Annotated in this window: 60 protein-coding genes and 3 tRNA genes (2 of these 63 cut by a window edge); 19 read left to right on the top strand and 44 right to left on the bottom strand. The window is 51.4% G+C overall.

The genetic code is table 11. From position 1 onward, the window contains the following. The 7 genes from OGY18_RS26095 to cmoB all read left to right on the top strand — a co-directional run. Positions 1-26 carry the 3' end of a hypothetical protein gene (locus OGY18_RS26095; RefSeq protein ID WP_143113766.1) on the top strand. 346 nt of this gene lie to the left of the window's left edge, so only the last 26 of its 372 coding nucleotides appear in the window; its start codon lies off the left edge, out of view; it ends in the stop codon at positions 24-26. A 139-nt stretch (positions 27-165) separates the two neighbouring features. Then, the gene (locus tag OGY18_RS26090; protein ID WP_019077032.1) at positions 166-402 is read left to right on the top strand and encodes an excisionase family protein; all 237 of its coding nucleotides are present in this window, start codon (positions 166-168) and stop codon (positions 400-402) included. A gap of 55 nt (positions 403-457) precedes the next feature. Beyond that, on the top strand, positions 458-1,771 hold the full coding sequence (locus OGY18_RS26085) for a tyrosine-type recombinase/integrase (RefSeq protein WP_286554858.1): 1,314 nt from the start codon (positions 458-460) through the stop codon (positions 1,769-1,771). Beyond that, complete coding sequence (locus OGY18_RS26080) at positions 1,750-2,523, top strand: DUF72 domain-containing protein (protein WP_286554925.1); 774 nt, start codon at positions 1,750-1,752, stop codon at positions 2,521-2,523. Before OGY18_RS26085 ends, OGY18_RS26080 begins: the two co-directional genes overlap by 22 nt. Before the next feature lie 52 nt (positions 2,524-2,575). Further along, positions 2,576-2,971 carry an MAPEG family protein gene (locus OGY18_RS26075; RefSeq protein ID WP_003833847.1) on the top strand — a complete coding sequence of 132 codons (396 nt, stop codon included), beginning with the start codon at positions 2,576-2,578 and terminating at the stop codon, positions 2,969-2,971. A 40-nt stretch (positions 2,972-3,011) separates the two neighbouring features. Continuing rightward, positions 3,012-3,755: a carboxy-S-adenosyl-L-methionine synthase CmoA gene (gene cmoA / locus OGY18_RS26070; RefSeq protein ID WP_003034686.1), complete on the top strand. Its 744-nt coding sequence runs from the start codon at positions 3,012-3,014 to the stop codon at positions 3,753-3,755. Further along, a complete protein-coding gene (cmoB, locus tag OGY18_RS26065) occupies positions 3,752-4,720 on the top strand; it encodes a tRNA 5-methoxyuridine(34)/uridine 5-oxyacetic acid(34) synthase CmoB (RefSeq protein WP_286554856.1) in 969 nt (322 codons plus the stop codon). Before cmoA ends, cmoB begins: the two co-directional genes overlap by 4 nt. 231 nt (positions 4,721-4,951) lie before the next feature. Here the strand turns inward: cmoB and cutC are convergent, their stop codons facing one another. Further along, complete coding sequence (gene cutC / locus OGY18_RS26060) at positions 4,952-5,698, bottom strand: copper homeostasis protein CutC (RefSeq protein WP_063940881.1); 747 nt, start codon at positions 5,696-5,698, stop codon at positions 4,952-4,954. Positions 5,699-5,700: 2 nt separating this feature from the next. Next, on the bottom strand, positions 5,701-6,267 hold the full coding sequence (locus OGY18_RS26055) for a VOC family protein (protein ID WP_286554854.1): 567 nt from the start codon (positions 6,265-6,267) through the stop codon (positions 5,701-5,703). A gap of 238 nt (positions 6,268-6,505) precedes the next feature. On the opposite strand from OGY18_RS26055, the gene argS reads away from it, so the two are divergent. Then, positions 6,506-8,239: an arginine--tRNA ligase gene (gene argS / locus OGY18_RS26050; RefSeq protein ID WP_003833857.1), complete on the top strand. Its 1,734-nt coding sequence runs from the start codon at positions 6,506-6,508 to the stop codon at positions 8,237-8,239. A 230-nt stretch (positions 8,240-8,469) separates the two neighbouring features. Further along, on the top strand, positions 8,470-10,407 hold the full coding sequence (gene mrdA2 / locus OGY18_RS26045) for a peptidoglycan DD-transpeptidase MrdA2 (protein ID WP_286554852.1): 1,938 nt from the start codon (positions 8,470-8,472) through the stop codon (positions 10,405-10,407). Here mrdA2 and bglB read toward each other — a convergent pair. From bglB to tar, 10 genes are all read right to left on the bottom strand, one after another. Further along, positions 10,379-11,518 carry a beta-galactosidase BglB gene (gene bglB / locus OGY18_RS26040; RefSeq protein ID WP_148361850.1) on the bottom strand — a complete coding sequence of 380 codons (1,140 nt, stop codon included), beginning with the start codon at positions 11,516-11,518 and terminating at the stop codon, positions 10,379-10,381. The genes mrdA2 and bglB overlap by 29 nt on opposite strands. A 306-nt stretch (positions 11,519-11,824) precedes the next feature. Then, a complete protein-coding gene (gene flhE / locus OGY18_RS26035; protein WP_003833862.1) occupies positions 11,825-12,217 on the bottom strand; it encodes a flagellar protein FlhE in 393 nt (130 codons plus the stop codon). Beyond that, complete coding sequence (gene flhA / locus OGY18_RS26030) at positions 12,217-14,295, bottom strand: flagellar biosynthesis protein FlhA (protein WP_003034666.1); 2,079 nt, start codon at positions 14,293-14,295, stop codon at positions 12,217-12,219. Before flhA ends, flhE begins: the two co-directional genes overlap by 1 nt. After that, positions 14,288-15,439 carry a flagellar biosynthesis protein FlhB gene (flhB, locus tag OGY18_RS26025; protein WP_126317818.1) on the bottom strand — a complete coding sequence of 384 codons (1,152 nt, stop codon included), beginning with the start codon at positions 15,437-15,439 and terminating at the stop codon, positions 14,288-14,290. Before flhB ends, flhA begins: the two co-directional genes overlap by 8 nt. Before the next feature lie 158 nt (positions 15,440-15,597). Further along, positions 15,598-16,242 carry a protein phosphatase CheZ gene (cheZ, locus tag OGY18_RS26020; protein WP_003034659.1) on the bottom strand — a complete coding sequence of 215 codons (645 nt, stop codon included), beginning with the start codon at positions 16,240-16,242 and terminating at the stop codon, positions 15,598-15,600. 10 nt (positions 16,243-16,252) lie between these two features. Further along, positions 16,253-16,642 (bottom strand): chemotaxis response regulator CheY, encoded by a 390-nt coding sequence (gene cheY, locus OGY18_RS26015; RefSeq protein ID WP_003034656.1) that lies wholly within the window; start codon positions 16,640-16,642, stop codon positions 16,253-16,255. A 17-nt stretch (positions 16,643-16,659) separates the two neighbouring features. Next, a complete protein-coding gene (locus OGY18_RS26010) occupies positions 16,660-17,709 on the bottom strand; it encodes a protein-glutamate methylesterase/protein-glutamine glutaminase (RefSeq protein ID WP_003833872.1) in 1,050 nt (349 codons plus the stop codon). Then, positions 17,706-18,578: a protein-glutamate O-methyltransferase CheR gene (gene cheR, locus OGY18_RS26005; protein WP_286554849.1), complete on the bottom strand. Its 873-nt coding sequence runs from the start codon at positions 18,576-18,578 to the stop codon at positions 17,706-17,708. The genes OGY18_RS26010 and cheR overlap by 4 nt, the downstream gene beginning before the upstream one ends. Positions 18,579-18,597: 19 nt before the next feature. Next, positions 18,598-20,199 carry a methyl-accepting chemotaxis protein IV gene (gene tap / locus OGY18_RS26000; RefSeq protein WP_191235587.1) on the bottom strand — a complete coding sequence of 534 codons (1,602 nt, stop codon included), beginning with the start codon at positions 20,197-20,199 and terminating at the stop codon, positions 18,598-18,600. Between the two features lie 43 nt (positions 20,200-20,242). Continuing rightward, entirely contained in the window at positions 20,243-21,898 is a 1,656-nt protein-coding gene (tar, locus tag OGY18_RS25995) for a methyl-accepting chemotaxis protein II (protein ID WP_286529539.1), read from the bottom strand. Between the two features lie 406 nt (positions 21,899-22,304). Between tar and OGY18_RS25990 the strand changes: the two genes are divergently transcribed. Further along, positions 22,305-23,564, top strand: a complete 1,260-nt coding sequence (locus tag OGY18_RS25990; protein ID WP_003833882.1) for a dicarboxylate/amino acid:cation symporter — start codon at positions 22,305-22,307, stop codon at positions 23,562-23,564. 76 nt (positions 23,565-23,640) lie between these two features. Here the strand turns inward: OGY18_RS25990 and cheW are convergent, their stop codons facing one another. The 6 genes from cheW to flhD form a co-directional block, all read right to left on the bottom strand. Continuing rightward, positions 23,641-24,144 carry a chemotaxis protein CheW gene (gene cheW / locus OGY18_RS25985; protein WP_003034638.1) on the bottom strand — a complete coding sequence of 168 codons (504 nt, stop codon included), beginning with the start codon at positions 24,142-24,144 and terminating at the stop codon, positions 23,641-23,643. Between the two features lie 20 nt (positions 24,145-24,164). Continuing rightward, positions 24,165-26,201 carry a chemotaxis protein CheA gene (gene cheA, locus OGY18_RS25980; protein WP_279275817.1) on the bottom strand — a complete coding sequence of 679 codons (2,037 nt, stop codon included), beginning with the start codon at positions 26,199-26,201 and terminating at the stop codon, positions 24,165-24,167. Between the two features lie 4 nt (positions 26,202-26,205). Beyond that, a complete protein-coding gene (motB, locus tag OGY18_RS25975) occupies positions 26,206-27,135 on the bottom strand; it encodes a flagellar motor protein MotB (protein WP_003034631.1) in 930 nt (309 codons plus the stop codon). Next, positions 27,132-28,019, bottom strand: a complete 888-nt coding sequence (gene motA, locus OGY18_RS25970; RefSeq protein WP_286554845.1) for a flagellar motor stator protein MotA — start codon at positions 28,017-28,019, stop codon at positions 27,132-27,134. The genes motB and motA overlap by 4 nt, the downstream gene beginning before the upstream one ends. A 124-nt stretch (positions 28,020-28,143) precedes the next feature. Beyond that, positions 28,144-28,728 carry a flagellar transcriptional regulator FlhC gene (flhC, locus tag OGY18_RS25965; protein ID WP_008785071.1) on the bottom strand — a complete coding sequence of 195 codons (585 nt, stop codon included), beginning with the start codon at positions 28,726-28,728 and terminating at the stop codon, positions 28,144-28,146. Then, entirely contained in the window at positions 28,725-29,066 is a 342-nt protein-coding gene (gene flhD, locus OGY18_RS25960; RefSeq protein ID WP_003034622.1) for a flagellar transcriptional regulator FlhD, read from the bottom strand. The genes flhC and flhD overlap by 4 nt, the downstream gene beginning before the upstream one ends. A 793-nt stretch (positions 29,067-29,859) precedes the next feature. On the opposite strand from flhD, the gene uspC reads away from it, so the two are divergent. Then, entirely contained in the window at positions 29,860-30,288 is a 429-nt protein-coding gene (gene uspC / locus OGY18_RS25955) for a universal stress protein UspC (protein WP_063940887.1), read from the top strand. A gap of 17 nt (positions 30,289-30,305) precedes the next feature. On the opposite strand, the gene otsA is transcribed toward uspC, so the two are convergent. From otsA to OGY18_RS25925, 6 genes are all read right to left on the bottom strand, one after another. Next, a complete protein-coding gene (otsA, locus tag OGY18_RS25950; RefSeq protein WP_003833894.1) occupies positions 30,306-31,727 on the bottom strand; it encodes an alpha,alpha-trehalose-phosphate synthase in 1,422 nt (473 codons plus the stop codon). Further along, positions 31,702-32,553 (bottom strand): trehalose-phosphatase, encoded by an 852-nt coding sequence (otsB, locus tag OGY18_RS25945; protein WP_407599951.1) that lies wholly within the window; start codon positions 32,551-32,553, stop codon positions 31,702-31,704. The genes otsA and otsB overlap by 26 nt, the downstream gene beginning before the upstream one ends. Before the next feature lie 127 nt (positions 32,554-32,680). Beyond that, positions 32,681-33,667, bottom strand: coding sequence for an L-arabinose ABC transporter permease AraH (gene araH, locus OGY18_RS25940; protein ID WP_003034609.1), 987 nt, complete (start codon positions 33,665-33,667; stop codon positions 32,681-32,683). Between the two features lie 14 nt (positions 33,668-33,681). Beyond that, positions 33,682-35,196, bottom strand: a complete 1,515-nt coding sequence (gene araG, locus OGY18_RS25935) for an arabinose ABC transporter ATP-binding protein AraG (RefSeq protein ID WP_126317812.1) — start codon at positions 35,194-35,196, stop codon at positions 33,682-33,684. A gap of 132 nt (positions 35,197-35,328) precedes the next feature. Continuing rightward, positions 35,329-36,318: an arabinose ABC transporter substrate-binding protein gene (locus OGY18_RS25930; protein WP_003833897.1), complete on the bottom strand. Its 990-nt coding sequence runs from the start codon at positions 36,316-36,318 to the stop codon at positions 35,329-35,331. A gap of 318 nt (positions 36,319-36,636) precedes the next feature. Continuing rightward, positions 36,637-37,194, bottom strand: coding sequence for a DJ-1/PfpI family protein (locus OGY18_RS25925; RefSeq protein ID WP_286554841.1), 558 nt, complete (start codon positions 37,192-37,194; stop codon positions 36,637-36,639). A 553-nt stretch (positions 37,195-37,747) separates the two neighbouring features. On the opposite strand from OGY18_RS25925, the gene OGY18_RS25920 reads away from it, so the two are divergent. Continuing rightward, a complete protein-coding gene (locus OGY18_RS25920; protein WP_003034597.1) occupies positions 37,748-38,251 on the top strand; it encodes a non-heme ferritin-like protein in 504 nt (167 codons plus the stop codon). Between the two features lie 139 nt (positions 38,252-38,390). Here OGY18_RS25920 and OGY18_RS25915 read toward each other — a convergent pair whose 3' ends face one another. After that, positions 38,391-38,642, bottom strand: a complete 252-nt coding sequence (locus OGY18_RS25915) for a DUF2766 family protein (protein ID WP_003034595.1) — start codon at positions 38,640-38,642, stop codon at positions 38,391-38,393. Positions 38,643-38,771: 129 nt separating this feature from the next. On the opposite strand from OGY18_RS25915, the gene OGY18_RS25910 reads away from it, so the two are divergent. Continuing rightward, entirely contained in the window at positions 38,772-40,193 is a 1,422-nt protein-coding gene (locus tag OGY18_RS25910; protein WP_148361844.1) for an MFS transporter, read from the top strand. Positions 40,194-40,226: 33 nt separating this feature from the next. Here the strand turns inward: OGY18_RS25910 and OGY18_RS25905 are convergent, their stop codons facing one another. After that, positions 40,227-40,865: an RpiB/LacA/LacB family sugar-phosphate isomerase gene (locus OGY18_RS25905; RefSeq protein ID WP_003034591.1), complete on the bottom strand. Its 639-nt coding sequence runs from the start codon at positions 40,863-40,865 to the stop codon at positions 40,227-40,229. Between the two features lie 267 nt (positions 40,866-41,132). Here OGY18_RS25905 and yecR point away from each other — a divergent pair, with 267 nt between their 5' ends. Next, positions 41,133-41,468 (top strand): YecR family lipoprotein, encoded by a 336-nt coding sequence (yecR, locus tag OGY18_RS25900; RefSeq protein WP_148361843.1) that lies wholly within the window; start codon positions 41,133-41,135, stop codon positions 41,466-41,468. Positions 41,469-41,662: 194 nt separating this feature from the next. Further along, positions 41,663-42,160 (top strand): non-heme ferritin, encoded by a 498-nt coding sequence (ftnA, locus tag OGY18_RS25895; protein WP_003034588.1) that lies wholly within the window; start codon positions 41,663-41,665, stop codon positions 42,158-42,160. 45 nt (positions 42,161-42,205) lie between these two features. Here the strand turns inward: ftnA and OGY18_RS25890 are convergent, their stop codons facing one another. Beyond that, positions 42,206-42,445, bottom strand: coding sequence for a YecH family metal-binding protein (locus tag OGY18_RS25890; protein WP_003034586.1), 240 nt, complete (start codon positions 42,443-42,445; stop codon positions 42,206-42,208). Between the two features lie 225 nt (positions 42,446-42,670). Here OGY18_RS25890 and tyrP point away from each other — a divergent pair, with 225 nt between their 5' ends. Beyond that, entirely contained in the window at positions 42,671-43,882 is a 1,212-nt protein-coding gene (gene tyrP, locus OGY18_RS25885; RefSeq protein ID WP_286554840.1) for a tyrosine transporter TyrP, read from the top strand. A gap of 26 nt (positions 43,883-43,908) precedes the next feature. On the opposite strand, the gene OGY18_RS25880 is transcribed toward tyrP, so the two are convergent. The 6 genes from OGY18_RS25880 to OGY18_RS25855 form a co-directional block, all read right to left on the bottom strand. Beyond that, positions 43,909-44,574, bottom strand: a complete 666-nt coding sequence (locus tag OGY18_RS25880; protein ID WP_003034581.1) for a YecA/YgfB family protein — start codon at positions 44,572-44,574, stop codon at positions 43,909-43,911. A gap of 209 nt (positions 44,575-44,783) precedes the next feature. After that, positions 44,784-45,065 (bottom strand): heavy-metal-associated domain-containing protein, encoded by a 282-nt coding sequence (locus OGY18_RS25875; RefSeq protein WP_003833910.1) that lies wholly within the window; start codon positions 45,063-45,065, stop codon positions 44,784-44,786. After that, positions 45,062-45,418, bottom strand: a complete 357-nt coding sequence (locus tag OGY18_RS25870; protein WP_003833912.1) for a mercuric transporter MerT family protein — start codon at positions 45,416-45,418, stop codon at positions 45,062-45,064. The genes OGY18_RS25875 and OGY18_RS25870 overlap by 4 nt, the downstream gene beginning before the upstream one ends. After that, positions 45,396-46,538, bottom strand: a complete 1,143-nt coding sequence (locus OGY18_RS25865; RefSeq protein ID WP_149282013.1) for a transglutaminase-like domain-containing protein — start codon at positions 46,536-46,538, stop codon at positions 45,396-45,398. The genes OGY18_RS25870 and OGY18_RS25865 overlap by 23 nt, the downstream gene beginning before the upstream one ends. Before the next feature lie 208 nt (positions 46,539-46,746). Beyond that, positions 46,747-47,217 (bottom strand): SRPBCC family protein, encoded by a 471-nt coding sequence (locus OGY18_RS25860; protein ID WP_286554839.1) that lies wholly within the window; start codon positions 47,215-47,217, stop codon positions 46,747-46,749. Positions 47,218-47,230: 13 nt separating this feature from the next. Beyond that, positions 47,231-47,920: a DUF1571 domain-containing protein gene (locus tag OGY18_RS25855; RefSeq protein ID WP_148361838.1), complete on the bottom strand. Its 690-nt coding sequence runs from the start codon at positions 47,918-47,920 to the stop codon at positions 47,231-47,233. Positions 47,921-48,124: 204 nt separating this feature from the next. Between OGY18_RS25855 and OGY18_RS27415 the strand changes: the two genes are divergently transcribed. Continuing rightward, positions 48,125-48,469 carry a hypothetical protein gene (locus OGY18_RS27415; RefSeq protein ID WP_149282016.1) on the top strand — a complete coding sequence of 115 codons (345 nt, stop codon included), beginning with the start codon at positions 48,125-48,127 and terminating at the stop codon, positions 48,467-48,469. 101 nt (positions 48,470-48,570) lie between these two features. Here OGY18_RS27415 and OGY18_RS25845 read toward each other — a convergent pair. The 6 genes from OGY18_RS25845 to uvrY all read right to left on the bottom strand — a co-directional run bounded on the left by OGY18_RS25845 (position 48,571) and on the right by uvrY (position 52,111). After that, positions 48,571-48,657: transfer RNA gene (locus tag OGY18_RS25845), tRNA-Leu, on the bottom strand. A gap of 12 nt (positions 48,658-48,669) precedes the next feature. Beyond that, a tRNA-Cys gene (locus tag OGY18_RS25840) sits at positions 48,670-48,743 on the bottom strand. A 51-nt stretch (positions 48,744-48,794) separates the two neighbouring features. After that, positions 48,795-48,870, bottom strand: a tRNA-Gly gene (locus OGY18_RS25835). A 151-nt stretch (positions 48,871-49,021) separates the two neighbouring features. Then, complete coding sequence (gene pgsA, locus OGY18_RS25830) at positions 49,022-49,570, bottom strand: CDP-diacylglycerol--glycerol-3-phosphate 3-phosphatidyltransferase (RefSeq protein ID WP_003030490.1); 549 nt, start codon at positions 49,568-49,570, stop codon at positions 49,022-49,024. A 55-nt stretch (positions 49,571-49,625) separates the two neighbouring features. Then, positions 49,626-51,458, bottom strand: a complete 1,833-nt coding sequence (gene uvrC / locus OGY18_RS25825) for an excinuclease ABC subunit UvrC (RefSeq protein ID WP_126317802.1) — start codon at positions 51,456-51,458, stop codon at positions 49,626-49,628. Then, positions 51,455-52,111 (bottom strand): UvrY/SirA/GacA family response regulator transcription factor, encoded by a 657-nt coding sequence (uvrY, locus tag OGY18_RS25820; protein WP_006684079.1) that lies wholly within the window; start codon positions 52,109-52,111, stop codon positions 51,455-51,457. Before uvrY ends, uvrC begins: the two co-directional genes overlap by 4 nt. A gap of 296 nt (positions 52,112-52,407) precedes the next feature. Between uvrY and OGY18_RS27605 the strand changes: the two genes are divergently transcribed. Continuing rightward, a complete protein-coding gene (locus tag OGY18_RS27605; protein ID WP_420269641.1) occupies positions 52,408-52,551 on the top strand; it encodes a hypothetical protein in 144 nt (47 codons plus the stop codon). Between the two features lie 19 nt (positions 52,552-52,570). Beyond that, on the top strand, positions 52,571-52,795 hold the full coding sequence (locus OGY18_RS25815) for a DUF2594 family protein (protein ID WP_003030482.1): 225 nt from the start codon (positions 52,571-52,573) through the stop codon (positions 52,793-52,795). Between the two features lie 66 nt (positions 52,796-52,861). Here OGY18_RS25815 and sdiA read toward each other — a convergent pair whose 3' ends face one another. The 5 genes from sdiA to tcyJ all read right to left on the bottom strand — a co-directional run. Beyond that, complete coding sequence (sdiA, locus tag OGY18_RS25810; protein WP_032934487.1) at positions 52,862-53,584, bottom strand: quorum-sensing transcriptional regulator SdiA; 723 nt, start codon at positions 53,582-53,584, stop codon at positions 52,862-52,864. Positions 53,585-53,814: 230 nt separating this feature from the next. After that, positions 53,815-54,567, bottom strand: coding sequence for an L-cystine ABC transporter ATP-binding protein TcyN (gene tcyN, locus OGY18_RS25805; RefSeq protein ID WP_003030477.1), 753 nt, complete (start codon positions 54,565-54,567; stop codon positions 53,815-53,817). Continuing rightward, complete coding sequence (gene tcyL, locus OGY18_RS25800) at positions 54,564-55,232, bottom strand: cystine ABC transporter permease (protein ID WP_003030474.1); 669 nt, start codon at positions 55,230-55,232, stop codon at positions 54,564-54,566. The genes tcyN and tcyL overlap by 4 nt, the downstream gene beginning before the upstream one ends. Positions 55,233-55,252: 20 nt before the next feature. Then, positions 55,253-56,239: a D-cysteine desulfhydrase gene (gene dcyD, locus OGY18_RS25795; protein WP_149282116.1), complete on the bottom strand. Its 987-nt coding sequence runs from the start codon at positions 56,237-56,239 to the stop codon at positions 55,253-55,255. A gap of 107 nt (positions 56,240-56,346) precedes the next feature. Further along, positions 56,347-56,829, bottom strand: the 3' portion of a protein-coding gene (gene tcyJ / locus OGY18_RS25790; protein WP_003030469.1) for a cystine ABC transporter substrate-binding protein. 318 nt of this gene lie beyond the right edge of the window; the window shows 483 of its 801 coding nt (coding positions 319-801); its start codon lies beyond the right edge, outside the window; the stop codon is at positions 56,347-56,349.

Genomic DNA, 56,829 nt, shown 5'->3' with positions numbered 1-56,829 from the left:
GGGTAGCCATTGAACAAGGCATTTGAAATATGGGTGCTCCAGCGGTACGGCAGTCGCTATGACCTGACTCGAGATATTGAAGGGTTTTACTGCCGGGAAGTAGTTAAGCGGATGTTTGATGTGTGGTGCCACTGCCGTGGTCTGAATGTGGTGTGAGGCGGGTATATGAGCAATGTTATTCAGTTAGCTCCTAACGATTGGGTTTGTGAAAGTGTTCTGATCGCGGTGACCGGGCTCAAGCCCGGTACCATCCTCCGGGCCAGAAAAGAGTGCTGGATGGTTGGGAGGGAGTATATCCACGTATCACCTGACGGGAATCCAAAACCTTCCAGTGAGTGCATGTATAACAGAAAGGCTGTAGATGCCTGGGTCGCTTCAATGAAAAGCAAGCAGCCAGGATGATTTGATGCCATGAAAAAGGTAAGCTCGTATTGCTCTTGGGCGTCTGGAGGTATTAATGGATAAAATCACATATCCAACAGGCGTCGAAAACCACGGTGGCAGTCTGCGCATCTGGTTTAATTTTAAAGGTAAGCGCGTCAGGGAAAACCTCGGTGTCCCTGACACCGCTAAGAACAGGAAGATCGCCGGGGAACTGCGGGTGTCGGTATGCTTTGCCATCCGCACGGGAAGCTTTGATTATGCTGAACGGTTTCCAGATTCACCTAACCTTAAAAGTTTTGGGTTGGGCAAGAAAGAAATCACAGTGAAAGAACTCGAAGAGAAGTGGCTGGATCTGAAAAAGATGGAAATCAGCGCGAACGCGCACAAACGGTACGAGTCGGTCGTGGCAGTTGTTGTACCGCTGATCGGGGCTACCCGACTGGTGACAGCGATTGAGAAAGAAGAGTTGCTGTACATCAGGAAAGAGCTTTTGATGGGTTATCAGTGCGCGGCAAAGGGCAGGATCCCTGTTAAGGGCCGGAGCGCGGTCACCGTCAATTACTACATGACGACTATCGCCGGAATGTTCCAGTTCGCCGCCGATAATGGGTACATAAAGGCAAATCCCTTTGATGGAATAAAGCCATTAAAAAGGGCCAGGGTGGAGCCAGATCCGCTCAGCCGTGATGAATTCATCCGTCTGATAGATGCGTGCCGGCATCAGCAGACGAAAAACATGTGGTCACTGGCGGTGTACACAGGTGTTCGTCACGGAGAACTGGTTTCCCTGGCATGGGAAGATATAGACCTTGAAGCGGGTACAATAACAATTCGCCGTAATTATACAAAACTGGGCGAGTTCACACTACCGAAAACGGACGCCAGTACGGATAGAGTGATACACCTCATTCAGCCAGCCATCGATGCGTTAAGGAATCAGATGGAAATGACTAGACTCGGGCAGCAGTATCACATCAACGTGCAATTGCGTGAATATGGTCGAACAACGCAGCACAGCTGTACATTTGTCTTTAACCCTAAGATAGTCCGTCGAAGTAAGGATGTGGGGGTTATCTACAAGGTTGATTCGTTTGGTGACTCGTGGGACGCAGGGTTAAAAAAGGCGGGGATCAGGCATCGAAAAGCTTACCAGTCGCGCCACACTTACGCGTGCTGGTCACTGGCCGCTGGCGCCAATCCAAGCTTTATAGCCAGTCAGATGGGGCACGCTAGTGCGCAAATGGTTTTCAATGTGTACGGCGCATGGATGGCAGACAATAACGCAGAGCAGATCGCAATGCTGAATCAGAAGCTGGGTGATTTTGCCCCATTGATGCCCCATAGACCACAAACTAGCAGTAGAGGATTATTAAAATCAGCAAGTTAACCACTAACGCCCGTCATGTTAACTGCGTGGAGGGCAATACCACGCTGTATGCGCTGCCTAAAGCCGATATTGTTGCCCGCTGGCAGGCACAGACCACCGATGCGTTTCGATTTTGTTTTAAGTTTCCGGCGACCATCTCGCACCAGGCCGCACTGCGTAATTGTGATGACCTGGTACAGGAATTTTTTACGCGTATGTCGCCGCTGGAATCGCGCATTGGACAATACTGGCTGCAATTACCCGCGACTTTTGGCCCACGCGACCTGCCTGCCCTGTGGCAGTTTCTCGATGCGCTCCCGAAATCCTTTACCTACGGTGTGGAAGTTCGCCATCCGGAGTTCTTTGCCAAAGGCGAAGCCGAACAGCTATTTAATCGCGGTTTACACGAGCGTGGAGTAAACCGGGTGATTCTGGACAGCCGCCCGGTGCATGCCGCAATCCCACATACTGAAGCAATACGTGACGCTCAGCGCAAAAAACCGAAGGTTCCGGTGCATGCTGTGGTGACGGCAAACCATCCGATGGTACGCTTTATCGGTAGCGATGATATGGCACAAAACAGCGCCCTTTTTGCCGTCTGGCTGACCAAGCTGCCGCTATGGCAACGCACCACGACGCCGTATCTGTTTTTGCATACGCCGGACATCGCGCAAGCCCCGGAGCTTGTTGATACGCTATGGGCAGATTTACACAGTGCTCTGCCAGAGATCGGATCAGCTCCCTCTATTCCACAGCAATCTTCTCTTTTCTGAAAATGCCACCTATCATAGTCAATGCCAGCAGCCATTTTAAAAGGGAGTTTGTATGGTAAGCGCGCTTTATGCCGTATTGGGTGCGTTATTGTTAATAAAGTTCTCCTTTGACGTCGTTCGCCTGCGCATGCAATACCGCGTTGCCTATGGCGATGGAGGTTTTAGCGAGCTGCAAAGCGCTATCCGCATTCACGGTAATGCAGTGGAATATATTCCCGTCGCATTAGTGCTGCTGTTATTTATGGAAATGAACGGCGCAGAGACGTGGATGGTGCATATTTGCGGGCTGATGTTGATTGCCGGACGTCTGATGCATTATTACGGATTCCACCACCGACTATTCCGCTGGCGCCGTTCGGGCATGAGCGCAACCTGGTGTTCGCTGTTGCTAATGGTGCTGGCGAATCTTTGGTATATGCCCTGGGAGTTGGTTTTCTCCCTGCATTAGCGCACAATACGCCACTTTATTTTTCCCGGATTTTTACGTTATGTCTCACCGCGACACGCTTTTTTCTGCGCCTATCGCCAGTCTGGGTGACTGGACCTTTGATGAACGGGTAGCTGAAGTCTTCCCGGATATGATCCAGCGTTCCGTTCCTGGCTATTCCAATATCATATCTATGATTGGCATGCTGGCCGAACGTTTCGTACAACCCAACACGCAGGTCTACGATCTGGGCTGTTCTCTGGGCGCGGCGACGCTCTCGGTGCGTCGCAATATTCATCACGAGAATTGCAAAATTATTGCCGTCGATAACTCCCCGGCGATGGTTGAGCGCTGCCGTCGTCATATTGATGCCTATAAGGCACCGACCCCGGTTGAGGTTGTCGAAGGCGATATTCGCAACATTACTATCGAAAACGCCTCGATGGTGGTGCTGAATTTTACCCTGCAATTCCTTGAGCCACCTGAGCGCCAGGCATTGTTGGATAAGATTTATCAAGGGTTGAATCCCGGCGGCGCGCTGGTGCTGTCTGAAAAATTCAGTTTCGAAGACGCTAACGTTGGCGAGTTGCTGTTCAACATGCACCACGACTTCAAACGGGCCAATGGCTACAGCGAACTGGAAATTAGCCAGAAACGCAGCATGCTGGAAAACGTGATGCTGACCGACTCGGTAGAAACGCACAAAGCGCGACTGCATCAGGCCGGCTTTGAGCACAGCGAATTGTGGTTCCAGTGCTTCAACTTTGGCTCTCTGGTGGCGTTGAAAGCTGAGGTTAGCGCATGATCGATTTTGGTAACTTTTATCAGTTGATTGCCAAAAATCATCTGTCCCATTGGCTGGAAACGCTTCCGGCGCAAATCGCTGCCTGGCAGCGCGATCAGCACGGTCTTTTTAAGCAATGGTCAAACGCCGTCGAGTTTCTGCCCGAGCTGACGCCGCATCGTCTGGACTTACTACACAGCGTTACCGCAGAAAGTAAAGAACCGCTCAGCGAAGGCCAGCTTAAACGCATCGACACCCTGATGCGGAACCTGATGCCATGGCGTAAAGGACCGTACTCGCTGTACGGCGTCAACATCGATACCGAATGGCGTTCCGACTGGAAGTGGGATCGCGTCCTGCCGCACTTGTCTGATCTCACCGGACGTACCATTCTTGACGTCGGCTGCGGCAGTGGCTATCACATGTGGCGCATGATTGGCGCTGGAGCGCATCTGGCGGTTGGCATCGATCCTACGCAACTGTTCCTGTGCCAGTTTGAGGCGGTGCGTAAACTGCTGGGCAATGACCAGCGCGCTCACCTGCTGCCGCTGGGCATTGAGCAACTTCCAGCGCTCAACGCCTTTGACACTGTGTTCTCCATGGGCGTGCTTTATCACCGCCGATCGCCACTGGAACATCTGTGGCAGTTAAAGGATCAGTTGGTTAAAGATGGCGAACTGGTGCTGGAAACACTGGTGGTCGAAGGTGATGAAACTACCGTACTGGTGCCTGGCGATCGCTACGCGCAAATGCGTAACGTCTACTTTATTCCATCTGCGTTGGCTTTAAAAAACTGGCTGGAAAAATGCGGTTTTGTTGATGTGCGCATCGCCGATGTCTGCGTCACCACCACCGAAGAGCAGCGCCGCACTGAGTGGATGGTAACCGAGTCACTGGCCGACTTCCTCGACCCGAACGACCACAGCAAAACGGTAGAAGGTTACCCCGCCCCGCTGCGTGCGGTCTTGATTGCGCGTAAGCCGTGATGGATTGCCGGATTCCCGTTACGTATAGCACCGTTTCTCCAAAATAGTTCAAGTTGCAGCAAGGCGGCAACGCAGCAAATCCCCGGGAGCGTAGATAACTACGTGACCGGGGTGAGCAAGGCGGCCAACGCGGCTGCGGCTTGAAATATGAAGGAGAAAAAAAGGCCCCTGTAATAGCAGGGGCCTGGTACGAGCAAGCATCATATTGGGCGACATGATGCAACGGTAAAATCAGTTGGCCTGATGGTGTGCAATGATTGCTTTCATTTCAGCAACCGCCGTCCCGTCTACCGCATAGCGCGAATACTCATCCGCCTGCGCATCCGAAGACATCGACAACCCCGAATTGCGATAACGCATTGGTGAAGCCAGCCATACTCCGGCAGAACTGTGGACTTCCTGCACTCCAGCATCAAGGAGCAGGGACAAATTCGAGGCGCGAACCCCCGCTCCGGCCATAATGATTGGAGCACCGGGCTGCGCAATAAGTTCCATTATTTTTGTTAAACCTTGCGCCGCATCTGATTTTTGCCCTGAAGTGAGTACTCTGGCAACACCCAAATCAGCTAATTTTTTAAGCGCATTGAGTGGGTTAGCACACATATCAAAGGCCCGATGAAAAGTGACTTGCAACGAACCGGCGGCAATCATTATTTTCTCCATGCGCGGCATATCGACATTGCCATCCACATCTAAAATGCCGGTCACCAGCCCTGAGAATCCCAGTTCCCTGACCATCGCAATATCATCCAGCATTGCAGCAAATTCACCTTCGGTGTAGTAAAAGTCGCCTCCACGTGGGCGAATAATGGGATTGACGGGAATCGAAATGTGCTGGCGAACGGAACGCAAGACGCCCAGTGACGGCGTTAAGCCCCCTTCTTTGGGTGCCGAGCATAGTTCAATGCGATCCGCGCCTTTTTGCTGCGCCGTGCGCGCGCACTCCATGCTGTAACAGCAGATTTCCAGTATAGCCATGCTCACTCCTGACGTTCGCTTGCCACAATGGTTTCAATCGACCACGGATGGAATTTTATCGTCACGCTGCCATCGCTAACCGCCAGCGTCGGATTCGGTAAACGCTCACGCTCTCCTTTTGGCGAGCTGGTTTTCACAAAAATGCCCGGTTGACTCAGACCGTGATCGGAAAGCAGCGCCAGCGCGCGCGCATTCAGCGTTTCCGCCTCTCCCGGCAGAACAATTTCAATATGTTCCCAGCCTTCATGTGGGTAGCGTTTTTCGCCCGGCCACGGCAGCTCGATGATGGAAAATTGCCAGTGTTGCACACAAACCGGCTCATGCAGTTTAAAAAGACAAATAGGTCTGCCGTTAATGATGTTTTCTGACAACAATTCACCGCACTGTTCAAACCCACGACGCCAGCGTTCTGCGGTGGTATTTTGATGGCAACGCAAGGAAATGTGATCGGCTTCCAGGCCTGTGATATCCAGCCCAAGACGGGTAGAAAGTTCCGTTAATGCCTGCGTGAAATGCGGTAAATCTGCAGAAATATCCTGTAGTTCTGCAACGGTTTGCCAGTTAGCCATATTAAAAGCTCATATTCATGTTCAAAGTCGCTAATTTACTCTGTTGCGCTGCGCCATCCAACCGCTGTTTTCTCCGAACACATCATGAATAAATTTACGCCATTGCATTGTTTATAATTCAGGCTACTGGCGGTACACACAATGCTGACGGCAACGGGCATTTGCAGTATACTCCCGCCCTTAATTCTTAAACTGGTGCGGTGAATTTTAGGCCGCTTCATAAATGTAAGGTATTCCGGTGAATATTCAGGCTCTTCTCTCAGAAAAAGTCAGTCAGGCCATGATTGCTGCAGGTGCGCCTGCAGATTGCGAACCGCAGGTTCGTCAGTCAGCAAAAGTACAGTTCGGCGACTATCAAGCTAACGGCATGATGGCTGTCGCTAAAAAACTGGGTATGGCGCCGCGACAACTGGCTGAGCAGGTGCTGACTCATCTGGATCTCAACGGGATTGCCAGCAAAGTTGAAATTGCAGGCCCGGGCTTTATCAATATTTTTCTCGATCCGGCATTTCTGGCGCAGCACGTTCAGCAGGCGCTGGCTTCCGATCGTCTGGGCGTCACTCAACCGGCTAAACAAACCGTCGTGGTTGACTACTCCGCGCCTAACGTAGCGAAAGAGATGCACGTTGGTCACCTGCGTTCCACCATCATCGGTGACGCGGCGGTGCGTACGCTGGAGTTCCTCGGTCACAACGTTATTCGCGCTAACCACGTCGGCGACTGGGGTACTCAGTTCGGTATGCTCATCGCATGGCTGGAAAAACAGCAGCAGGAAAATGCCGGGGAGATGGCGCTGGCTGACCTGGAAGGTTTCTACCGTGATGCGAAAAAACATTACGATGAAGATGAAGCCTTCGCGGAACGCGCCCGTAGTTATGTCGTGAAACTGCAAGGCGGTGACGAATACTTCCGTGAGATGTGGCGCAAACTGGTCGACATTACCATGTCGCAGAACCAGTTAACCTACGATCGCCTCAACGTTACCCTGACCCGTGACGACGTCATGGGCGAAAGCCTGTACAACCCGATGCTACCTGGCATCGTCGCCGATCTGAAGGCGAAAGGCCTGGCTGTTGAAAGCGAAGGCGCTACCGTCGTATTCCTTGATGAGTATAAGAACAAGGAAGGCGAACCGATGGGCGTTATCATTCAGAAGAAAGATGGCGGCTATCTCTACACCACAACCGACATCGCCTGCGCCAAATATCGTTACGAAACCCTGCATGCCGACCGCGTACTGTATTACATCGACTCCCGTCAGCATCAGCACTTAATGCAGGCATGGACCATCGTACGTAAAGCCGGGTATGTGCCGGATTCAGTGCCGCTGGAACACCACATGTTCGGTATGATGCTGGGCAAAGACGGTAAACCGTTCAAAACCCGCGCGGGCGGCACGGTAAAACTGGCCGATCTGCTGGATGAAGCGCTGGAGCGCGCACGTCGTCTGGTCGCGGAGAAGAACCCAGACATGCCTGCCGACGAACTGGAAAAACTGGCAAATGCGGTCGGTATCGGCGCAGTGAAATACGCGGATCTGTCCAAAAACCGTACTACCGACTACATCTTCGACTGGGACAACATGCTGGCGTTCGAAGGTAACACCGCGCCATATATGCAGTACGCTTATACCCGCGTACTGTCCGTGTTCCGTAAAGCAGATATCGACGAAAGCGCGCTGGCAAATGCGCAGGTCGTCATCAGCGAAGATCGCGAGGCTCAACTGGCGGCACGTCTGCTGCAGTTTGAAGAAACGCTGACCGTCGTTGCACGTGAAGGTACGCCACACGTGATGTGTGCTTACCTGTACGACGTTGCTGGTCTGTTCTCCGGCTTCTACGAGCACTGCCCTATTCTCAGCGCTGAAAACGAAGAGATTCGTAACAGCCGACTGAAACTGGCACAGCTGACGGCGAAAACGCTGAAGCTGGGTCTGGATACACTGGGTATCGAAACAGTAGAACGTATGTAATCACCTCAAGTAATATGAAAGCCCGCGCTATGTCGCGGGTTTTTTTATTTCCCCGAATTACCGCCCTCGTAGGCAGCACTATCAGGCCGACGAGAAACGGCTACGTTCACTGTAATTTGTAACAACCCACAAGGAATGACACATTTCCCTAGAGATATGGAACATCTTTTGCCTGTCATCCCGTCTAAGCCTCCGTATCATTAGGCGGCGAATTAATCGGGTACGGGTCAATGACATTCAGAGATTTTGAGGCGGAAGAAAAGCTCTTCCAGCGGCGTGTATTGGTGGCCTTTGGCCTGGTAGTCATCTGTTTTGGCATCCTGATTTACAATCTGTATAACTTACAAATCTGTCAGCACCAGTATTACACCACCCGGTCGAATGCAAACGACATCAAAATGCTGCCCGTCGCCCCAACGCGCGGCATGATTTACGATCGCAACGGCATCCCGCTGGTGCGCAACGTTACCTGGTACGATATTTCTGTTACGCCGTATAAAATCAGCGATATGAATGCGTTACTCCAGCAGCTCACGCCGATCGTTGACCTCACTCCTGATGACATAGACCAGTTTCGCCATGAGCTGAAAACCAGCAGCCGCTATCGTCCTGTGGTGCTAAAAAATGCGCTAACCGATGTCGAAATCGCCCGTTTCTCGGTAAACCAGTTTCATTTTAGCGGCGTCAACATCAATAGTTACGAAGACCGCCAGTATCCCTATGGCGCGGCGCTGGCGCATGTCCTGGGTTATGTTTCAAAAATCAATGACAACGACCTGAAAGCACTGGATCAAAAAGGTCTGGCGGAGAACTACGCCGCCGATCACAACATCGGTAAGCAAGGTATTGAGCGCTATTACGAAAACGAACTGCATGGAAAGACCGGTTATCAGGAGGTGGAAGTAGATAACCACGGACGCATCGTACGCCTGATCAAAGATGTGCCGCCCGTTGCCGGAAAAGATATCCATCTGACGCTGGATTTACATTTACAGCAATATATTGAGAGCCTGTTAGCTGGCCAGCGTGCCGCCGTTTTGGTTGAAGATCCACACGACGGTTCCGTACTGGCGATGGTCTCAAACCCCAGCTACGACCCTAATCCGTTTGTCAAAGGCATCAGCTATCAGGACTATAACAAGCTACTCCAGGATAAAGACCTGCCATTAATCAACCGCGTCACGCAGGGGTTGTACCCTCCCGCTTCAACGGTCAAACCGTATATGGCGATGTCGGCATTACTAAACGGTGTGATCACACCGCAGACCAGTTTCTTCGGTGCTCCTACCTGGACGCTACCCGGCACCGAGCGACATTACCGTGACTGGAAAAAAACGGGCCACGGTATGCTGGATGTCACCAAAGCGATAGAAGAGTCTGCCGATACGTTCTTCTATCAGGTGGCGTATATGATGGGGATCGACCGGATTAACAGCATGCTCAGCCAGTTTGGTTACGGTAAACCGACCGGCATCGATCTTGATGAGGAGTATAACGGCCTGCTCCCGAGCCGCGAATGGAAGCAAAAAGTGCACAAAAAAGCCTGGTATCAGGGAGATACTATTTCAGTTGGCATCGGCCAGGGCTACTGGATTGCCACGCCTATCCAGATGGTAAAAGCCATGGTCGCACTGATTAACAACGGCAAGGTTATCGTCCCTCACCTGCTGCTCGATGAAGAGAGCGGCAAAACCATCACGCCGTATCAGGCTCCAGAAGCTCCGTCACAAATCGCATCAGCCTCATCGCCCTACTGGGGACTGGTGCGTCAGGCGATGTTCGGCATGGCAAATGAACCCAATGGTACAGGTTATAAGTTCTTTCACACCGCGCCTTACGGCATTGCGGCGAAAAGCGGCACCTCACAGGTCTTTAGCCTGAAAGAAAATCAGACCTACAATGCGAAGATGATCCCTGTCCGCTTGCGCGACCACGTGTTCTACACCGCATTTGCGCCCTATAAGAACCCGAAGGTCGCGGTAGCGTTAATTCTGGAAAACGGCGGCAGCGATGGTGTCACCGCCGCGCCGGTTATGCGTCAAATCATGGATCATCTGTTTGCCCCGCAGGACAACACGGTACAAACAGTGACGACTGAACCATCAGGTCCGATAGCGGTATCGCCATCGAATACCGATATCAAAAATACTTTCGCAAGTATTCGGTAAGACACAGCATCGCCATCGCCTGTCCGTAAGGCATGGAGGTCCGAGGAATATTGCGATAGAAATCGAGATTGTGTCCCATCCCGGTACCAAACGAGGTGTGCAGCAGTTCACCTTCCGGTGAAATATGCTGCACAATGCCGCGAATGGCTTTTTCGGCCACCAGCGCATACTCTTGCCCAACATAGCGTTTACGCACTGCTTTGAGGATCCCATAGGCAAATCCGGCAGTTGCCGATGCTTCCAGATACGACTGAGGGTCGTCCAGCAAGGTATGCCACAACCCACTTTCATCCTGGCATTTCGCCAGCGCCGCGATTTGCGCGTTCAGGACCTGAACCAGATAGCGGTGAACAGAATTGTTTTCCGGTAAATCAAGTAATTCGAGGAAGTCCGGGATCACGATAGTTAACCAACTGTTGCCACGCGCCCAGCGGGCATTAGCAAAGTTATGATTTCCTTCATAGCTCCAGCCGTGGAACCACAGCCCCGTTTCTTTATCCATCAGGTTTTGCACGTGCAGCAGGAACTGATACGTTGCCTCTTCGATGTAGTCCGGGCGATTGAGTAGCTTGCCAATCTTCGCCAGCGGTAAAACCGTCATCATCAGCGTGTCATCCCACATCTGTTGATGGTTTTCTTCCGCCAGCGTGATGTGTTGCATACCACCAAATTCGGTACGCGGCATCTCATGCATTGCCCACTCAGCCCAGCTGTCGAGCCACGGCAGATACGCTGGGTTACGCGTCTCTTCATAGCGATACGCCAACGTTAAAAATGGCGCCATGGTGTTCACGTTTTTGGTGGTCGCACCTTCAGCAAAACGCTCGGCAAACCAGCTATCGATGATATCGCGCATCGTTTCATCGCCGGTTTGCAGATAGTACTGATACATCCCGTACAGGCCGACGCCGTGTGTCCACTCCCATCCCGCCCAGCCCTTGGTATCAATTACGCGACCATCGTCCAGACGCAGCAAGAACTCACCGGTTTCGTCATGAATATTGACCAGATTATGCGTCACCTTTTTGATCAGCGTTTTTAATTCATCCCTGGCAATAAAATGTTCTGGCTGGCGCAATAACGGGCTATGTTTAACCGGGTAAACAATCATTTACTTAACCTCTGTCAATGTCGGATTCAATGCTGAGACTTGCCCCTGTTACGGCGCAGCAGCTTTTTTGGAGGCCCCGCAATCCTCACTTTGACAATGGGCATCCTTATAGGGTCACAGTAAAAGCTAACAGGAAGTGAAACCTTTCTATTTCTGCCAGAAGGATTCGTGAAATGGCAAGAATACAAAGAGTCCGGCAACGTACGTCACTTATTTTATAAAACAGCGTTTCTATTTAATTGAGTGAGAGACTGAAATGTTGAAACAACCAGCAGTTTCAACTGCTGGTCTGAATGACGGTGGGTGTTAACGGTAGTTCACAATCACCTGATTGCTCTGAATGCGTAACGCGGGGATCAGGCGACCACCGCCGGGGACCTCCCAGACAAAATGCATCGGTTCAATGGCCGGAACGTTATTGAACCCGTTGGTGGTCCCACTTTGCCCGTCCAGCTCGACACAACGGGACTGAGAACATAAACGCACCCGCAAACCTGCGGGCGTGGGGCCATTCAGCTCATAGCGCCAGGCCACCAGCGTCATCAAGCCTGAGACCGGCTGGCTGGGAACCAAAGGATCAGACGAGGCTGATTGGCCACGGTGATTTAAGGTGATCCCCATGCCACTTGCCTGCCAGGCCCCTTCTCCAGCGGCCTGCGCCACCAGAGGAAAAAACAACAACCACAGTAACTTACGCATTATTTACCTCCAATGGTCGCCGTCATGCGGATATGGCGGTTATCGGAAAGCTCCATATTCGATAACACCACCAACTGCGGGATGCTGCGACGTAAAAACCGCGCCAGTAACGGACGTAACGCGTGATTAACCAGCAAGACCGGCGGCGCGCCCAACATTTCCTGCCGGGACAGCGCTTCCTGAGTCTGGGCCAGCAGTCGGTCTGCAAGCCCAGGCTCCAGGCCGCCGCCCCCCTGCAGCGCTTGCAGCAGCAAACGCTCGAGCGGAGTATCAAGGCCGATAACCTGAACCTCTTCATTCCCCGGGAACCACTGCTGAGTGATGGCGCGCCCTAACGCAACACGGACCACAGCAGTCAGCTCATGCGGATCGTTTTGCAGCGGCGCATGTTCCGCCAGTGTTTCAAGGATGGTGCGCATATCGCGAATCGGTACTTTCTCGTCCAGTAAGTTCTGCAGCACTTTATGCAGCGTGGTGAGCGTCACAACGCCCGGCACCAGATCTTCCGTCAGCTTTGGCATCTCCTGCGACACTCGATCCAGTAACTGCTGCGCTTCCTGACGGCCAAACAGCTCAGCGGCGAACTGCCCAATCAGGTGGTTTAGATGAGTAGCGACAACAGTACTGGCTTCAACCACCGTAAAACCCTGAATCTGCGCCTGTTCCTTCAATGCGCTTTCAATCCAGATAGCGTCCAGTCCGAAAGCCGGATCGACCGTTTTCTCACCCGGTAGCGACCCGGCGGCAGTACCCGGGTTAATGGCCAGCCAGCGTCCCGGATAGGCGTCACCACTGCCAATTTCTACCCCTTTCATCAAAATTCGATAGCGGGCTGGCTGCAGATCCATATTGTCACGGATATGCACCACCGGCGGCAGGAAGCCCATATCCTGGGCAAATTTCTTACGAATACTGCGAATTCGCCCCAGCAACTCGCCATCCTGCTGAAAGTCTACCATCGGGATCAGGCGATAACCGACCTCCATGCCCAGCGAATCTTCCAGCTGTACGTCATTCCACGTCGCTTCCACCACGGAGTTGTTTTCCGGCATTTTCACCGGCTGCGGTTCATCTGGCGCTTTTTGCTCACGACCGCGCATCCACCAGGCCAGACCCAGTAACGCAGCGGTAAACATCAGAAACACCAGGTTCGGCATGCCAGGAACCAGACCCAAAAGCCCAAGCACCGCCGCGCTGAGCAGCATAACGCTGGGATTACTGAACAGTTGGGTCACCATCTGTTCGCCTACGTCCTGGTCGGTACTCACGCGGGTCACGATAACCCCCGCCGCGGTGGAGATAACCAGAGCAGGAATTTGTGCCACCAGCCCGTCACCGATGGTCAGCAGGGTATAACTTTCCGCAGCGCTGCCCATGCTCATACCATGCTGCAACACCCCAACTAACAGGCCGCCGACCACGTTGATAACCATGATCAGAATACCGGCGATGGCATCTCCACGGACGAATTTACTCGCACCGTCCATAGAGCCGTAGAAATCCGCTTCCTGGGTCACTTCCGAGCGTCGTTTTTTAGCTTCATCTTCGCCAATCAGACCGGCATTCAAATCCGCATCAATCGCCATCTGCTTGCCGGGCATTCCGTCCAGCACGAAGCGAGCGCCAACCTCGGCGATACGTCCGGCACCTTTGGTGATTACCATAAAGTTAATGATGACGAGAATCACGAAGACCACGATGCCGATCGCAAAGTTACCGCCCACCAGGAAGTGACCAAAGGCTTCAACTACCTTCCCCGCCGCCGCTGCGCCGGTGTGTCCTTCCATCAAAATGATACGGGTCGACGCGACGTTCAGCGCCAGGCGTAATAATGTGGTAAACAGCAAAATCGTCGGGAATGCGGCAAACTCCAGCGTACGCTGGGTGAACATCGCCACCAGCAGCACCATGATCGACAGCGCGATGTTAAATGTGAACAGCAAATCGAGGACGAAAGCCGGCAGCGGCAGCACCATCATCGACAAGATCAGCAGGATGAGGATCGGTCCGGCAAGGATTTGCCATTGCGTGGATTTCAGGTTGCTGGGCAGACGCAGCATCGCGACCAGATTAGCCATCAGTATTCTTCTCGTTCATGAAATCCAGTGCTTCAGGCACCGGAAGGTTTTCAGGTTGTGGTGGACGCTTGCCGCCAGCCAGACGCCAGCGTTTTAGCTGCCATACCCATGCCAGTACTTCAGCAACGGCGGCATACAATTGACCAGGTATTTGCTGACCAATTTCAGCATGGCGATAGAGCGCACGCGCCAGTGGCGGCGCTTCTAATGTCGGGACACGGTGCTCTGCGCCAATTTCACGGATGCGCAGCGCAACCAGCCCGGCCCCTTTCGCAACAACTTTCGGCGCGCTCATTTTGTTCTCGTCATACTTCAACGCCACTGAGTAGTGCGTAGGGTTAGTGACAATAACGTCTGCTTTCGGCACATCCGCCATCATGCGACGCTGAGCGGCCGCGCGCTGCATTTGACGAATTTTGCCCTTAACGTGCGGGTCACCTTCGCTTTGCTTAAATTCATCGCGGATATCCTGACGCGACATACGTAGCTTTTTCACATGGCTATAGATCTGGAAAAAGACGTCGAACCCCACCATCGGAATAACACCAAGTACCACCAGTAGTGCACACATACCGACTAAATCCAGGGCGTTGCCCATCGCCGTAATCGGTGACTCCGCCATCAGACGCATCATCGCCGGCCAGTTATGCCAGAGATAAAATCCGGCCACGCTTCCCACTAACGTGGACTTCAGTATCGCTTTGAGCAGTTCTGCGCCGGTTTGCGCGGAAAACATGCGCTTAATGCCCGGTAACGGATTCAGCTTCGAGAATTTGGGTTGCAGGGATTTACCGCTGAAAATCAAGCCGCCAAGCATCACCGGGGAGATTAAAGCCACCAAAACGACGCCGGTAATCAACGGCAACAGCGCAATCATTGCGTCTTTAATCAACAGGATGATTTGGCTGAGGATCAGATTCGGGTCGTTGACCATACTGTGGTCAAAACGTAATCCGGTCGACAGCATGCCAGCCAGTCTGCGGGCAAGCGACTCCCCACCTATCCAGATAATGCACACACCCACCAGCAAAATGAGCAGTGAGGTTAGCTCTTTGGATCGGGGGATCTGCCCTTCTTCCCGCGCTTTTTCAAGTCGGTGGGGTGTGGGGGCTTCTGTTTTGTCGTCGTCGCTTTCTTCTGCCACGCATCAGACCCTGGATAGAGATATAGGCGAGAATGATGCCAGAACAGCTATCCAGCAATGGGAAGAGTAAGCGGTAAAAAAGACGGGATTTATGGCTTTAAGCAGAATTGCGCGTAAGCCGGATGCGAGGTCCACGCCTCACATCCGGCAAATACTCATCAGAACCCGAGGCTATCCAGCAGGTCGTCAACCTGATCCTGACTTGCCACTACACCGGCTTTCGAGGCGTCAACCTGCGGGCCGTTAAGCAAGCTTTCGTTTTCACGTTTTGGACGAGCGCCCTGTTCCGGAATGTTTTCCAACAGAACCATCAGCAGCTGACGTTCAATTTCCTGGATAACATCCATCATGCGCTTGATGACCTGTCCGGTGAGATCCTGGAAATCCTGCGCCATCATGATGTCCAGCAACTGGGCATTGGTAAAGCTGGTATGTCCGGGCACATCACCAAGGAATTGACGGGTATCGGTGACCAGTTCTCGAGCGTCGGACAGTTCGATCGGATTTTCGAACCATTCATCCCAGCGTTTGGTCAGGTCTTTGGCCCCTTTTTCCATCGCGTCCTGATGCGGCTGCGAAGCTTCTACGCTGTTCAGCGCGCGCTCTGCCGCCTGAGCGGTCATCTGTACAACGTAATCGAGACGATCGCGGGCATCAGGAATCGCTTCTGCCGCTTCGGCAATGGCCTGATCCAGCCCCAGTTCACGCAAGCTGTCGCGCAGCATTCGGGTCAAACTGCCGATGCGCGCGATGATGTCCCCGGCAGAGTGTTCGTCAGCAGGTTTAATTTGTGGTTGCATCATCATCACACCCTCACATGCCCAGTTTCTCAAAGATTTTATTCAGTTTTTCTTCCAGCGTCGCCGCCGTGAACGGTTTCACGACATAGCCACTGGCACCTGCCTGTGCTGCCGCAATGATGTTCTCTTTTTTCGCTTCTGCCGTGACCATCAGCACCGGCAGAGAAGCCATCCCGCCATCGGCACGGATGGTTTTCAGCAGTTCCAGTCCATCCATGTTCGGCATGTTCCAGTCAGAAATAACAAAGCCGAATCCCCCAGCCTGCAGCTTGTTCAGCGCATCCACGCCATCTTCAGCCTCTTCAACATTGTTGAATCCCAGCTCTTTAAGCAGGTTACGCACGATGCGACGCATGGTGGAAAAGTCATCCACAACCAAAAACTTAAGCTCTTTATCCGCCATAAAAATAAACTCCTGATTCAAATACGTATTGCCTGTCCGGCACTAATTTTCACCAGCATTTGCTGGCTCACCTGGCTAAGATCGACCACTTCGCTTACGCCACCCATATTGATGGCCTCGCGCGGCATGCCGAACACCACACAACTTGCTTCGTTTTGCGCAATGGTCCAGGCTCCCGCCTGATTCATCGCTAACATTCCGGCTGCGCCATCGTTGCCCATACCGGTCAGGATCACCCCGACGGCATTGCGCCCCGCATGTTTCGCCACCGAATGGAACAGCACATCCACTGAAGGCCGATGCCGATTAACCGGCGGACCGTCATGAATTTTGATTTGATAGTTCGCGCCGCTGCGCGCCAGTTCCATATGCTTGTCGCCCGGCGCGATATACGCATGCCCTGGAAGTACGCGCTCTCCGTCCTCTGCCTCTTTCACGGTTATCTGGCACAGTTTGTTCAGTCGTTCGGCGAACGAACGGGTAAATCCTGGCGGCATATGCTGGGTAATAAGAATACCCGGACTTGAAAGCGGCAATGGCTGGAGTACATGGCGAATTGCCTCTGTTCCTCCGGTTGAGGCGCCAATCACCAGCAGTTTTTCCGAACTGAGTAATGGCCCTGCCTTCAAGGTCGTCGGTGCAGCCATGGGCTTATGGGCCGCCAGTTTTGCCCGCGATGCGGTGCGGATTTTCTCCGCAATCATCTCGCTATACGCCAGCATTCCTTCGCGGATCCCCAGTTGCGGTTTGGTGACAAAATCAATCGCCCCCAGCTCCAGCGCCCGCAGCGTGACCTCTGAACCTTTACCGGTCAGCGAAGAAACCATGACTACCGGCATCGGACGCAGACGCATCAACTTCTCAAGAAAGTCGAGGCCGTCCATGCGCGGCATTTCCACGTCCAGCGTCAGGACGTCGGGATTGTATTTTTTGATTAAATCCCGGGCGACCAACGGATCCGGCGCCGTCGCCACCATTTCCATATCACTGTGACTATTAATAATTTCGGTCATGATTTGACGCATCAATGCAGAATCATCTACCGACAACACCCTGATTTTACTCATGCTTTATCCTTACCTGGCGCATGCGCATACACGGTCTGTCCACGCAGGCTAAACTCGCGCACAAGGTTGCTAAAGTTTTCTGAATGACCTGCAAACAGCAGCCCGTCAGGTTTAAGAAGTGGAACAAAACGGTGCAAAATGTTCTGTTGAGTCGTTTTATCGAAATAGATCATAACGTTACGACAAAATATGGCGTCGAACGGTCCGGGCACGTTGTACTGCTTATCCAGTAAATTCACGCTGGAAAATTCAACATGCACTGCCAGTTCCTGCCGAACGCGTACCAGCCCTTCATGCGGCCCGGTGCCGCGCATGAAATAACGCTGCAACTGCTGGGGTGACAGCGTCTTTAGCTCATCGAGGCGGTAAATGCCGTTTCTGGCCTTTTCCAGCACTTCGGTATCAATGTCGCTGGCAAATACACGCCAGCGGCCCGGTGCCATACCTAAGGTATCGGCAAGCGTAATCGCAATGCTGTAGGGTTCTTCTCCGGTTGACGCCGCCGCGCTCCAGACTCGGTATTCACCGCTGCGCCGACGAGCGTGATCTGACAGCACCGGAAAATGATGCCCTTCGCGAAAAAACGCGGTCAGGTTGGTTGTCAGGGAGTTAATAAAAGCCTGCCACTCAGCGCTGTTCTGGTTAGCTTCCAGCATGCTGAGATAGCGACCAAAGTCATCCAGCCCCAGGGTACGCAGACGACGAACCAGGCGGTTATAAACCATGTCCCGCTTATGGTCGGCCAGTACGATCCCCGCACGCTGGTAGATTAATTGACATATCCGACGAAAATGCGCGTCAGACAGCGCGAGGCGCTGTGTCATCTGTAACAATAATGACGTTTGCCCGGAGGGCAGAGATGATGTCATAGCGCCTTCTCAATCACATTCAGGATACAACGGGCGCAACCTGAGGCTGCGCCAACTCTTGTTTTGCTACGGTTTGCTCTTCAAGTTTAAAAAATGCGACACAAGCAGAAAGATGATCGGCCTGCGTCGCAAGTTGTCCGGCGGCGGATGCGGCTTCTTCCACCAGACCGGCGTTTTGCTGCGTCACGGAGTCCATCTGGCTGACGGCCTGCGCCACCTGCTCAATGCCTCTGCGCTGTTCATCGGATGCCGAGGCAATCTCGCCCATGATGTCGTTAACCCGGGTCACCGAACTGACAATTTCCGTCATCGTGCGCGACGCCATATCCACCAGTTGCGATCCCTGATGCACCCGGATGACGGATTCCTCAATCAGTCCCTTAATTTCTTTCGCCGCCTGTGCGCTACGGCTTGCCAGATTGCGCACTTCTCCGGCGACGACGGCAAAACCACGCCCTTGCTCCCCCGCTCTGGCGGCCTCTACCGCGGCATTCAACGCCAGGATATTGGTCTGGAAGGCAATGCTGTCAATCACCCCGATAATGTCGCCGATTTTCTGCGAGCTGGCAGAAATCTCATGCATGGTGCTGGCGACCCGGGACGTCTGCTCGCCACCTTTATGCGCTGTGTCTGCCGCACTTTTGGCGATTCCTGACGCCTGGCGTGCGTTATCAGCGTTCTGGCCGACGGTGGCGGTCAGTTGTTCCATGCTGGCCGCCGTTTGCGCCAGCGCAGCCGCCTGCTGTTCAGTCCGTGAAGACAAATCGTTATTGCCCATCGCGATTTCTGAAATACCGCTATGCATGGCTGAGCTGCCCTGACGAACGTCACTTACCGTTTCGCGTAACGCCTTTTGCATCTTCTGCAGGCTGGCAAAAATAGCCGAGATCTCATTGCGCCCATAAACCGCTACCGGTCGTGCCAAGTTCCCCGCGGCAATACTGTCGAAATGGCTGCCAATAATCGCCAGCGGCTGAACGATCATCTTGCGTGACCAGAACAGCGCACCGCTGGTGAGCAGTGCCGCCAGTACCACCATGGTGGCGAAAATCACCCCCGACATATGGTAATTACGCTGACTCTGCTCCCCCGCCGTTTGCAACACGCTGTCAATGTTGCTCTGCCACGCATTCACATTCGCATCAAAAGCATCCTGAGCCGCCTGCACCGGCGCGGTCAGAAAATCTGACAACTGATTGTTTTCAAGCCAGGTTGCCTGATGCGCGAGAGCGCTGTGCCACTGGCTGAAGCTATTCTCCGTTGCGCCAAACAGCGCCTTGCCTTGCTCCGTCGAATCCGACGTCGCCATAAAGCGTTTAAACATCAATTCAGACTGCGTCAGGCTATCGCGCGCGAGGGTCATCAGCGTTTTGATGTCCTCTGGCGGATAGCTCAGGGCGGTCAGCGTCCCTGCCTTATTAAGGGCCGTACTGGCCTGTAATAACACAGCGCGGGTTTGGGCCAGCGCAGCGCGTTGCTGATTACTCCGTTCGACCTGATTCAGGTTCTGAAAACCGTCCCGAAATGCCCAGAAGGACAAGCCATTACTGCCAATCTGCAAAACTCCGCAGAGGATCAAAATCAAAAACAGCGTGGTCGAAATTCGAATACGATTAAACATCAACGCTCCCATCGGGCGGCACTGGCCGCGGTTTAACTATCAGTCAAAATGTTTCCCAATTGGTATCTTGTTCAATGCTCTGGCGCGGATAGGATGCGCTCGGGGCTGCAGGTAATCGTGTATCGCGCGGTTTTGTCGAGGCCGGACGTGACGCAAGACGGAAAGTCGATACCGACTGCGTTAAGCGACTGGCCTGTTCTTCAAGAGCGGCCGCTGCGGCAGCTGACTCCTGTACCAATGAGGCGTTTTGCTGCGTAACACGATCCATTTCAGAGACCGCGAGCGCAACCTGATCAATCCCCCGGCTTTGCTCGTCAGATGCCGAGGCAATCTCGCCCATAATGTCTGTCACCCGCGTCACGGCATTGACGATATCGTTCATCGTTTCGCCGGCGCTTTCTACCAGTACGGAACCGGTATCAACCCGGGAAACGGAATCTTCAATCAATGCCTTAATCTCTTTCGCCGCCTGCGCACTGCGGCTTGCCAGATTACGCACTTCACCCGCCACCACAGCAAAGCCGCGGCCTTGCTCACCGGCACGCGCTGCTTCAACCGCCGCGTTCAGTGCGAGAATGTTGGTCTGAAAGGCAATGCCATCGATGACGCTGATGATGTCGGCGATTTTCTTCGAGCTATCGGCGATTTCGTGCATGGTGTTCACCACGCTATCAACCACTTTGCCGCCATGCTGCGCGGTATCGGACGCGCTTTTCGCCAGTTGCGAGGCCTGACGCGCGTTGTCCGCGTTTTGCTTCACGGTTGCGGTCAACTGTTCCATGCTGGCTGCGGTCTCTTCCAGTGCAGACGCCTGCTGTTCCGTACGAGATGAAAGGTCAGTGTTTCCGCTGGCAATTTCGCTGGTACCGGAATAAATCGCATCAGAGCCTTCACGCACCAGGGTGACGGTTTCCGTCAAGGAGCGCTGCATATGATCAACCGTACTGGCCAGCTCGCCGATTTCGTTACGACCGCTAACAGCGAGAGTTGCGGTCAGGTTACCGCTGGCGATTTCCCGGATATGGGCAATGACACGGGACAGAGGATTAAGCAGGGTATGACGGATGCCGTACCAGACCACCACCAGAATCAGCACCAGCACGACGGCCAACACGCCAAGCTGCCATTGGGCGAAATGGTAATCCCGCGCGCTTTGATCAAATGCCTGGACGTAAAGCTTTTCGCTAACGCTGGCGTACTTGCCCAGCGCCTCGCCGAGCGCGTTTTGCATTCCCTGCGTAGGCTGCGCAAAGTAGGCGTCCATATTGCCGCTTTCCAGAAACTGAACCAGTTCTGCCAGGGCCGCATGGTACTGCTGATATTTTTCCTCAACGTTGCCGCTGGCTTCTGCCATTTCCGGCAACGGTGCGATGTTTTTAAATTTTGCGTAATGCGTTTCAGCCTGTGCCAGCGATGCTTTCGCATTCTTCAGCAGATCGTTTTTGGCGCTGCTTTGCTGGTTAGACGCATCCATCATCATGCGCGCAGAAGAACGGCTTAAATTGATTCGTGTTTGCAGCATCAGATCCCATGTTGAGGTGAGTTCACTTTGCTGCTGTCGAAGATCGTTAGAAATAACAAAACTTTGCTGATTCTGCTGCAATGAAGAAAACAACAGACCACCGGAAACAAGCTGTAGCAGTGCGAAAACCCCCAGCACCATCATCAGCATTGTGACAACGCGGATACGGTTAAACATAAGGCACCTTCCTGAAAACGAGTTATCAACGTTATCGGCACTCGCTGAGATAACTTTACGTTTGCGAAAAGGAAATCCTGAAGGGATGTGAAGCCTGGCGAGGGGAAAATAAAACGGGTGCGCAGCAACCACAAATTATTCACATAAAAACACCATAATTATCATGTAAATAACATTTATTTTCATCGATGAGCACGGCCAGAATGGCCGAAGTACGCATTTTTATGTGATTGAGATCACACATACGCATCGTAAATACCACAACAAAATGGATAAAAAATTAAAAAAAGTTGTATCCGCTTACGCTTTAATCCAATTTATATGATGAATACCTCGTTACCACTTAATAAGTATAAAAAATGAGTAATCGATCAATAAATGTTAAATCCTTACTGAGGGCTTTTTAGTGGCAAATGCAAACAAACTCACGTTGTTTATCGTGATCTTCATGCTGGCGGGGATCCTGTCGGGTGCGGTGATCCACTCTTATGCCTCCCCCGGCGTTGTGACCGCCTGGGCCGATAACATTACGCTTCTTACCGACATCTTTTTACGCCTGATTAAAATGGTGATCGCGCCTTTAGTATTCAGCACCCTGACAGTTGGTATTATGCGCCTGGGAGAAACGTCCACCATCGGACGCGTGGGCGGCAAAGCGATGATCTGGTTTATCAGCTCTTCTATATTGTCTATCCTGGTCGGTCTGTTTGTGGTTTCCCTTGAGCAACCTGGCAGCGGGCTGAACCTGGCGATCCCACTGGAAGCCACCGACACCGGTCTCGCCGTGGGCGGCATGAGCCTGAAAGGTTTTCTGACGCATACCATTCCAACCAGCATCGCCGAAGCGATGGCTAACAATGAGATCCTGCAAATTGTAGTGTTCTCAATGTTCTTCGGTATTGGTGGCGCATCGCTCGGAGAGAAATTTAACGCTCCACTGGTTGCCGCGCTGGATGTGGTTTCCCACATTATGCTGAAAGTGACCGGCTACGTGATGTACGTTGCGCCGCTGGCTATTTTTGCCGCCATCTCTTCCGTCATCTCCACCCAAGGGCTGGGGATCCTGCTTAACTATGCGTCGTTTATCGGCGGCTACTATGTGGCGATTTTGCTGACCTGCCTGGTTCTGCTGGCTGTGGGTTATGTCATGCTGAAAAAAGAGGTATTTCGCCTGGTGAGCATGCTGAAAGACCCGGTTTTGGTCGCATTCACCACCAGCAGCTCTGAGGCCGCTTATCCGAAAACGCTGGAGCAATTAACTAAATTTGGCTGCTCACCCAACATCGTGTCATTCGTGCTACCTATCGGTTATTCGTTTAACCTGGTCGGTTCCATGGTCTATTGTTCATTTGCCTCCATGTTTATCGCGCAGGCCTATAACATCCACCTATCCTTCGCAGAAATCACCGTCCTGATGCTGACGCTGATGCTGGCGTCCAAAGGGATTGCCGGTGTGCCGCGTTCAGCTCTGGTGGTACTGGCTGCAACCATCCCGAGCTTTAACATTCCGGTCGCCGGGATCCTGTTGCTGATGGGAATTGACCACTTCCTGGATATGGGACGTTCAGCAATCAACGTATTAGGTAACGGGATTGCAACGGCGATGCTGGCGCAGGATGAAGGTTTACTGGAAGAAGAACCGGAGCTGGTTGAGCGGGAAGCGTAAGAGGGAAATCTGCCGGATACGCTACGCTCATCCGGCCTGCAACAGCAATCATTGTAGGCCGGATGAGTTATGGCGATTATGCGACGTGGGAAGCGGCAATATCCAGCAGCGCCATTTCTTCGCTGTTCAGCAGCTTCTCAATGTTGACCAGAATCAGCATCCGGTCACCCAGCGCACCCAATCCCGTCAAATATTCCGTTGACAGCGTGACCGCAAACTCTGGTGCCGGACGGATTTGATCCGTCGTCAGCGACAGCACATCCGAGACGCCATCTACCACAATGCCAACCACACGCTGACCCAGATTCAGCACGATCACCACGGTGTTTTCGTTGTAATCCACATCGCTCTGGCTAAATTTCACGCGCAGGTCGACGATAGGCACAATCACACCACGCAGGTTTGTGACGCCTTTGATAAACGCTGGCGTGTTAGCGATGCGCGTCACCTGATCATAACCACGGATTTCCTGCACTTTCAGGATATCGATACCGTACTCTTCATCCCCCAGCGTAAACACGAGGAATTCCTGACCTGACGGTTCGCCGGCCAGTTTAGTTACATTACTCATACCGGTCATATTATTCCCTTCTCACTCAATCAGGCGGCTGTGATCGCCACACGTTGTTCGCGGTTTAACCCCTGCAATGCAGAGACATCGACAATCAGCGCGACGCTGCCGTCGCCGAGGATCGTTGCAGCAGAAATACCTGGCACTTTGCGGTAGTTGCTTTCCAGGTTTTTGACCACCACCTGGTGTTGGCCAATTAACTGATCCACCAGCAGCGCATAGCGACGCCCTGCACTTTGTAAAATGACCACTATGCCCTGAGTCGCTTCAGTTTTAGCGCCTTCAACCTCAAAGACTTTCCACAACTCAACCAGCGGTAAATATTCGCCACGCACTTCCAGAACGCGCTCTCCTCCGGCCAGCGGATGGAGATCTTCTTCGCGCGGTTGCAGCGATTCCATAACGGCATTCAGTGGCAGAATGAAGACCTCATCGGCCACACGCACGGACATCCCGTCGAGGATCGCCAGCGTCAGCGGCAGCAGAATGCGAATAGTGGTCCCCTGTCCCTGTTTAGACTGGATCTCAACATGGCCGCCCATCTCCTGGATATTTCGCTTCACCACATCCATACCCACGCCGCGTCCGGAAACATCCGTCACCTGTTCGGCGGTCGAAAAGCCTGGAGCGAAGATCAGCATACCCACTTCGTCATCGCTCATGTTTTCGTGGATCGGCATGCCCTGAGAGACAGCTTTAGCCAGGATACGTTCGCGGTTCAGGCCAGCGCCATCATCGGTCACTTCAATACAAATATTCCCGCCCTGATGCTCCGCGGAAAGCGTCAGATTGCCGATTGGGCTTTTGCCGGATTCAAGGCGTTTTTCCGGCAGCTCGATACCATGGTCGAGACTGTTACGCACCAAGTGCGTCAACGGATCGATGATGCGTTCAATCAGGCTCTTATCGAGTTCGGTTGAGCTACCTACCTGCGTCAGCTCGACCTGTTTACCCAGCTTACCGGCCAGATCGCGCACCAGACGAGGGAAACGGCTGAACACATACTCCATTGGCATCATACGAATCGACATCACCGACTCTTGCAAATCTCGGGCGTTACGTTGTAACTGACCCATACTGGTGATGAGATCGCCATGATTGACAGGATCCAGTTCGTTAGAGCGCTGGGCCAGCATCGACTGCGTGATCACCAACTCACCGACCAGGTTAATAAGCTGATCAACCTTTTCAACCGCTACGCGGATACTGGTCGACTCGCTGGCGCGGGCGGGTTTTTCACGTTCCACGCGGCTATGTGGTGCTTCACTGGCGGTAGCTTTCACCGCAGGTGCCACAGCAACCGGCTGCGGCTCAGTGACAACAGCCACCTCTTCAGGTTCTACTGCCACAGGCGCTGCGCTGACGGTTTCGAATTCAATTTGGTCAGCTTCAATGACAAAGCAGAGCACCGCGATGATGTCATCTTCTGCAAGGTTGCCATCAAGCGTTGCTGATAACGTGTCGCTTCCTTTTACCACATCGGTTAAGGTCGCCAGATTCCCCAGTTCCTCTTCCAGTAAATCCACTTCGCTGGCTTTCAGACGCGAGAGAGTAATGCGTTTTTTACTCTCTTCACTGGCGGATTCTGGCTTTGCAACCGCCTCTTCCTGCATCGCGGCGCTGTCAACAACGCTCAGTTTTGCTGAGTTGACTACTGCCGGTGCGGTTTCACCTTTCGCTTCGAGCGCTAACTGCCGTAACGCCTGGCAGATATACTCAAAACTGTCGGCATCAGGCTCCACTGAGCTTTTATAGGCGTCGAGCTGTTCCTGCATAATATCTTTCGTTTCCAAAAACAGGTTGATAATGTCGGCATTGAGCTGCATCTCGCCACGCCGCGCTTCATCCAGCAGGTTTTCCATCAGATGGGTCGTTTCCTGCAAAATGGTAAAGCCGAAGGTGCCCGCCCCGCCTTTAATCGAGTGCGCTGCACGAAAAATGGCATTCAGCTGTTCGGAATCTGGGGCTTCAGGAACCAAATCAAGCAGGTGTTGCTCCATATCAGCCAACAGTTCGTCAGCTTCATCAAAAAATGTCTGATAAAAATCGCTAATATCCATGCTCACGCTATCACCTCGGATTGGCTGGTGGCGATGTGGGAACGCTTACCGGCGGGAGTTCCGCTGGCCGTTGTAAGACACTTACCGGCTCATTCTGGCTTTCAGCGTTTTCATGCAAAATGGCCTCTTCTGCCTGCTTATTGAGAACCAGCAGGCTAATACGGCGGTTGATAGCGTCTTCAGGACCGCGATCGCTCAGACGCATCGTGGCGGCCATACCTACCACACGTAATACTTTTCCATCATCCAGACCGCCGCTAACCAGCTCGCGACGCGATGCATTTGCGCGATCGGCAGACAATTCCCAGTTGCTGTACCCTTTCTCACCATTCGCGTAAGGGTAATCATCCGTGTGACCGGAAAGGCTGATCCGGTTAGGGATCCCGTTGAGCACTGGTGCAATCGCGCGCAGGATATCGCGCATGTACGGCTCAACTTCAGCGCTACCGGTCTTAAACATCGGGCGATTCTGGCTGTCGATAATCTGTATCCGCAGACCTTCCTGAACTAAATCAATCTTTAAATGCGGACGCAGCGCTCGCAGTTTGGGATCGGATTCAATCAGTTGATCGAGATCGCCGCGAAGTTTGCTCAAGCGGCTCTGTTCCATACGTTTTCTCAGGTCATCAATATTCGGCTGCTTGTTCACCTCGCCCTGCTGCTGGGTGTAATCATCCCCGCCGCCTGGAATCGGGCTTTGGCTATTCGAAATACGATTTCCCCCAGTCACTGCGGTGGCCAGCGGTGTACGGAAATATTCGGCAATCTGGATCAATTCTTTAGGGCTGGAAATAGAAATGAGCCACATCACCAGAAAGAAGGCCATCATCGCGGTCATAAAATCGGCGTAGGCGATTTTCCACGAGCCATGCGCCCCACCACCGTGATTCTTATGCTTGCGTCGCTTTACAACGATAATGGGATGGGCCTGATTTTTCATGCGTCCTCGGTCGTCTGTTGCGCAGTTGGATTTCTCACCGCACGAACATGTTCTTCCAGTTCGATAAACGAAGGACGTTCGCTGGAGTACAGTGTTTTACGACCAAATTCAACGGCAATCGGCGGCGCGTAACCATTCAGATTGGAGAGCAGCGTTATCTTCACGCACTGCATCATTTTGGTTGTTTCAGCGCTTTTCTGTCGCAGAACGCTGGCAAGCGGAGAAATAAATCCATAGGCCAGCAAAATACCGAGGAATGTTCCCACCATCGCATGCGCAATCAACGCACCCAGCTCTGCTGCCGGGCGATCGGCAGAAGCCAGCGCATGCACAACCCCCATAACGGCCGCGACGATCCCGAATGCCGGTAGTGAGTCGCCGACCATCGCCAGACTATTCGCCGGGACTTCAGCCTCACTCTCATGAGTCTCAATTTCTTCGTCCATCAGCGCTTCAATTTCAAACGTATTCATGTTGCCGCTGATGATCAGGCGCAGATAATCGACAATAAAATCAAGCATTACAGCATCCGCAAGAATGCGCGGATAGCTGGCGAAGATTTCACTTTCTTTTGGGTTTTCGATGTCGCGCTCAAGCGAGAACATGCCCTGTTGACGTGACTTGGCCATCAGGCGATACAAGAGCGCCAGCAGATCCATATACATCGCTTTGGTGTATTTCGAACGACGGAAAAGCAACGGGATCGCTTTTATCGTCCCTTTGATGGCTTTCCCGTTATTGCCGACGATGAATGCCCCAATACCCGCACCACCGATAATCACCAGCTCAGCCGGTTGATAGAGTGCCCCAAGGTGTCCGCCGGTCATCATGTAACCGCCGAAAACTGTACCAATAACAACCAGGTAACCTAATAAGATAAGCACGACATCATCCTTTCGCAATTGACTATGACAGGATGCGCAGTCGGGCAATTAACGTAAGGTCAGGACAAAAAAAAGCAGCGGTAATTGCTTACCGCTGCTGGAGTGTTCATCCACACCGTATCAGTTAAACAGCCTGTTCGATCTGTTCATCCAGCAGTTGTGGAATAATATCGGCAGCATTCTGGGAAAGTTTACGTCTTTTTACGGCCCGTGATGGCGGTTGGCATAAACTACAGGCAAAGCTGCCTGCGGGTTGGTGTGCGTGGGTGATAAAATTCCCACCGCAGCAATTGCATTGGGACAACTCCAGCAATCCGCTGTCGACAAATCGCACCAGCGTCCACGCGCGGGTTAACGCCAGCAGTGGCCCTTCTTCAGGCTGCGGGCACTGCTCAAGATATAACCGATACGCCTTGATCACGGCATCCACGCCGCTACAGAGACCCGTTTTGAGCAAGAATTGCCATGCATTGCAAAACATCGACGCATGAATATTTTGTTCCCACGTCATAAACCAGTCGGTGGAAAACGGGAGCATCCCTTTTGGCGGAGGACTACCGCGTAATTCTTTGTACAGCTTGATTAATCGACCACGGCTTAATTGCGTTTCGCTTTCCAGCATTTGCAAACGGGCGCCCAATGTGATTAATTCCATTGCTAACTGGATATCACGCGCTTCCTGAACAATGCTTTTTTCGCTCATCATCAAGCCCTTTTCTTACGTGCTGCATCATCGATGTCGCTTAACAGGCGTGTTGAAAGCATGATACCAGTATGAATTTGCTGAAGATCGTCAACGCGGGAGTCTTGCGTCAGGCGAGTAACAGTCTGGTGATCGTCGAAACGGAAATGACATACCAGTTGGTTTGTTTCGGCCAGTTTGACCATTTGAGGAAGTGTTAATGTTGCCAACGTGTCCGCCATTTCCTCGCTGATACCAAGGCGAAACATCGCAGATGCTTTGTCCTGAACGATCAAACGCTGTGCAAGCAATAAATATGACAAATTGATGTCATAGATGTGTTTCAGCAACTCGGATGTATGCATTATTTGCATCCATAATAACCAACATTGTTTTCATGCGGTAAAACCGCACCCCGTGATGTCGCCGGGAAGGCCCGGTAAAAAAAAGCAAAAGGTCAAATACATAGCAGCGTGACGACACTTACGCGTTGTCTAAACATTCCCTTTTAAGAAGGCAGCGTCCCTTACAAGCTCACATCAATTCTTACAAATGTCTAAGATTTTTCCTAATTCGACGCAACTCTACCCGCCGTCAGTTACACATACAACGGAGCTATGCTGCGAATTTAAAGAATATGTGATCAAGATCACATAAACCAGCCAAACACTTAACATAAATCCATCAGCGTAGCTTTTACTTTGCTTATTTTTTACTCTGCCATCATCCATTTCAATTCCTGATGTACGAATATTCTTGCAATAAAAGCGAATAGTATTTTGTTCACATCCGTTAATATCACGCCGTGAAATAGCGAGCTGGATCACATATTTAACTCAAAAAACTTTTTTAATTAAATTCTTTATAAACAACAAGTTAAATATTTAGAGTGATTAATTAATACCGCGATGTGACGACCTTGCAAATGTTAATATATGTTTAATTTCTATTAACACATTGTTTTCATTAGCAGTGGGTTTCACTTAAGTAACTTGAACATATCTGCAACTAATATGAATCGATTATTCTATTTATAAGAATAATTAATGAATAATCATGATGACATTCACACTATGAAGGAAGGAAACGTTGCAGTATGGAGTAAGCTGAGTAAAGCTGAAAAGCCCTCTCATAATTCTTGAAAAAAAGGAGCGAGTTATGAGCTATTCGCACATTCTTGTTGCTGTTGCCGCCACCCCTGAAAGTCAGCAGTTGTTAGACAAGGCGGTTTCTATCGCTCGCCCTGTCAACGCCCGAATTAGCCTGATTACACTGGTCTCAGACCCCGAACTGTATAACCAGTTTGCTGCCCCCATGCTGGAAGACCTGCGTGAAGTCATGCAGGAAGAGACTCAGGATTTTATCGACAAACTTAGCAAAGAAGCAGAATACCCCATTGAACATACCTTTATTACCTATGGGGCTCTGAATGAACATATCCTGGATGTATGCCGCAAACACGCCGTTGATCTGGTCATTTACGGCAACCATAACCACAGTTTTTTTTCGCGCGCTGCCTGTTCAGCGAAAAGCGTGATTCATACCAGCCAGGTGGACGTTCTTCTGGTTCCGCTAGCTGGAGATTAATCCACGGTGCCACGACTTCATGCGAGTTTAGAACAGGAAGAGATATTGTCTGGCAGTTGGCATTGACTCCGACGCGGCGTGACCGTTTTAAGATCGCAAATGAACGTCGCCTGCCAGTTGTCGATATCGTTTTTAACGATAGTCTCAAGCATTTCAGCGTGGCGCGAGATACGTTCGGTAAGTGGCATCGTCAGCGCCTGGTTTAATGCGCCTGCCACTTCATCCCGGTCATAAGGATTAACAATAAGCGCGGAGGTTAGCTCGTTCGCCGCCCCGGCAAATTGCGATAAAACCAGCACGCCAGGGTTAGCAGGATCCTGTGCGGCCACAAACTCTTTCGCCACCAGGTTCATACCATCGCGCAACGGGGTCACCAACCCTACATCCGAGTAGCGGAAGATCTTCATCAGCAATTTACGATCAAAATACTGGTTCAGATAGTAAAGCGGCGTCCAGCCCAGTTGCCCATATTTGCCGTTGATTCGCCCTGCCTCTGTTTCCAGTTGGTGGCGAATATCCTGATAGGCCTGCACCTCTTCACGCGAGGTCGGTGCTATCTGCGTATAGCGAATTTTACCGTGGTGCTGCGGATAATGTTCCAGTAAGGCCTCATAGGCCTGAAAGCGCTCCGGCAAGCCTTTGGAGTAATCCAGACGCTCCACGGAGAAAATATTCTGCACATTTTTAAGCTCCGCTTTTAGCTGTGCCAGTTTTGGTGGCAGCGGACCGGACGCCTGTCGAGCAATCTCATCCGGTTCAATACCGATGGGATAGACCTGAGTGCGAAACGCTTTTCCCCATGCCTGGTGGTGCTTATCTTTATGCGTGGTCACCCGAGTCTGGGCTGCGAGACAGTCCAGAAAAGCCTGGCGATCGTTTTCGGTCTGGAAACCAAGCAAATCAAAATCACACATTTGCTCAAGCAGCGCCAGATGTGGAGGGAGCGCATTAAAAATTTCCGGCGTCGGAAAAGGAATATGCAGGAAAAAACCGATGCGATTGCGCACGCCGCGCTTACGTAACTCGCAGGCAAACGGCAACAGATGGTAATCATGAACCCAAATAATGTCGTCATCGCCAAGCAACGGCAGAAGTTTATCTACCAGTAAGGCATTAACCCGTTGGTAACCTTCCCAGGCAGAGCGCTGAAACTGAACTAAATCCAGTCGATAGTGAAACGCGGGCCATAAAACCGCATTTGAAAACTGGCAGTAATACTCTTCGTAATCTTGCTCACTCAAATTAAACGAGGCCCAGGTGATATTGCCACGCGTGACCTTTTTTAACGGTTTATCCTCATTACCTGTATCACCACTCCAGCCAAACCATAAACCACCAGCAGCTTTTAACGCGCCCAGTACACCGACCGCGAGCCCACCCGCGCTCCCTTTGTCATCTGGTGAGGCGATACGATTAGATACTACGACTAAACGACTCATAGCCACCTCTTCTGTTATTCGTTGCTTTGGGTTCTTGCTGCGAAGAGTTATTTTTCTCCAGCCAGTGCCAGACATCCCTGACGCCATCCAGACGCCATGTTGCCTGCGTCGGCCCGCTCCCTACCTTTACAGAAATACCGCCAGCGCGGTTAACTACAGCAAACCCTGTTTCATCTGTCAGATCATCACCGAAAAACACAGGGATCCGGCCAGCAAAAGGCGCTTCCTGCATAAATGCAGCTATCGCGTCGCCTTTATTGCTGCCCTTAGGCTTTATTTCCACGACACATTTTCCGTGCTGCAGAGCAAGCTGCGGCCATCTGCGCGTGATGCCTTCAGCCAGGGTAACCAGCGCCGCTTCGTGTTCGGGTGCCTGGCGATAATGCAACGCGAAGGCCATGCCTTTGGTTTCAAGTGTTGCCCCCGGTAACGTCACCAACGCTGCGTGTAATAACGCCCCGGCTTCACGTTCGATACCTTCAGGCAGGTTTACTATGTGCGTCTGACCATTGATGTCACGGCGTTCTGCCCCATGTACTCCGGCAAGCGGAAAACGAAACGGAGTAGTGAGTGCGTCAAGCTCAACCATTGAGCGCCCTGAAATCAATGCCAGCGCATCCGCATTCTGCGTCGCTAACTGATGTAGACATTGCAGGATTGTCTTCGGGACAACGACCTGGTCGGGAAAGGGTTTAATCTCAGCAAGTGTCCCATCGAGATCAAAAAAGTAAGCACAGTTTGCAGATTGTTCAGGGGGTAAAGTCAGTGATGCTGTCACCCGGTTATCCTCCTCATCATGGTCAGAACGCCACGCGGATCGCGGCATATAGATGATGTATGACGGATATAAGTATAGACAGTGTGACCATGCTCGCCATTTGAAAAAACAATCGCCAGCCGGGTAGCGGCTGGCGACGGGCAGAAGCTAGACTAAAAAGTTGGGGTTTAAATCATCAAACGGTACGCTTCGCTTTTTGCTTATAACGGTCGAAGATCACCGCCGCCAGCAGGATGAGGCCACGTACCACATACTGCGCGAACGGAGAGATATTCAGCAGGTTCATCGCATTCTCAACTGTACCCAGGATCAGCACCCCGGCCACCACATATGAGATTTTTCCGATGCCGCCTTTAAGCGAAACGCCCCCTAACACGCAGGCCGAAATAACGATCAACTCATAACCGATTGAGGTCATTGGCTGGCCGCTGGTCATACGCGATGCGAGGATAATCCCGGCAATGGCGGATACCAGACCGGAAAGAATAAAGATAATAATCTTGGTGCGAACAACCGGAACCCCAGCCAGGCGCGCCGCCTCTTCATTGCCCCCAATGGCCAGTGTATTACGCCCAAACGTGGTTTTGTTCAGCAGTAAGCCAAAGACAATGAAACAAACGACCGTGATCCAGATAGGCGCCGGCAGACCAAACCAGTTAGCATAGCCGAGTGTGAAGAAACGCTCGTCTTCAATCCCGACTGCCTTACCGTCGGAGATAATATAGGCCAGACCACGTACAATCTGCATTGTCGCAAGAGTAGTGATTAGGGCGTTAATTTTTAACCGCGCAATCACGAACCCATTGACCAGGCCACACAGAATACCGAGCAGCAGTCCGGCAGCCACACCAATCCACAGACTTTCGGTCATGTTAATGACTACGGCAGTGGTAACACCAGCACAGGCAATCACAGATGCGACAGACAGGTCGAAATCACCGGATGCCAGGCAAAACAGCATCCCGCAGGCAACCATACCCGACATCGATACCGCCAGCCCTAACCCCTTCATGTTGATGAAAGTCGCAAAGTTTGGCACAAAGAGGGAACAAACCAGGAACAGCACGGCGAACACCACCAGCATGCCGTATTGATCCCAAATGCGGCCCAGATTTAGCGCCGACTTCGCTGCGCCAGAACCCGATGTAGAAACGGAAGACATCATACTCTCCTTATTCAGGCTACAGCCTGGCTGACTTTAGGCATAGCAAGGCTCAACGCCTGGCGCTCATCCGCCTGTTCATGAAGTAACTCACCGGCAATTTCGCCTTCTCTCATCACCACAATACGGTCGGCGACACCGAGCACTTCTGGCAGGTCACTGGAAGCAAACAATACGGCCACACCGCGCGCTGCGAGGGCATAAATCACGTTGTAAATTTCATGCTTGGCGCCCACATCAATGCCGCGTGTAGGCTCATCCAACAAAATCACTTTCATCTCTTCCGATAACCAACGACCGAGAATAGCCTTCTGTTGATTACCGCCGGAGAGGTTCATGATCAGTTGCTCTGCACCCGGCGTTTTGATGTTGAGTGAACGAATATGGTGATCGGCATTGGTCTCTTCCCAGCCGTTGTTGATCACGCATCCCCCCAGAACATGCTTACGCCGTGCACTAATGTTGATGTTGTTGCGCACTGAATGGACCGGAATGATCCCTTCGGCTTTGCGATCCTCCGGGCACAGCATCATACCCGCTTCAATGGCATGGCTTGGTTTACGGATATCGATAGGCTGTTCATCAATAAATACCTGGCCCGCCGTGATACGCGTACCGCCGAACAGCCCTTTCATTAATTCGCTACGTCCGGCCCCCACCAGGCCAAACAGCCCGACAATTTCACCGCTTCGCACAGATAAGCTGATTGGCGTACGCACGCCTGGAGCTTTGACTTCATGCAGCCGCAGACGCTCTGTGCCATACGGTCTGGATTTCCAGCCATAGATATCCCCGAGGTCACGCCCGACCATCGCCTGCACCAACGCATCGTGATCGACCTGCTGCATGTCCGAGAACGTTTTGACGTAATGACCATCTTTAAACACAGTGATGGCATCGCTGAGAGCAAAAATCTCCTCCATACGGTGCGAAACGTACAGAATGATACGTCCTTCGTTGCGCAGCTCACGGATAACGCGAAACAGATTCTCAATCTCGCGAGCCGACAGGGAGCTGGTTGGTTCATCAAAGGCGATAATTTTGGCGTTTCGCGCCAGCGCTTTTGCAATCTCCACCATCTGCCACTGGCCAATGGAGAGGTATTTCAGTGGGGTATCGGGATCGATATCCATCCCCAGATGCTTCAGCTGGATTCCTGCTTCATAGTTCAGCAGCGAGCGGTTCACAATCCCGCCTTTGTGCGGTAACTGCCCTAAGTAAATATTCTCGGCAACGGTCATTTCCGGGACGAGATGCAGTTCCTGATAAATAATGGCGACACCGGCGTTGAGTGCGGCAGTGGTATCCGCGAACGAAACTTCCTGTCCGCGGATCGTCAGAGATCCCGTTGTTGGCGCATAGTTACCGCTGAGAATTTTTAAGAGTGTTGATTTCCCGGCGCCATTTTCGCCCATCAGCGCATGCACCTGTCCGGCATAGCAGTCGAAACTGATATCCGTCAGCGCCTTAACGCCCGGGAACGTTTTGCCAATGCCGCGAAATGAGAGATACGGGGTAGACTGTTGCATAACGTCTCCGTGAGTCAGGATTTTACCGGCCTGGAAAACCGCCGGACGTAGGCCCGGTAAGCACAGCGCCACCGGGCATTGCGCCGGATGGCGGCTTCGCCTTATCCGGCCTACAACATCGCAGCATTTCTGTTACTTACCGCCTAAGCCTTTCTTCGCCAGCTCTTCTTTGAAGTTATCGCGGGTAATCAGCACCACATCCGTCACTTCAGTGAATGCCGGTGGCTCTGCACCTTTCGTTACCCAGTTGTAGAGCATTTCACTGGATTTATAGCCGTGCACATCCGGGCTTGGCAGCAGTGAACCGTAGAATCCGGTCGCTTCGCCTTTAGACAGCTCGCTAACCGCGTCAACGCCGTTGATCCCGATACCAATCACGTTTGGTGCTTTGAAGCCCTGCCCTTCGGTAGCACGTACGCCACCCAGCACGGTGTTGTCGTTCATGCCGACAATCAGCCAGTTTTTGACTTCAGGATGCTGAACCAGCATGGAGTTGGCGGCGTCAAATGCGCCGGGGATGTCATTCGATTTTGTTGGGACCTGGTAAATCTGTTTTTCCGGGAAGCCTGCGGCTTTAAGCGCTTCCATTGAACCAGAAGTACGACGACGTGCGGTATCCAGTTCGTTGGCGGTAATGGCCATTACGGCGGTGGATTTCACATCCCAACCGCGTTTTTGCATCTCCTTGTACAGCTCCTGGCCCTGGCGTTCACCAATTTTGGTTGCCGCCATCATCACCAGCGGCACGGTATCCATCGGCTTACCTTTAGCGTTGGCAAACTGGTCGTCGACGGCAATAACTTTCATATCGTAGCCACGCGCCTTAGCCATAATGGCTGGTCCCAGTTTTGGATCTGGCGTGCAAATCACAAACCCTTTTGCTCCACTTGCAGCCAGGCTGTCGATGGCGTTAAGGGTTTTCTCACCATCCGGAACGGCAATTTTAATCACCTCAAAACCAAGGTCTTTACCGGCTTTATCGGCAAATTTCCATTCAGTCTGGAACCACGGTTCTTCCGGCTGTTTGACCAGGAAACCGAGCTTCATGGATTCAGCGATAGCGGATTGTGACATAATGGCAGCCAGACCGATGGCAGCCAGCGCTTTAGTGAATTTGTGCATGGTTAACTCCAGCTTTAACGTTCTTTTATGTAGGGTAAAATCAGACGATTTTTTGTAATTCGGACGTAAAACAAGGCATTACCTTTTATTGATAAGATCAATGCCAGTACTGAGAGTATTTTTAGCGGGAAATTGATTCTCCATAAGAGAGCGGCATCACACCACAGAATTACAGTAATTGCGTACATAAATTCAGCGGGAAATGACATAAAAAAACGCGGTTTTGTCGACGGGAAAAAAGAGGGATAGCAGATTAGTCCATAACGTCAGCCAACGAATCCTTGTTCCCGAATACCGAAGCATTCGGGAGCACAATGATTACCATCTGTAATAAATGTGGTCAGCATGATCGCGAACCGGAATGTCATCTTCCAGCAGACGCGCCGAAAGCGTGAAAGCAAAATCGAAAATATGCCCTAACCCTTTACCGCTAATAAGGTTGCCATCTTCAACAACCGGCGCATCAATATATTCTCCATCCACGACGTTTTGCCACAGATCTCCCGAACACACGTAGCGGCGCCCCTTCAGCAAGCCGTTGCCGCCCAGCACACGCGCCGCCGCAGAACACACCGGGCAAATGAGTTTTCCTGCATCGTCATGGCGAGCGATAAACTGGATGACAGCCTCACTGGCGGCAAGGTTAACGCTGCCCTGCGGCCCGCCGGGTAACACAACGGCATCATAAAGATCCGTCTGACGCGCAGCCAGCGTGCTGTCCGTCACCATCGGCACGTCATGGTAGCTCACCACCGCACAGGACTCGGCGCAGGCCAGTGTTTCAACTTCGATCTGCAGGCGGCGCAGAATATCAATGGTAACAATGGCTTCCGCCTCTTCAAAACCAGGTGCCAGTAGCACGGCAACCTTTTTCATACACACTCCTCGATTTTTCCAAATACACCAAACAATAAATGCCGAATCATTCAGGCGCTTAACTTTATTAATTTCCACAAAACTGATCTGGCGCAAAAAATTAGCCAGCAGATAACGTTCACCGACGCGGGTCAATGGTGAAATTTCTTCATCCGAAGACAAGATAATCATCTGGCGACAGACAATACCTGATTGTGAAATTCCATTTCGTGATATGAAATATCATTTCATTATCAATATTTTACTTTAATCCCATAAATATCAATCTGTTATATTCACAGCATTTATATGCACAAGCGGAAAAATCACTAATATTGCTATGACAATATGTAAAAAATCATAAATACGCAGATTTAAGGATTTTCTTATGTCGGGACTGGAGTTATGCTGAATCTCGATCGGGAGCGAATATAATTCGTGATCACTAAAGGACCGGCGGAACGGATTTATTCTGCTAACAGTTTTAATTGTACGTAGTGGTGACGTGTAGCGGCAGCCCGTTGCACTGACGTTAGTAACGTACATTCCCCTTTCTGGAAATAAGGATATTGATATGGCTGCAGTTGGAATTGTTCATAAACTCAACACACAAATGAACCTCGAGTTCTACGCATCGAATCTTTACCTGCATCTCAGTGAATGGTGCTACGAACACAGCCTGACTGGCACCGCAACCTTTCTACGCACCCAGGCGCAAGGTAACGTGACTCAAATGATGCGTATGTTTAATTTTATGAAAAGTGCCGGGGCTAACCCTATCGTCAAGGCTATTGATGTTCCGGGTGATGAACTAACTTCCCTTGAAGAACTGTTTCAGAAAACGCTGGATGAATACCAACAGCGCTACAGCAAGCTATCACGCTTAACTAATGAAGCAGAAGCCTTGAATGATGCAACAACCATTGATTTTCTTCACGATCTGGAAAAAGAGCAGCAGCAGGATGGCGTGCTGTTACAGACGATTCTTGATGAAGTCCGCAGCGCTAAACGTGCGGGACTGTGCATGGCGCAAACCGATAAGCACCTGCTGAACGTCGTGAACTATCAACATCACTAATCTTCAATTTTCATCGTGTTAATGCCGGATAACGATGCGACGCACCTTATCCGGCTGGTGCTTAATTTTCTCTACGCTCACGCCTCTCATTCTGCGAGGCGCAAAAAAACCTTTCTAAAACCTGAAACAACGGTTTATTTTAGTGAGATTCATTCTGCGGCGTGAATTTCAACTCGATCAAGGCAACCGCTTTTTGTATTGCGCGCATAGTGACCGGATCGGCACCTGCAGGGTGGCTGGAAAAGTCGATGCTTTTCAGCTGGCTGGACATTTTCTCCCGAACTTCTACTGGGGCAATAACATCAAGAACATCCAGAATCTGCTTGATAACCAGCTGACAGGCAACAACGTCCGAGAGCAGTTCCTGATCGGCATTCAGTGTTTGGGACATAGTGAGCTCCTTATAGAAAGGTCGTCATAGTACCCATTCAACGAACGAAACGATAGCCGCGCATGCCTTCCGAATGCGCTGAAAATAAAAATAGTTCCAGTCAGTTTCTTTTGAGATGGCAAGCACAACATGAGTGAACATTTTGCGGTTGAGAACAAACGCGGTCTATCCCCGGCGGCATTACTGGTTGCCGGGGCTTTCTTTATGGAGTTTATTGACGGCACGGTGATTGCCACCGCACTGCCCGACATGGCGAAAAGTTTTGGCGTGCAGGCAGTTGACCTAAACATAGGTATCAGCGCCTATCTGATCACCCTCGCGGTACTGATCCCCGCCAGCGGCTGGATTGCGGATCGCTTCGGCGCCCGAAAGGTGTTTACCCTTGCACTGGCGATATTTACTCTCGCCTCGGTTTTATGCGGTTTGTCCGAAAGCCTTGAGAGCTTTGTCGCCATGCGAATCTTACAGGGTGTAGGTGGTGCGTTAATGGTTCCGGTTGGCCGACTCGCGGTATTACGAACCACGCCTAAACATCAGTTGATCACCGCTATTGCGACCCTGACCTGGCCCGCGTTAGTCGCGCCCATCATTGGCCCTCCCCTTGGCGGATTCATTACCAGCTATGCCAACTGGCGCTGGATCTTTTTCATTAATGTACCGCTCGGAATACTGGCGATTGCGCTGGCGCTACGTTTTATTCCGGATATTCATGACGACGAGCGCCGCCCATTTGATATAACGGGATTTATCGCAACCTCTGTTGCGATGGTGAGCCTGGTGTATGCCATGGAGTTACTGGGAACCCAACAGCCTCAAGGCTGGCTGACCGCCGGACTTTTGGCGCTAGGAACAGTGACCTTTCTGTTTGCCCTGCATCATTTTCATCACACCGCCTGGCCAATGATTCGCCTTGATGCCATGAACGTCCCTACTTTTCGCGTCACCATGTATGGCGGATCGCTGTTTCGTGCCTCTATCAGCGCCGTGCCGTTTCTGCTGCCGTTAATGTTTCAGGTAGGTTTTGGCATGAACGCTTTTCACGCGGGTTCGCTGGTACTGGCGGTATTTGTCGGCAATCTGACGATTAAACCTGCCACCACACCGTTGATACGCTGGCTGGGCTTTAAGAAACTGCTGTTGATTAACGGTGCACTTAACGTTCTGGCGCTGCTGGCCTGTGCATTAATTACACCACAGACCCCCGTGTGGGTTATTTTGCTGGTGTTGTATCTGGGCGGCGTGTTCCGCTCAATTCAGTTTACCGGCGTCAGCACACTTGCCTTCGCGGACGTCCCCGCGGCACAAATGAGCTACGCTAATACGCTGTTCAGTACGGCGACACAATTAGCGGTGGGATTGGGCATTTCTTTAGCCGCTATTGGCATCCGCATTGGTGATGTGGTCAGTGAAAGGCTGGCATTGGGCAATATTCCGGGGATCAGTTTCCGGCTGGCCTTTGTCGCTATTGCCATTATTTGCCTGGTAGGTATGGTGGATACGCTGCGGCTCACCCGTGATGCAGGAAGCGCAGTATCGAACAAGAACAGGTAGCCCGGGGGGTGAACGCCGCCGGGCCAACAGGACTTAGCCAATCACCTCGCGTACAAACGCTTCGATTGCTTTGTCCTGGCAGTTTTCAAAGAAGCACTGCTGGAAGCGCGGGCCTGATACAGCGGTTTTCACCAGTTCAGGATCGATAGCGCGCAGCGTGTCCAGATAATTTTCTTTTACCACAGCCGCTTTCACCTGATTCAGAATACCGGCGTTACGCACCTGCGGCTCTTTACGCTCCGGTGGGTAGCCTTCACCGTTACGCCCGGTGAACGCTTTTTCAAACATATAGCGCACATTCAGCTCAGCACCCCAGCCAAAACCTTTGGCGAATGCCAGAGAAAGCGCGTTGCCGTTGTTAATCTGAGAGAACAAGAACGCATCTGCAGGATCGAGGCAATAACCACACACCACACCCGGATGGATATTCAGTGACATCATTGCCCCCTGGCCCGTACCGCAACCTGTAACAACAAAGTCTACAGCTTTGGAATTAAGCAGGATGCTGGCCATAATTCCTAAATGGATGTAGGTCAGATGATGATCATTTTCGTCGCTCATCCCAACGTTATAGACCGGAAAACCTTTCTCATCCGCAACGGCCTTAAGCTCGTTATGGATGATGGCGTTTTTGCTTGCCTGGCTGTTTTCCATCATCAATGCAATTTTCATTCTGTACTCTCCTGAATGCGCTGCGGTAGCCCGCTGAAAGTCATAACATTCAGCCACATTACTATTTTGCAATCACACTTTCAAATTTAATGAAATTTAGTTTTAAAAAACAAAGTTGCGCTCACATTCCTGTCTGAACAGTTCAGAATTGCCGCAAACAAATGACCTCGTTGTGATTAATCGCAGGTGATCTTCGGGCTATTCAAGCCATTGATGAGGGCCTCTGTATGCCATGATAGTGTATCTTCAAACTTTCAGAGCGATCTCATGAAGACTTTTATCCTGGCGCTTTTGCCGCTCGTGCTGACAGGATGCACAATTACAAAACAGGCACAGGTCAGCGAAGCCAGCGCCATCACTGGTGTGGTTCGCCTGACTTATAATCAGGCCATGTTACAAACGGCACGTACCGATGACTACGTTACCCAAGGGACAGCCACCAAAGAGTGTCAGCGCCTGGGCTATGCCAGCGCAGAAGCGTTTGGTCAGCCGGTGTCAACCTGTAGCGTATATGCCGGTTCTTTATGTTTGAATACCAAAATTACGCTCGCGTGGCAGTGCCACGGCGTCGCGGTACCCCAGTCGCCTTCCTTGAGTTATTAATATTTCCGACCAGCACATTATTGCTGGTCTTCTGCCTTTTTATTATTTATTTCCTCTGTTTAATAGAGTTAATGCGTTTTATTCCCATTCGCATTTTTAATAAATAAATTTATTATTTTACCTTTTGCAAATAATTAAATAACAAATTATAGTGACGCCACGTCAATATATAATAACGTTTGTGGAGCAGAACCATGCTGAAAACAGAAATGATCGACCAACTGAATGAGCAAATGAACCTTGAATTATATTCATCTCTGCTCTACCAACAGATGAGCGCGTGGTGCAGCTATCACAGCTTCGAAGGTGCCGCCGCATTTTTGCGCCGTCACGCTCAGGAAGAGATGACGCACATGCAGCGTCTGTTCGACTACCTGACCGATACCGGCAGTTTGCCGCGTATTAATACCGTTTCTTCACCCTTTGCTGAATATGCGTCTCTGGATGAACTGTTCCGTGTTACTTACGAACACGAGCAGCTAATCACCCAGAAAATTAATGAGCTGGCACACGCGGCAATGACCCACCAGGATTATCCAACCTTTAATTTCCTGCAATGGTATGTTGCCGAGCAGCATGAAGAAGAGAAATTATTTAAATCTGTTATTGATAAGCTGTCGCTGGCAGGAAAAAGTGGCGAAGGTCTTTATTTCATCGACAAAGAACTGGCTACGCTTGATACACAGAATTAATATTTTAGGGCAATGATGGCAGCCCGCCATCATTACCCCTTGAAATCAGTGACGGCAGATCTTGCTTTCGTGCGTAGAGAAGCCGTCTTCTTTTGCAATAAACTTTCCCTTCGCCGCTAAAAACGCCACCAACTCGCCTGCTGTCATATCCGCCGCAGAACAAGTGTGAAAACGCGCCTGCTCGCCGAAACGTGCCGTAATCGCCGCTTCAAGGCTGGCATTTGAATACTGCTCGCCAGATTCAATCATCATGTTGAGCACTTCGTGACCGTGAATAGATTCCATACTACCTCCTTAATAAAGTCCGTAGCCTAATGTGAACCGCACATCGTCGCTTTGCGCTAACGCAGGTTTATCAGCAGATAAATGTCATTTGTTATACACCTTAACGGTCAAAGCATCGTAAACATTAATGTACAGCCATTGTAACGGTGATTTGACGAAAATAGCGTTTTGCCTTAATCTGCGCCGCAGATATAACCATTGATTATCTCTGGGACAGAGGAAAGCGTGAAAAACAGAACCCTGGGTAGTATTTTTATCGTGGCGGGAACCACGATTGGTGCCGGTATGTTGGCAATGCCGCTGGCTGCGGCAGGCGTGGGGTTTAGCGTCACGCTGGTATTGTTAGTCAGTCTTTGGGCGTTGATGTGCTACACCGCGCTGCTGCTGCTTGAAGTGTATCAACATGTCCCGGCAGACACCGGGCTGGGTACGCTGGCAAAACGTTATCTTGGTCGTTACGGACAATGGGTAACGGGCTTTAGCATGATGTTTTTAATGTATGCCCTGACGGCGGCGTACATCAGTGGTGCAGGTGAACTGCTGGCTTCCAGCATCAGTGACTGGACCGGAACAAATGTATCCCCGACAACAGGCGTACTGCTGTTCACCTTTGTTGCCGGTGGCGTGGTTTGCGTTGGGACCTCGCTGGTCGATCTGTTCAACCGTCTGCTATTCAGTGCCAAGATAATCTTCCTGGTGGCGATGCTGGCTCTGTTAATGCCGCATATTCATAAAGTGAACCTGCTTACGCTGCCGCTGCAACAGGGGCTGGCGCTCTCCGCAATCCCGGTCATCTTCACCTCATTCGGTTTTCACGGCAGTGTTCCCAGTATCGTCAGCTATATGAACGGTAACATTCGTAAACTGCGTTGGGTGTTTATTACGGGTAGCGCTATTCCTCTGGTCGCCTATATCTTCTGGCAATTGGCGACGCTTGGCAGCATTAACTCGACAACGTTCATGGGGCTATTAGCCAACCACGCAGGCTTAAATGGCTTATTGCAGGCATTGCGTGAAGTCGTGGCTTCGCCGCACGTCGAACTGGCGGTGCATCTGTTTGCTGACCTCGCGCTGGCGACCTCTTTCCTCGGCGTTGCATTGGGATTATTTGACTACCTGGCCGACCTCTTCCAGCGCCGCAATACCGTAGCGGGAAGAATGCAAACCGGCGCGGTGACCTTCCTGCCGCCGCTGGCATTTGCGCTGTTCTATCCGCGTGGTTTTGTCATGGCATTAGGGTATGCGGGCGTTGCCCTGGCGGTGCTGGCGCTGCTCATTCCCTCGATGCTGGCCTGGCAGAGCAGAAAACAGAATCCGCAGGCCAACTACCGCGTAGCAGGCGGTGCTCCGGCGCTGGCGCTGGTATTTTTGTGCGGCATTGTGGTGATAGCAGTACAGTTTTCTATTGCAGCAGGATTACTACCAGAAGTGGGTTAAAACAAAGGGGCTTTCGCCCCTTTCTGTTAGTGCAAACAGCACTGCTTATATTTCTTGCCGCTGCCACACGGACAAGGGTCATTTCGCCCTACTTTGGCATCCACTTTCACCGGTACTTTGACCGGCGTTTCCTGAGGATGCGCCATCCAGTAAGCATGCAGGTCCAGCGCTGCCAGGCGGATGGCATCGACGCTCTCTTCAAACGCTTCCGGCGTTAGTTTCTCAACCACCGCAAAGTTCTCTTCCGTACCGTGCAGCGCAATAGCTTCAAGTGCTGGTTTTAACGTGTCCGGTAACGCGGACCAGTCTGACAGTGCGACGCCGCGCATATAACCAAAGCACCACTCTTCAACGATGGTCAGTTCATGCTCGTCAATTTCACGTAAACCAAACAGCGGCTCAAACTGCTCAGGATATTCATCCAGACGATCGGCCGTATCCGCCATATGTTGAAACGCCAGGTTCATGAAACGCGTCATTTCTTTTTCGGAGGACCAGCGAGGGACATACTGCGCGCCGCCCCAAATCGCGACCAGCCACTGCTCTGGTTCAATTTCATACGGTGAACTCAGCACCGCTGTCAGCAAACCATCCAGTTCTGACACATCCAGAATAGCCTTGTCTGTATTGTACTTAGTCAGTACATCATCCAGCCATTCCAGTTCGCTCTCGTTTAATGGTCCCGTTTTCATAACGCTTTTCCTTAGTCAAAAAATCTTGCCTGTGATCATCCTACATGGCTGGAGGGATAACAGATAAAAATGGGCATATGCGGCATACAGCTGCCGCCTGTTCAGGTTAACAGGAAACGCGTGGAATTCCGGAAGTTAACGCACAAAAGAGAACACTAAGCCGCCGGGCATCATACCGGGAAAACACAATAAAACCACCCGTAGGTGGTTTACTGTTGTTCAATACGGTTGAGCGTTGCGGTATAGCCCGTTTTCGCTACCGCGTTAAGTAAAGTATCGGTTGGGAAACCTTCTGGCACAATCGCTTCTGCTTGTCGGGTTTTTAGGGAGGATTTTGCTTTAATCACACCGTCGGTTTCACGTAGCGCCTGATTGACCGAAATAACGCATAACGAGCAGGTCATATTTTGTATATCAAGCACCACTTTTTGATTGGCCGCCTGAGCCCACAGCGGCAGAAGCAGGCATGCAACTAGCGTGAAGATCTTCATTCAAATACCTCATAAAACCAGGCAACGAGCGTTGGATAAAATAGCACCGGCAAAATCAACGCCAACGCGCACCAGTAGAGAACGCGCGCTTGCTTCAACGTTAACCATCCGGAACACCACAGCCGCCTGGAAAAATAGAGCCGCCAGAAGACGCGCAGTAATAAACCCAATGACACCAGCATCAGGGGAATTCGCAAAAACTCAAACTGGGTGAAAACAGCAAAGCTCGCCGCCGAAATACCAAACAGCAGATAGAGCAGCGGTCCAACGCAGCATAAGCCAGCGGTGACGGCAGCCGCCGCGGCCGTCAACAGGGTGAGTCCCGCCCCTTTAGCGTTGTTCTGTGGCGACATAGCTGTAGGAGAACGCTTTAGGATCATAGAAATTGATCGGGTCACCATCGACTTCAGCGTAAGGATAGCCAAAGTTGTTCATGGCTCCCTGCTCCGTTGCCGGATACAGCTCGAAATCACGCCCGTAGTTGAATCCAACCCAGTTCATTTCCCAGTTACCAAACAGGTAAGTGTTTACCGCCTGGACATCGGCGTCCTGATGCGACTTTTTCTCTGCCAGACGCATTTTGGTCACATCAGCAGGATCGCACGGTAACCAGCCGTAACCGGCCAGATAGAATTCGGCGCGACAATGTTGTCCGCCACTCACATCAGCGACACCTGCACTGTCAGCTTTGCCAAAAGCGCTTTTCGAGTAGCGTTCGAGCTTATTGGCTTTGCCCAGACGGATGCCAAACAGTTCGCGCGCTGGAATGCCGCTGGCCCGCGCCAGAGCCACAAAAACGGAGCTCATGTCGGTGCATTTTCCTTTGAGCTTACCGCTTTTTAAGATCTCCGCCACATCCCCCGTGCCGCAGCCGATGACGTCGTTATCGCGCTCCATATGGCTACTCACCCACTCGTAAATCAGGCGCGCTTTTTTCAGCGGATCCTGCTCATTACCGGTAATTTTACGTGCGGTTTCCAGAACCTGCCCATCAACTGGGGTATGTGTCGTCGGCAGCAGGTACGGTTTTACATCCAGCGGATAAATAATCTGCTCCGGCGCTTGCCAGGTTTTCAGCGCGTCCTGCTTCAGCGGCTCCCAGTCGGCGGTTTCAATGTCGATATCAACGTTAATCAACAGTTCGCCCTGCGAGTCAGGCCAGGTGGCAAACAGCGTTTTCGCGCCATAAGTATTATTAGTGGTAACGTACGCCTGCTTGTAGTTTCCGCTAAAGGCAAGCGCCGTCATTTGTTGAAACGCGGTATCTACCGGAAGCGGGATCCACAGTTTTACCACGCCGCTCGACCCCTTAGGAGGGTTAAGTTTATATGTCTGGGATAATACAAAGCGCCGACGCACGGCTGGTGCAACGGATGGCTCAGCGGCGTGAACCGTCTGGCTAATAACCGCAGGACCGACTAAACCGGCGGCGGAAAGGAGAACGCTATTTTTGAGAAATTGTCGACGTTGCATTGCTGTCTGTCCATGTTATAAGAGTTGAGCTACGGCTAAGAAGGTAAAAACCGTATGCGATCATCACAGCAGACAGACGCTGACATAAAAAGGTGAGCCGATGGAGGTTATTCATCAATAACAGACCTGTTAACTGTGAATGAAATAAGAAACTGCGCGACAGATAGTAAGCCATAGACAGGCAAAAAGTACAGCCGTGAGGGCGAGTTCAGAAAATATAGACATTCGTTGCAAGCTTACGGGCTAGCCCTCTGGCCCCTTCGCGCATAACCATATCGTGATTCCAGCGAAAAACGGGTGCCGCCAGCGGAGCCAGGTAATTCATCCAGCGAATCGTGGTGCGAACATTCCAGTCATATCTGACGATGGTTTCTGCGCCACTGGCAGAAAAAGACCACACGCCTCGCCCTTCAACCGCCCCGCTGGCTTGCCCCTCAAGCAGCGAGCAGGGCAGAATATTCAACACGTTGATGTCAAAGGTTAAGCGATAAGGAAGCGCTCCTTTCCAGGTATAACGATGCAGCGCCCCAATGCCCTGTATATCACCTTTTTTAATCTCAACAATGCGTTCCAGACTTACCCACCATTCGGGCCACTGATCGGGATGAGAAAAAACATCCCATACCTCCTGAATAGAAGCCTCAATCCGCCAGACAGTGGAAAACCGATAGTTAGCCATAATACAGACTCCCTCAAGGCGAGAAGAAATTGGCGGGAAAACGGATGTTAATGACCATAGCATCCAGAAGCACGGTTTCTAATCGCTGCTCATCTGGCGCATAGCTGATCACTTTGGCAGGGAGTCCGTGATAATTATCCAGCCAGACGTCATAACGATGTACTCCATCAATCACCATTGTTCCTGGCCCAACCACAGATACGTGCATTGTCGCCCGTCCTGCAAGGTTTTCCGTACCAACTGTGGTTGTTGTCCCTTCGCGTTGCAGATGACGAATATTGCCCAACAACACGCCGATATCAGAGCGATCCACCCGATGACCACGCTCATCCTGGATCAATGAATTAGTAGGCGACAGGTGCAAAATGGGCAATGTACCCACACCAAATGGCCATAACGTCACTTTACCGCTGACAGGATTAAAGATAAGCACCGCACCTGAATGCGGTTGGGTAAAATCCATCCGCACATACCCAGGCTTTTGAAAGCTATAGCGAATAATTTTGCTTTCATCGGATGGCGACGAGGAGCGCATCATAACCTGATAAGACCTCAGGTTATTAAATGACTGTTGAGAAAATTCGATGGGATCCGTAGCCCTGGCATTCTGCGAAAAGATATCTTCTTTTTCCACCGAATATGCTGCGCCACTAAGGGTGAGCAATGCTGCGAACATGACTATCGGAAAAGATGAAATGTTCATAGCAGCCCCCTGAACCAGCACTGTCTGCAAACAGATGTAATCACCTGTTGACTGTTTTTATTATAGTTCTTAACTGCGCAGCACTACTCTTCCGGTCTTTTAAATACAGTATGGACAGCAGGTTTAAAATATTGGTTTTCTTTTCAGTTAAGATGACAACATAAAGCTATACTTTAATAGCCATGCTTTTTATAGGTATTAATCATGAAACTGCCATCGGTATTTTCATGCGCCGTTCTCATATTACTGCTGCTGGCGTCATCGTCTGCCACAGCCAGCGCGTTACAAAACCAGGCCGTCAGAGAGCAAGAGTTGAGCGCGGCACTTCGAGCTGGTAATGGTGTGTTCATCATTGGCGGGACGGATGATTTCGCTTTCACGTTCAGAGCACGAAACCGAATCCACAGACAGCTGGCGATACAGGATGGCTTTGGCGATCCCATCCTGATGAATGGTTTCCAGGACCACAACTATAATCCCGCCCGCGATGGGTTTATCAACAACCCTGCCCGAGGGGGCTTTATGTTTAACGCGCCGATTCGGCGTTAGCAATAGTGAGTTCTATGACTTGTAAAAAACAGGCACAAAAAAACCACCCGTAGGTGGTTTCACGACACTGCTTATTGCTTTGATTATTCTGTTCTTTCCCATGGTACCCGGAGTGGGACTTGAACCCACACAGCGCGAACGCCGAGGGATTTTAAATCCCTTGTGTCTACCGATTCCACCATCCGGGCTCGGGAAGAAATTGGAGGCGCGTTCCGGAGTCGAACCGGACTAGACGGATTTGCAATCCGCTACATAACCGCTTTGCTAACGCGCCGAAATCTTCTGGCTTTACAGCCAACATCCGCTATTGCCGATGTCTTAAATTTGGAGCGGGAAACGAGACTCGAACTCGCGACCCCGACCTTGGCAAGGTCGTGCTCTACCAACTGAGCTATTCCCGCATCACCAAGTAACTTTGTTAATCACTTGATTTTGTTATCGTCTGGCAATCAGTGCAGCCGTTCGATGCGTTGCATTCTACTTACCTGACGCAATGAGTCAACGATATTTTTCACCACTGACGATCGTTTGCTGAAATTTGCGTCGAAACGATCACTGATCAAGCAAATCTCCACGCGCAGCGCTCAAATACTGGAACATTGACCACAAAGTCAGTATCGCGGCGACGAAGAAAAGTGCGATCCCAGCATACTCTACCCAGATATTTGGACGCCACAGCAGCCAGGCCAGAGCAGCCATTTGCGAAGTGGTTTTCACTTTACCGATCCAGGATACGGCTACGCTGCTGCGTTTACCCAGTTCGGCCATCCATTCACGCAGTGCAGAGATGATAATTTCACGCGCAATCATTGTTGCGGCAGGAAGCGTCACCCACCAGCTGTGGTAATGCTCTGTCACCAGGACCATCGCGATTGCCACCAGCACTTTATCAGCGACCGGATCGAGGAAGGCGCCAAAACGCGTGCTTTGGTTCCAGCGGCGCGCCAGAAAACCGTCAAACCAGTCAGTGACCGCTGCGATACAGAAGATCAGCGCACAAACAAAGGGAGCCCAGGTGAATGGCAGGTAAAAAGCCAATACAAAAAATGGGATCAGGATGACGCGAAACAGCGTGAGCAACGTAGGGATATTAAATTGCATATGACGGATAACTATCTGTTGTCAGTGAAATTACCCCTATGTTGCTACAGAGGGCCTAATGTTTCAACGAGTAGAAGATCTTTTCTGCCAGAGCTTGCGAAATACCCGGCACTTTTGCAATTTCTTCGATACTTGCGTTACGAAGGCCTTGCAAACCTCCCATATATTTCAACAACATCTGGCGACGCTTTGGCCCGACACCTTCGATGGTCTCAAGCGTACTGGTGCTTTTCACTTTCGCCCGCTTTTTACGATGCCCGCTAATCGCATGATCGTGAGATTCATCGCGGATATGCTGGATAACGTGCAATGCAGGCGAATCCGGCGGCAAACTAAAGCCCTCACCTTCCGGCTCAAAGAACAGCGTTTCCAGACCGGCTTTACGATCGGCCCCTTTTGCCACCCCCAGCAAGAGTGGGTGCTGTTTGTCCCAGGGAACGTCCAGCTCAGCAAAAACGGCTTTCGCCTGCCCCAGTTGGCCTTTACCACCATCGATCAATATGACGTCCGGAATCTTACTTTCTTCAATCGCCTTCCCGTAACGCCGACGTAAGACCTGATTCATCGCCGCATAATCATCACCCGGCGTAATACCGGTAATGTTGTAGCGGCGATATTCTGCGCGAAGCGGGCCATTGGCATCAAAGACCACGCAGGAGGCTACCGTCTGCTCACCCATCGTATGGCTGATGTCGAAGCATTCCATACGCTTCACCGCAGGTAACTTCAATACCGATGCCAGCGCCGTCAGACGTTGCGTAATCGTCGACTGCTGAGAAAGTTTTGTGGTGAGCGCCACTGCCGCGTTGGTCCGCGCCAGCTTGAGATAACGTGCGCGATCTCCTCGCGGTTTCGTCTGCACGTTAATCTTTCTGCCGGCCAGTTCAGACAGAGAGTCTGCCAGCAGGGTTTTATCGCTAAGATTAAAATCGAGCAGGATTTCCCCGGGTAAGGTACGCATCTGGCTCCCCTGCAGATAAAACTGCCCGACAAAGGTTTCGACGACCTCGCCGAGTTCCGTGCCACCGGGTACTTTCGGGAAATAGCTGCGGCTGCCCAGCACTTTACCCTGGCGAATAAACAGAACGTGCACACAGGCCATACCGGCGTCAAACGCCACGCCAATGACGTCCAGATCGTCTCCGTTATTAGAGACAAACTGTTTTTCTGTCACGCGGCGTACGGCCTGGATTTGGTCACGAATGCGCGCAGCCTCTTCAAATTCGAGATTTTGGCTGGCCTTTTCCATGCGGGCGATCAGCTGCGTTAATACCTGATCGTCCTTTCCGGACAGAAACAGACGAACATACTCGACCTGCTGAGCATACTCTTCCTCACTCACCAGACCCGCAACACACGGACCAAGACAGCGGCCAATCTGATATTGCAGACAAGGCCGAGAACGGTTGCGATAAACGCTGTTTTCGCACTGGCGGATAGGGAATATTTTCTGCAACAGCGCCAGCGTTTCACGCACCGCATAACCGTTAGGGAACGGTCCAAAGTACTCGCCTTTGGCATGCTTTGCCCCGCGATGCATCGCCAGACGCGGGTGGGTATCGCCGCTAAGGAATATAAAAGGGTAGGATTTATCATCGCGCAGCAATACGTTATAGCGCGGCTGATACAGCTTGATGTAGTTGTGCTCAAGCAATAACGCTTCGGTTTCAGTGTGCGTTACCGTGACATCAATCTGCTGGATTTGCGCGACCAGCGCTTCGGTCTTGCGTGACGCAAGATTACTACGGAAGTAGCTGGAAAGCCTTTTTTTCAGGTCTTTCGCTTTCCCGACATAGATAACCGTCCCGGCGGTATCATACATACGATAGACGCCGGGCTGACTGGTCACGGTTTTCAGGAACGCTTTGGCATCAAACTGATCGGTCACTGGCTTGTTAATGTCTCCGCATTACACAGGCCATGGCGAATTGCCAGGTGAGTCAGCTCTACATCGCCGTGAATGTTTAATTTACTGAACATTCGATAGCGATAGCTGTTCACCGTTTTAGGACTAAGATTCAGTTGCTCTGAGATCTCATTGACCTTCTGACCTTTGGTGATCATCAGCATAATCTGCAACTCGCGTTCAGACAAACTGGCAAACGGGGTTTCCGTTTTCTCAGGCTCAATCTGGCTGAGCGCCATTTGCTGAGCGATATCGGAGGCAATATAACGCTGCCCGGAATAAACCGAACGAATCGCACTCACTACTTCCTGGGGGGCGGCGCCTTTGCTGAGATACCCTGCCGCCCCTGCCTGCATAACTTTTGCAGGTAATGGGTTTTCGGTGTGTACCGTCAGCATGATCACTTTAATGTCTGCAGTGGAACGCGCAATTTTGCGGGTTGCTTCCAGACCGCCAATACCGGGCATATTCATATCCATCAGCACAACGTCAACGGAATTTGAGCGGCACCATTTTACCGCATCTTCACCGCAGCACGCTTCGCCGACAACTTTTATGCCTTTTATATCTTCCAGAATGCGTCGTATCCCTGCGCGCACCAGTTCGTGGTCATCAACAAGAAAAACGTTGATCAAAGGAATATCTCCAGAATAGGGATAACGCTACCGATAGTTAATCGGTCCTATGTTAACGGGTTTTATCTCAACTTTGAAATGTAAAAAACGCCCGACTTTCGATTTTGCTCTCGTTTTTGGAAATTAGATTGTACGACGAGTGGAAACTTTCAGTCCTGACAGCCTTCTGCCACGGTTATATCTGCATAGCTGTTTCAGAATAGTGACAAAAAATTCATATTCCTCCGCTGAATGCAAAATAGGCAGTCAAAGTTGTAACAATAATTAACGAGGAAAATACTCGAAATAAACAACATGTGGAGAAAATATATGCACTGCAACATATTGTTTATTTTAATGTCCACAACATTAATCCGCGCAAAAAACAACCACAGATATTTTTAGCCTCGCTTATGGTATACTCCGCCGCCTTAAGATTTGACATCGCACTTTTTCATTGAAACATAACGAGGAAAATAAATGAGTACGCCTGACTTTTCCACTGCTGAGAATAACCAGGAACTGGCCAATGAAGTCACCTGCCTGAAAGCCATGTTAACGCTGATGCTGCAGGCAATGGGTCAAGCCGATGCAGGCCGCGTGATTCTTAAAATGGAAAAACAGCTCGCGCTGATTGAAGATCAATCACAGGCGGCGGTATTTTCCAACACGGTTAAGCAAATTAAACAAGCTTACCGCCAGTAAAAAGAAACCGGCTGATAGCAATGCTCTCAGCCGGTTTTGCGTCTGACACTCAGAACGATAATTTACTCAGATAAGCCCGGTTGCCGCGGCATAACAGGCTATCTGCGTTTTGTTTGGCGCATTGAATTTCTTTTGCATATTCTTCTGGTGGAAGTTCACTGTATTTTCGGAAATCGACAGAATGATGGCTATCTCTGAAGAGGTCTTGCCCTCGGCCGTCCATTTCAATATTTCCTTTTCCCGCTTGCTAAAGCGCATTTCTGGCGCCATAACCATGTCATCTTCCAGCCGCGTCAGTACAGACAGGCTTTCCCGTACCAGAAGCTGCATCCTGAGCTCCACTTCATCGTTTGCAAAGCGACTATTACGGATACTCGCCCGCGATACCGATAAAAAACCCAACGCCCGATTAGGCAACATTAAGCATTGCGTCATCCCTTTGCGTAAACCGTGATTGCGTGCGGCGTCCCACAAAGGTTGCGCATCGCGAAACAGAGTATCGTTCCAGGGTAAATGCCCCTGACTGAAGTTTTCAGGTTTCAGCACCGGATCAATGGCGAAATAATTTTCGGACTGATAATGCGCCACCCATGCTTTGGGATAGGTCGTATGAAGTGACGTTTTAGGTCGGGTAAAAGGTACCGGATGACGAACACAGAGCGCGTAAAAATCAAACTCTAAGTGCTGCGTCTGTTGCTGTAATTCATTATAGACATCCTCTGCCGCCGCCATTTCCTGAAAGCGTAACAGCATGCTCCGTCGCCAGGTGAAGAAATCATGATCCTGCATACTAAGTGGTAATGCCCCTGAGATTGATAATCATCCAAACATATGAAACAAGCTAACACATAAATGTATTTTATATATGCAAATTATCGGACAAATGAACAATTACTTGAGTACTACTCAACAGCGGAAGGAAGTAACAGAATCAAATGTTAATAATAAAGCAATAATTATAAATAGTTATGCGAAGAGCACTCACCAGAAACAATCCCGGCGAGCGCTCTTCGCACTATTTATTGCATCAAAAACTTTTCAAGAAACTGACGGGTACGCGGCTGCTGGGGATGCGTGAATAAGGATTTTGCTGGTCCCTGCTCTACAATCCGTCCTTGATCCATAAATATCGCTCTATCGGCAACATCGCGAGCAAAGCTCATTTCATGCGTCACAATCACCATGGTGCGTTTTTCCTGCGCCAGTTGGCGGATGGTATTAAGTACCTCGCCAACCAGTTCAGGATCAAGCGCAGAGGTCGGCTCATCAAAAAGAATAACCTCAGGTCGCATCGCCAGCGCTCGGGCAATCGCTACTCGCTGCTGCTGTCCGCCCGATAAACGCCGCGGATAGCTGGTTTCTTTACCCGCCAGCCCGACTTTCGCCAGCAGCTCGCGCGCACGAGCTGTCGCTTCAGCTTTTGGTTCACCTTTGACTATCACCGGCCCTTCAATAATGTTTTCCAGCACCGTCCGATGCGGGAACAAATTAAAGTTCTGGAACACAAAACCGACGTGCTGACGTAACTGACGAATCAGCCCTTTCTGCTGGGTCAACGAACGCGCGGTATCAATGGTAATCTCACCCACTTTAATGGTGCCCGCCTCCGGTTGCTCCAGCAAATTAATGCTACGCAGCAGCGTGGTTTTGCCCGATCCGCTCGGCCCGATAATCGCGACTACTTCACCAGGTTTGACGTCAAGATCGATCCCATGCAGCACCGTTTGCCCATGAAATTTTTTGACCAGGTTTCTGACTTCGATAGCACTCATTTCGGCTCTCTCTCCTGGCGATTCAGTTGTTCTTCAAAATAGTTTTGCAGCGCAGAAAGCACCGTCGCCATCACCCAGTAAATCAACGAGGCCGCCAGATACATCGTAAAGACTTCCAGCGTACGCGAGGTAATCAGCTGCGCCTGACGGAACAGTTCCGGTACCTGAATAGTGGCGGCCAAAGAAGTATCTTTCACCAGACTGATAAAGCTGTTGCTCAGCGGCGGCAACGCAACGCGCGCAGCCTGCGGCAGGATTGCCCGGCGCATGGTCTGCCAGCGCGTCATACCAATACTGGCACCCGCCTCCCACTGTCCTTTGTCGATGGAAGAGATTGCCGCACGCAGGGTTTCTGCAGCGTAGGCAGCCGTATTCAGCGACAAGCCAATCATCGCCGCCGGGATGGGATCAAGCTCAATACCAAACTGCGGCAGACCGTAATAGATCATGAACAGCTGGGCAATCAGCGGTGTTCCGCGAAAAATAGAGATATAAAAACGCGCCAGCCAGCGCACAGGCAACAGCGGTGACAAACGCATCAGCGCCAGGATAAACCCCAGCACGAGGCCAAAAAACATCCCGCCGATACTCAGTTGCAGCGTAAAAACCGCGCCTTTGAGCAGATACGGCAGAGAATCAATTACCAGTTGGATACTTTCATGCATTAGCGTTTTCGACCTGGTTGTTACACATGAGGATGGTAGGCAAACAGTGCTGGTGCCCCACCGGTATGAATAAAGAGGATTGGCCCTTCGTCTTTAAAGCGTTTCTGGCTGATACCGTCAATCAAACCCGCCATCGCCTTACCGGTATACACCGGATCCAACAAAATGCCTTCCAGGCGCGCCAGCAATTTTACCGCCTCCATGCCCTCTTCGTTTGGCGTACCGTAGCCTGGCGCAAAATAATCGTCCCATAGCAGGATATCCGCGGAGGCCGTCAGTTCCAGTTCTCGGGCAATATCCTGCTGCAGCGTAACAACTTTGGGTTTTTGATCCGCCACGCTGCGCGAGACAGTCACGCCGATAAGTTCGACGTCTGGCATCAATTGTTCCAGACCCACGGCCAGTCCGGCATGCGTTCCCGCACTGCCCGAGGCAACCACTACGGAAGAGAGCGCGACGGCCCCTTCACACTGCTGGGCAATTTCCAGCGCGCTTTCCACATAACCCAGTGCGCCCAGCGCGTTAGAACCGCCAACCGGGATCACATACGGGCGGAAGCCCTGTGCTTCAATGCGCGTCGCCAGTTCCTGAAGTTGCGCATTCGGGTCGGTCAGCGCATCGCACATTTCGATTTGCGTATTAAACAGGTCCAGCAGCAGACGGTTGCCGTTGGTGAGATAGTTTTCCGCCGTGGTGCCAATCGGATTTTCCAACAGCGCCACGCAGTGCAGGCCAAGTTTAGCTGCTACCGCCGCCGTCTGGCGCACATGGTTAGACTGAATCGCACCCGCGGTTATCAGCGTATCAGCGCCTTCACGCAGTGCGTCTGCGGCAAGGAACTCCAGCTTACGCAGCTTATTGCCGCCCAAGGCCATCGGCGTGACGTCATCGCGTTTGATGAAAATATCGCGCCCAAGGTAGTCGGAGAAGCGTGGAAGATATTCGAGCGGCGTTGGTGCGCCAATAAATTCCAGACGTGGAAAGCGCGTTAAGTTATGCAGCGGCATACAGCCTCCGGTATTCGTTGTTGTGATGTTCTTTTTATTATGCACGCTCAGGCGCAATGAAATAAAAAAAGGCGCTGTTAAAGGCGCCTTTTTTCATCGGATGCCGATTATTTCGTCACATCCGCTCCAAACCATTTTTCAGAAAGGGCTTTCAGCGTACCGTCTTTCTGCATTTCAGCAATGGCCGCATCAACCGCTTTCAGCAGATCTTCATTGCCTTTGCGCAGCGCCACGCCGGACTCCTGGCGGGAGAATGCTTCACCGGTCACAGCCAGCGTATCTTTGGTTTTTTTGACCAGATCCAGCGCCGCCAGACGGTCAACCAGAATGGCGTCGATACGGCCTACACGCAGATCCTGGTATTTGGTCGGGTCATCATCATAGGTACGAATATCCACGCCCTGCACGTTCTGGCGCAGCCACTCTTCATAGTTGGTGCCCAGACCAACGCCGACTTTTTTACCTTTCAGATCGGCAGCGGTCTTAATAACGCCTTCATTACCTTTCTTCACCAGCGCCTGAATACCAGAAACCGTATACGGGGTAGAGAAATCGTATTTTTTCTTACGTTCGTCAGAGATGGTCACCTG

Source organism: Citrobacter sp. Cpo142, assembly GCF_030332425.1.
In the GTDB taxonomy this organism is placed as follows: Bacteria; Pseudomonadota; Gammaproteobacteria; order Enterobacterales; family Enterobacteriaceae; genus Citrobacter; species Citrobacter portucalensis.
Note: the sequence above shows the minus strand (reverse complement) of the source record. Positions and strands in the feature narration are given on the sequence as shown.

What these genes read in the sequence shown, in the direction of transcription:
- OGY18_RS26090 (WP_019077032.1), top strand. Translation starts at nt 166, where the DNA reads ATGAGCAATGTTATTCAGTTAGCTCCTAACGATTGGGTTTGTGAAAGT.
- OGY18_RS26085 (WP_286554858.1), top strand. Translation starts at nt 458, where the DNA reads ATGGATAAAATCACATATCCAACAGGCGTCGAAAACCACGGTGGCAGT.
- OGY18_RS26075 (WP_003833847.1), top strand. Translation starts at nt 2,576, where the DNA reads ATGGTAAGCGCGCTTTATGCCGTATTGGGTGCGTTATTGTTAATAAAG.
- cmoA (WP_003034686.1), top strand. Translation starts at nt 3,012, where the DNA reads ATGTCTCACCGCGACACGCTTTTTTCTGCGCCTATCGCCAGTCTGGGT.
- cmoB (WP_286554856.1), top strand. Translation starts at nt 3,752, where the DNA reads ATGATCGATTTTGGTAACTTTTATCAGTTGATTGCCAAAAATCATCTG.
- cutC (WP_063940881.1), bottom strand. Translation starts at nt 5,698, where the DNA reads ATGGCTATACTGGAAATCTGCTGTTACAGCATGGAGTGCGCGCGCACG.
- OGY18_RS26055 (WP_286554854.1), bottom strand. Translation starts at nt 6,267, where the DNA reads ATGGCTAACTGGCAAACCGTTGCAGAACTACAGGATATTTCTGCAGAT.
- mrdA2 (WP_286554852.1), top strand. Translation starts at nt 8,470, where the DNA reads ATGACATTCAGAGATTTTGAGGCGGAAGAAAAGCTCTTCCAGCGGCGT.
- bglB (WP_148361850.1), bottom strand. Translation starts at nt 11,518, where the DNA reads ATGATTGTTTACCCGGTTAAACATAGCCCGTTATTGCGCCAGCCAGAA.
- flhE (WP_003833862.1), bottom strand. Translation starts at nt 12,217, where the DNA reads ATGCGTAAGTTACTGTGGTTGTTGTTTTTTCCTCTGGTGGCGCAGGCC.
- flhA (WP_003034666.1), bottom strand. Translation starts at nt 14,295, where the DNA reads ATGGCTAATCTGGTCGCGATGCTGCGTCTGCCCAGCAACCTGAAATCC.
- cheZ (WP_003034659.1), bottom strand. Translation starts at nt 16,242, where the DNA reads ATGATGCAACCACAAATTAAACCTGCTGACGAACACTCTGCCGGGGAC.
- cheY (WP_003034656.1), bottom strand. Translation starts at nt 16,642, where the DNA reads ATGGCGGATAAAGAGCTTAAGTTTTTGGTTGTGGATGACTTTTCCACC.
- OGY18_RS26010 (WP_003833872.1), bottom strand. Translation starts at nt 17,709, where the DNA reads ATGAGTAAAATCAGGGTGTTGTCGGTAGATGATTCTGCATTGATGCGT.
- cheR (WP_286554849.1), bottom strand. Translation starts at nt 18,578, where the DNA reads ATGACATCATCTCTGCCCTCCGGGCAAACGTCATTATTGTTACAGATG.
- tap (WP_191235587.1), bottom strand. Translation starts at nt 20,199, where the DNA reads ATGTTTAATCGTATTCGAATTTCGACCACGCTGTTTTTGATTTTGATC.
- tar (WP_286529539.1), bottom strand. Translation starts at nt 21,898, where the DNA reads ATGTTTAACCGTATCCGCGTTGTCACAATGCTGATGATGGTGCTGGGG.
- cheW (WP_003034638.1), bottom strand. Translation starts at nt 24,144, where the DNA reads ATGACCGGTATGAGTAATGTAACTAAACTGGCCGGCGAACCGTCAGGT.
- motB (WP_003034631.1), bottom strand. Translation starts at nt 27,135, where the DNA reads ATGAAAAATCAGGCCCATCCCATTATCGTTGTAAAGCGACGCAAGCAT.
- flhD (WP_003034622.1), bottom strand. Translation starts at nt 29,066, where the DNA reads ATGCATACATCCGAGTTGCTGAAACACATCTATGACATCAATTTGTCA.
- uspC (WP_063940887.1), top strand. Translation starts at nt 29,860, where the DNA reads ATGAGCTATTCGCACATTCTTGTTGCTGTTGCCGCCACCCCTGAAAGT.
- otsA (WP_003833894.1), bottom strand. Translation starts at nt 31,727, where the DNA reads ATGAGTCGTTTAGTCGTAGTATCTAATCGTATCGCCTCACCAGATGAC.
- otsB (WP_407599951.1), bottom strand. Translation starts at nt 32,553, where the DNA reads ATGCCGCGATCCGCGTGGCGTTCTGACCATGATGAGGAGGATAACCGG.
- araH (WP_003034609.1), bottom strand. Translation starts at nt 33,667, where the DNA reads ATGTCTTCCGTTTCTACATCGGGTTCTGGCGCAGCGAAGTCGGCGCTA.
- araG (WP_126317812.1), bottom strand. Translation starts at nt 35,196, where the DNA reads ATGCAACAGTCTACCCCGTATCTCTCATTTCGCGGCATTGGCAAAACG.
- OGY18_RS25930 (WP_003833897.1), bottom strand. Translation starts at nt 36,318, where the DNA reads ATGCACAAATTCACTAAAGCGCTGGCTGCCATCGGTCTGGCTGCCATT.
- OGY18_RS25925 (WP_286554841.1), bottom strand. Translation starts at nt 37,194, where the DNA reads ATGAAAAAGGTTGCCGTGCTACTGGCACCTGGTTTTGAAGAGGCGGAA.
- OGY18_RS25920 (WP_003034597.1), top strand. Translation starts at nt 37,748, where the DNA reads ATGGCTGCAGTTGGAATTGTTCATAAACTCAACACACAAATGAACCTC.
- OGY18_RS25915 (WP_003034595.1), bottom strand. Translation starts at nt 38,642, where the DNA reads ATGTCCCAAACACTGAATGCCGATCAGGAACTGCTCTCGGACGTTGTT.
- OGY18_RS25910 (WP_148361844.1), top strand. Translation starts at nt 38,772, where the DNA reads ATGAGTGAACATTTTGCGGTTGAGAACAAACGCGGTCTATCCCCGGCG.
- OGY18_RS25905 (WP_003034591.1), bottom strand. Translation starts at nt 40,865, where the DNA reads ATGAAAATTGCATTGATGATGGAAAACAGCCAGGCAAGCAAAAACGCC.
- yecR (WP_148361843.1), top strand. Translation starts at nt 41,133, where the DNA reads ATGAAGACTTTTATCCTGGCGCTTTTGCCGCTCGTGCTGACAGGATGC.
- ftnA (WP_003034588.1), top strand. Translation starts at nt 41,663, where the DNA reads ATGCTGAAAACAGAAATGATCGACCAACTGAATGAGCAAATGAACCTT.
- OGY18_RS25890 (WP_003034586.1), bottom strand. Translation starts at nt 42,445, where the DNA reads ATGGAATCTATTCACGGTCACGAAGTGCTCAACATGATGATTGAATCT.
- OGY18_RS25880 (WP_003034581.1), bottom strand. Translation starts at nt 44,574, where the DNA reads ATGAAAACGGGACCATTAAACGAGAGCGAACTGGAATGGCTGGATGAT.
- OGY18_RS25875 (WP_003833910.1), bottom strand. Translation starts at nt 45,065, where the DNA reads ATGAAGATCTTCACGCTAGTTGCATGCCTGCTTCTGCCGCTGTGGGCT.
- OGY18_RS25870 (WP_003833912.1), bottom strand. Translation starts at nt 45,418, where the DNA reads ATGTCGCCACAGAACAACGCTAAAGGGGCGGGACTCACCCTGTTGACG.
- OGY18_RS25865 (WP_149282013.1), bottom strand. Translation starts at nt 46,538, where the DNA reads ATGCAACGTCGACAATTTCTCAAAAATAGCGTTCTCCTTTCCGCCGCC.
- OGY18_RS25860 (WP_286554839.1), bottom strand. Translation starts at nt 47,217, where the DNA reads ATGGCTAACTATCGGTTTTCCACTGTCTGGCGGATTGAGGCTTCTATT.
- OGY18_RS25855 (WP_148361838.1), bottom strand. Translation starts at nt 47,920, where the DNA reads ATGAACATTTCATCTTTTCCGATAGTCATGTTCGCAGCATTGCTCACC.
- OGY18_RS27415 (WP_149282016.1), top strand. Translation starts at nt 48,125, where the DNA reads ATGAAACTGCCATCGGTATTTTCATGCGCCGTTCTCATATTACTGCTG.
- pgsA (WP_003030490.1), bottom strand. Translation starts at nt 49,570, where the DNA reads ATGCAATTTAATATCCCTACGTTGCTCACGCTGTTTCGCGTCATCCTG.
- OGY18_RS25815 (WP_003030482.1), top strand. Translation starts at nt 52,571, where the DNA reads ATGAGTACGCCTGACTTTTCCACTGCTGAGAATAACCAGGAACTGGCC.
- sdiA (WP_032934487.1), bottom strand. Translation starts at nt 53,584, where the DNA reads ATGCAGGATCATGATTTCTTCACCTGGCGACGGAGCATGCTGTTACGC.
- tcyN (WP_003030477.1), bottom strand. Translation starts at nt 54,567, where the DNA reads ATGAGTGCTATCGAAGTCAGAAACCTGGTCAAAAAATTTCATGGGCAA.
- tcyL (WP_003030474.1), bottom strand. Translation starts at nt 55,232, where the DNA reads ATGCATGAAAGTATCCAACTGGTAATTGATTCTCTGCCGTATCTGCTC.
- dcyD (WP_149282116.1), bottom strand. Translation starts at nt 56,239, where the DNA reads ATGCCGCTGCATAACTTAACGCGCTTTCCACGTCTGGAATTTATTGGC.